This window comes from Phenylobacterium sp. (genome assembly GCF_030698145.1).
Classification (GTDB): domain Bacteria; phylum Pseudomonadota; class Alphaproteobacteria; order Caulobacterales; family Caulobacteraceae; genus Phenylobacterium.
This window is the reverse complement of the sequence record NZ_JAUYNW010000025.1, coordinates 1-55380: the sequence shown is the minus strand read 5'-3', so window position 1 is coordinate 55380 and position 55380 is coordinate 1. Positions and strand designations below refer to the sequence as shown.

General features: G+C 69.2%; 53 protein-coding genes (1 of these 53 only partly in view). 37 read left to right on the top strand and 16 right to left on the bottom strand.

What is annotated here, in order from left to right:
* The 13 genes from hisC to Q8Q77_RS03300 form a co-directional block, all read left to right on the top strand.
* Positions 1-1101, top strand: partial view of a histidinol-phosphate transaminase gene (hisC, locus tag Q8Q77_RS03360; RefSeq protein ID WP_305581166.1) — the 3' portion only. It extends 6 nt beyond the left edge of the window; the window shows 1101 of its 1107 coding nt (coding positions 7-1107); its start codon lies off the left edge, out of view; the stop codon is at positions 1099-1101.
* 1 nt (position 1102) lies between these two features.
* Positions 1103-2002 carry a prephenate dehydrogenase/arogenate dehydrogenase family protein gene (locus Q8Q77_RS03355; RefSeq protein ID WP_305581165.1) on the top strand — a complete coding sequence of 300 codons (900 nt, stop codon included), beginning with the start codon at positions 1103-1105 and terminating at the stop codon, positions 2000-2002.
* 19 nt (positions 2003-2021) lie between these two features.
* Positions 2022-3353 carry a 3-phosphoshikimate 1-carboxyvinyltransferase gene (gene aroA, locus Q8Q77_RS03350; RefSeq protein WP_305581164.1) on the top strand — a complete coding sequence of 444 codons (1332 nt, stop codon included), beginning with the start codon at positions 2022-2024 and terminating at the stop codon, positions 3351-3353.
* Positions 3337-3612 (top strand): helix-hairpin-helix domain-containing protein, encoded by a 276-nt coding sequence (locus Q8Q77_RS03345; protein ID WP_305581162.1) that lies wholly within the window; start codon positions 3337-3339, stop codon positions 3610-3612. The genes aroA and Q8Q77_RS03345 overlap by 17 nt, the downstream gene beginning before the upstream one ends.
* A gap of 206 nt (positions 3613-3818) precedes the next feature.
* Positions 3819-4487 (top strand): (d)CMP kinase, encoded by a 669-nt coding sequence (cmk, locus tag Q8Q77_RS03340; RefSeq protein ID WP_305581160.1) that lies wholly within the window; start codon positions 3819-3821, stop codon positions 4485-4487.
* A 126-nt stretch (positions 4488-4613) separates the two neighbouring features.
* The gene (gene rpsA, locus Q8Q77_RS03335) at positions 4614-6326 is read left to right on the top strand and encodes a 30S ribosomal protein S1 (protein ID WP_305581158.1); all 1713 of its coding nucleotides are present in this window, start codon (positions 4614-4616) and stop codon (positions 6324-6326) included.
* 332 nt (positions 6327-6658) lie between these two features.
* Positions 6659-6943, top strand: a complete 285-nt coding sequence (locus Q8Q77_RS03330; RefSeq protein ID WP_305581156.1) for an integration host factor subunit beta — start codon at positions 6659-6661, stop codon at positions 6941-6943.
* 68 nt (positions 6944-7011) lie between these two features.
* Positions 7012-7425 (top strand): large-conductance mechanosensitive channel protein MscL, encoded by a 414-nt coding sequence (gene mscL, locus Q8Q77_RS03325; protein WP_305581155.1) that lies wholly within the window; start codon positions 7012-7014, stop codon positions 7423-7425.
* A 48-nt stretch (positions 7426-7473) separates the two neighbouring features.
* Positions 7474-8118 (top strand): phosphoribosylanthranilate isomerase, encoded by a 645-nt coding sequence (locus Q8Q77_RS03320; RefSeq protein WP_305581154.1) that lies wholly within the window; start codon positions 7474-7476, stop codon positions 8116-8118.
* 7 nt (positions 8119-8125) lie between these two features.
* The gene (trpB, locus tag Q8Q77_RS03315) at positions 8126-9346 is read left to right on the top strand and encodes a tryptophan synthase subunit beta (RefSeq protein ID WP_305581152.1); all 1221 of its coding nucleotides are present in this window, start codon (positions 8126-8128) and stop codon (positions 9344-9346) included.
* The gene (trpA, locus tag Q8Q77_RS03310; RefSeq protein ID WP_305581150.1) at positions 9343-10176 is read left to right on the top strand and encodes a tryptophan synthase subunit alpha; all 834 of its coding nucleotides are present in this window, start codon (positions 9343-9345) and stop codon (positions 10174-10176) included. The genes trpB and trpA overlap by 4 nt, the downstream gene beginning before the upstream one ends.
* 6 nt (positions 10177-10182) lie before the next feature.
* Entirely contained in the window at positions 10183-11115 is a 933-nt protein-coding gene (locus tag Q8Q77_RS03305; RefSeq protein WP_305581148.1) for an acetyl-CoA carboxylase carboxyltransferase subunit beta, read from the top strand.
* A gap of 15 nt (positions 11116-11130) precedes the next feature.
* Positions 11131-12450, top strand: coding sequence for a folylpolyglutamate synthase/dihydrofolate synthase family protein (locus Q8Q77_RS03300; RefSeq protein WP_305581146.1), 1320 nt, complete (start codon positions 11131-11133; stop codon positions 12448-12450).
* 206 nt (positions 12451-12656) lie between these two features.
* Here Q8Q77_RS03300 and trxA read toward each other — a convergent pair whose 3' ends face one another.
* The 8 genes from trxA to selD form a co-directional block, all read right to left on the bottom strand.
* Positions 12657-12980: a thioredoxin gene (trxA, locus tag Q8Q77_RS03295; RefSeq protein ID WP_305581144.1), complete on the bottom strand. Its 324-nt coding sequence runs from the start codon at positions 12978-12980 to the stop codon at positions 12657-12659.
* Between the two features lie 163 nt (positions 12981-13143).
* Positions 13144-16620 (bottom strand): double-strand break repair helicase AddA, encoded by a 3477-nt coding sequence (gene addA / locus Q8Q77_RS03290; protein WP_305581142.1) that lies wholly within the window; start codon positions 16618-16620, stop codon positions 13144-13146.
* A complete protein-coding gene (gene addB, locus Q8Q77_RS03285) occupies positions 16617-19622 on the bottom strand; it encodes a double-strand break repair protein AddB (protein ID WP_305581140.1) in 3006 nt (1001 codons plus the stop codon). The genes addA and addB overlap by 4 nt, the downstream gene beginning before the upstream one ends.
* Positions 19619-20329 carry a nucleotidyltransferase family protein gene (locus Q8Q77_RS03280; protein WP_305581138.1) on the bottom strand — a complete coding sequence of 237 codons (711 nt, stop codon included), beginning with the start codon at positions 20327-20329 and terminating at the stop codon, positions 19619-19621. The genes addB and Q8Q77_RS03280 overlap by 4 nt, the downstream gene beginning before the upstream one ends.
* The gene (gene amgK / locus Q8Q77_RS03275) at positions 20326-21426 is read right to left on the bottom strand and encodes an N-acetylmuramate/N-acetylglucosamine kinase AmgK (RefSeq protein ID WP_305581136.1); all 1101 of its coding nucleotides are present in this window, start codon (positions 21424-21426) and stop codon (positions 20326-20328) included. The genes Q8Q77_RS03280 and amgK overlap by 4 nt, the downstream gene beginning before the upstream one ends.
* Positions 21404-21889, bottom strand: coding sequence for a tRNA (adenosine(37)-N6)-threonylcarbamoyltransferase complex ATPase subunit type 1 TsaE (tsaE, locus tag Q8Q77_RS03270; protein WP_305581134.1), 486 nt, complete (start codon positions 21887-21889; stop codon positions 21404-21406). Before tsaE ends, amgK begins: the two co-directional genes overlap by 23 nt.
* Entirely contained in the window at positions 21886-22761 is an 876-nt protein-coding gene (locus Q8Q77_RS03265) for a 1-acyl-sn-glycerol-3-phosphate acyltransferase (RefSeq protein WP_305581132.1), read from the bottom strand. The genes tsaE and Q8Q77_RS03265 overlap by 4 nt, the downstream gene beginning before the upstream one ends.
* 41 nt (positions 22762-22802) lie before the next feature.
* Positions 22803-23849, bottom strand: a complete 1047-nt coding sequence (gene selD, locus Q8Q77_RS03260) for a selenide, water dikinase SelD (protein WP_305581130.1) — start codon at positions 23847-23849, stop codon at positions 22803-22805.
* Positions 23850-23914: 65 nt separating this feature from the next.
* Here selD and mnmH point away from each other — a divergent pair, with 65 nt between their 5' ends.
* Both mnmH and Q8Q77_RS03250 read left to right on the top strand, forming a co-directional pair.
* A complete protein-coding gene (mnmH, locus tag Q8Q77_RS03255; RefSeq protein ID WP_305581128.1) occupies positions 23915-25027 on the top strand; it encodes a tRNA 2-selenouridine(34) synthase MnmH in 1113 nt (370 codons plus the stop codon).
* Positions 25028-25056: 29 nt separating this feature from the next.
* A complete protein-coding gene (locus Q8Q77_RS03250; protein WP_305581126.1) occupies positions 25057-25701 on the top strand; it encodes a hypothetical protein in 645 nt (214 codons plus the stop codon).
* On the opposite strand, the gene Q8Q77_RS03245 is transcribed toward Q8Q77_RS03250, so the two are convergent.
* Complete coding sequence (locus tag Q8Q77_RS03245) at positions 25692-25913, bottom strand: hypothetical protein (RefSeq protein WP_305581124.1); 222 nt, start codon at positions 25911-25913, stop codon at positions 25692-25694. The genes Q8Q77_RS03250 and Q8Q77_RS03245 overlap by 10 nt on opposite strands.
* A gap of 106 nt (positions 25914-26019) precedes the next feature.
* On the opposite strand from Q8Q77_RS03245, the gene zapE reads away from it, so the two are divergent.
* A complete protein-coding gene (gene zapE / locus Q8Q77_RS03240) occupies positions 26020-27132 on the top strand; it encodes a cell division protein ZapE (protein WP_305581122.1) in 1113 nt (370 codons plus the stop codon).
* 136 nt (positions 27133-27268) lie between these two features.
* Here the strand turns inward: zapE and Q8Q77_RS03235 are convergent, their stop codons facing one another.
* On the bottom strand, positions 27269-28150 hold the full coding sequence (locus Q8Q77_RS03235) for a LysR substrate-binding domain-containing protein (RefSeq protein ID WP_305581120.1): 882 nt from the start codon (positions 28148-28150) through the stop codon (positions 27269-27271).
* 182 nt (positions 28151-28332) lie between these two features.
* Between Q8Q77_RS03235 and sdhC the strand changes: the two genes are divergently transcribed.
* The 7 genes from sdhC (at position 28333) to Q8Q77_RS03200 (ending at position 34677) form a co-directional block, all read left to right on the top strand.
* Complete coding sequence (gene sdhC / locus Q8Q77_RS03230) at positions 28333-28731, top strand: succinate dehydrogenase, cytochrome b556 subunit (RefSeq protein WP_305581118.1); 399 nt, start codon at positions 28333-28335, stop codon at positions 28729-28731.
* Positions 28731-29123 (top strand): succinate dehydrogenase, hydrophobic membrane anchor protein, encoded by a 393-nt coding sequence (gene sdhD, locus Q8Q77_RS03225; protein ID WP_305581115.1) that lies wholly within the window; start codon positions 28731-28733, stop codon positions 29121-29123. The genes sdhC and sdhD overlap by 1 nt, the downstream gene beginning before the upstream one ends.
* Before the next feature lie 4 nt (positions 29124-29127).
* The gene (gene sdhA, locus Q8Q77_RS03220) at positions 29128-30915 is read left to right on the top strand and encodes a succinate dehydrogenase flavoprotein subunit (protein WP_305581113.1); all 1788 of its coding nucleotides are present in this window, start codon (positions 29128-29130) and stop codon (positions 30913-30915) included.
* Between the two features lie 62 nt (positions 30916-30977).
* Positions 30978-31760 carry a succinate dehydrogenase iron-sulfur subunit gene (locus Q8Q77_RS03215; protein WP_305581112.1) on the top strand — a complete coding sequence of 261 codons (783 nt, stop codon included), beginning with the start codon at positions 30978-30980 and terminating at the stop codon, positions 31758-31760.
* Positions 31761-31840: 80 nt separating this feature from the next.
* The gene (locus Q8Q77_RS03210; protein WP_305581110.1) at positions 31841-33070 is read left to right on the top strand and encodes an NAD(P)/FAD-dependent oxidoreductase; all 1230 of its coding nucleotides are present in this window, start codon (positions 31841-31843) and stop codon (positions 33068-33070) included.
* Between the two features lie 20 nt (positions 33071-33090).
* On the top strand, positions 33091-33411 hold the full coding sequence (locus tag Q8Q77_RS03205; RefSeq protein ID WP_305581108.1) for a 2Fe-2S iron-sulfur cluster-binding protein: 321 nt from the start codon (positions 33091-33093) through the stop codon (positions 33409-33411).
* 72 nt (positions 33412-33483) lie between these two features.
* Entirely contained in the window at positions 33484-34677 is a 1194-nt protein-coding gene (locus tag Q8Q77_RS03200; protein WP_305581106.1) for a class I SAM-dependent methyltransferase, read from the top strand.
* Positions 34678-35101: 424 nt separating this feature from the next.
* Here the strand turns inward: Q8Q77_RS03200 and Q8Q77_RS03195 are convergent, their stop codons facing one another.
* On the bottom strand, positions 35102-37429 hold the full coding sequence (locus Q8Q77_RS03195) for an ATP-binding protein (protein WP_305581104.1): 2328 nt from the start codon (positions 37427-37429) through the stop codon (positions 35102-35104).
* A gap of 87 nt (positions 37430-37516) precedes the next feature.
* Here Q8Q77_RS03195 and Q8Q77_RS03190 point away from each other — a divergent pair, with 87 nt between their 5' ends.
* Both Q8Q77_RS03190 and Q8Q77_RS03185 read left to right on the top strand, forming a co-directional pair.
* The gene (locus tag Q8Q77_RS03190; protein WP_305581102.1) at positions 37517-38095 is read left to right on the top strand and encodes a hypothetical protein; all 579 of its coding nucleotides are present in this window, start codon (positions 37517-37519) and stop codon (positions 38093-38095) included.
* Positions 38088-38495, top strand: coding sequence for a metallopeptidase family protein (locus Q8Q77_RS03185; protein ID WP_305581100.1), 408 nt, complete (start codon positions 38088-38090; stop codon positions 38493-38495). Before Q8Q77_RS03190 ends, Q8Q77_RS03185 begins: the two co-directional genes overlap by 8 nt.
* Here the strand turns inward: Q8Q77_RS03185 and Q8Q77_RS03180 are convergent.
* Positions 38492-39475: an RNA polymerase sigma factor gene (locus tag Q8Q77_RS03180; RefSeq protein ID WP_305581098.1), complete on the bottom strand. Its 984-nt coding sequence runs from the start codon at positions 39473-39475 to the stop codon at positions 38492-38494. The genes Q8Q77_RS03185 and Q8Q77_RS03180 overlap by 4 nt on opposite strands.
* Before the next feature lie 182 nt (positions 39476-39657).
* Between Q8Q77_RS03180 and Q8Q77_RS03175 the strand changes: the two genes are divergently transcribed.
* From Q8Q77_RS03175 to Q8Q77_RS03165, 3 genes are all read left to right on the top strand, one after another.
* A complete protein-coding gene (locus Q8Q77_RS03175; protein WP_305581182.1) occupies positions 39658-40788 on the top strand; it encodes a ferritin-like domain-containing protein in 1131 nt (376 codons plus the stop codon).
* 145 nt (positions 40789-40933) lie between these two features.
* Entirely contained in the window at positions 40934-41293 is a 360-nt protein-coding gene (locus Q8Q77_RS03170; RefSeq protein WP_305581096.1) for a cytochrome c, read from the top strand.
* A 93-nt stretch (positions 41294-41386) separates the two neighbouring features.
* Complete coding sequence (locus Q8Q77_RS03165) at positions 41387-42517, top strand: ferritin-like domain-containing protein (RefSeq protein ID WP_305581094.1); 1131 nt, start codon at positions 41387-41389, stop codon at positions 42515-42517.
* An 80-nt stretch (positions 42518-42597) separates the two neighbouring features.
* On the opposite strand, the gene Q8Q77_RS03160 is transcribed toward Q8Q77_RS03165, so the two are convergent.
* The gene (locus tag Q8Q77_RS03160; RefSeq protein WP_305581092.1) at positions 42598-43599 is read right to left on the bottom strand and encodes a phosphotransferase; all 1002 of its coding nucleotides are present in this window, start codon (positions 43597-43599) and stop codon (positions 42598-42600) included.
* Positions 43600-43738: 139 nt separating this feature from the next.
* Here Q8Q77_RS03160 and Q8Q77_RS03155 point away from each other — a divergent pair, with 139 nt between their 5' ends.
* The 3 genes from Q8Q77_RS03155 to mmcB all read left to right on the top strand — a co-directional run bounded on the left by Q8Q77_RS03155 (position 43739) and on the right by mmcB (position 46021).
* Positions 43739-44866, top strand: a complete 1128-nt coding sequence (locus tag Q8Q77_RS03155; RefSeq protein ID WP_305581090.1) for a ferritin-like domain-containing protein — start codon at positions 43739-43741, stop codon at positions 44864-44866.
* Between the two features lie 89 nt (positions 44867-44955).
* On the top strand, positions 44956-45504 hold the full coding sequence (locus Q8Q77_RS03150; protein ID WP_305581088.1) for a lipocalin family protein: 549 nt from the start codon (positions 44956-44958) through the stop codon (positions 45502-45504).
* A 61-nt stretch (positions 45505-45565) separates the two neighbouring features.
* Positions 45566-46021 carry a DNA repair putative endonuclease MmcB gene (mmcB, locus tag Q8Q77_RS03145; RefSeq protein WP_305581086.1) on the top strand — a complete coding sequence of 152 codons (456 nt, stop codon included), beginning with the start codon at positions 45566-45568 and terminating at the stop codon, positions 46019-46021.
* 153 nt (positions 46022-46174) lie between these two features.
* Here the strand turns inward: mmcB and Q8Q77_RS03140 are convergent, their stop codons facing one another.
* Both Q8Q77_RS03140 and Q8Q77_RS03135 read right to left on the bottom strand, forming a co-directional pair.
* Positions 46175-46732: an ActR/PrrA/RegA family redox response regulator transcription factor gene (locus Q8Q77_RS03140; RefSeq protein ID WP_305581084.1), complete on the bottom strand. Its 558-nt coding sequence runs from the start codon at positions 46730-46732 to the stop codon at positions 46175-46177.
* Between the two features lie 92 nt (positions 46733-46824).
* A complete protein-coding gene (locus Q8Q77_RS03135) occupies positions 46825-48213 on the bottom strand; it encodes an ActS/PrrB/RegB family redox-sensitive histidine kinase (protein ID WP_305581082.1) in 1389 nt (462 codons plus the stop codon).
* A 52-nt stretch (positions 48214-48265) separates the two neighbouring features.
* Between Q8Q77_RS03135 and Q8Q77_RS03130 the strand changes: the two genes are divergently transcribed.
* From Q8Q77_RS03130 to Q8Q77_RS03120, 3 genes are all read left to right on the top strand, one after another.
* Positions 48266-48856: an SCO family protein gene (locus Q8Q77_RS03130; protein WP_305581080.1), complete on the top strand. Its 591-nt coding sequence runs from the start codon at positions 48266-48268 to the stop codon at positions 48854-48856.
* Positions 48857-48996: 140 nt separating this feature from the next.
* Positions 48997-50268: a polyhydroxyalkanoate depolymerase gene (locus Q8Q77_RS03125; protein WP_305581078.1), complete on the top strand. Its 1272-nt coding sequence runs from the start codon at positions 48997-48999 to the stop codon at positions 50266-50268.
* 9 nt (positions 50269-50277) lie between these two features.
* Entirely contained in the window at positions 50278-51015 is a 738-nt protein-coding gene (locus Q8Q77_RS03120; protein WP_305581076.1) for a M48 family metallopeptidase, read from the top strand.
* Positions 51016-51100: 85 nt separating this feature from the next.
* Here the strand turns inward: Q8Q77_RS03120 and Q8Q77_RS03115 are convergent, their stop codons facing one another.
* Positions 51101-53047, bottom strand: a complete 1947-nt coding sequence (locus tag Q8Q77_RS03115) for a transglycosylase domain-containing protein (RefSeq protein ID WP_305581074.1) — start codon at positions 53045-53047, stop codon at positions 51101-51103.
* 187 nt (positions 53048-53234) lie between these two features.
* On the opposite strand from Q8Q77_RS03115, the gene Q8Q77_RS03110 reads away from it, so the two are divergent.
* The 3 genes from Q8Q77_RS03110 to Q8Q77_RS03100 all read left to right on the top strand — a co-directional run bounded on the left by Q8Q77_RS03110 (position 53235) and on the right by Q8Q77_RS03100 (position 55242).
* Positions 53235-54176: a hypothetical protein gene (locus Q8Q77_RS03110; RefSeq protein ID WP_305581072.1), complete on the top strand. Its 942-nt coding sequence runs from the start codon at positions 53235-53237 to the stop codon at positions 54174-54176.
* A 236-nt stretch (positions 54177-54412) separates the two neighbouring features.
* Positions 54413-54751 carry a hypothetical protein gene (locus Q8Q77_RS03105; protein ID WP_305581070.1) on the top strand — a complete coding sequence of 113 codons (339 nt, stop codon included), beginning with the start codon at positions 54413-54415 and terminating at the stop codon, positions 54749-54751.
* 191 nt (positions 54752-54942) lie between these two features.
* Positions 54943-55242 (top strand): hotdog fold domain-containing protein, encoded by a 300-nt coding sequence (locus tag Q8Q77_RS03100; protein ID WP_305581069.1) that lies wholly within the window; start codon positions 54943-54945, stop codon positions 55240-55242.
* Positions 55243-55380: the final 138 nt, after the last annotated feature.

Genomic DNA, 55380 nt, shown 5'->3' with positions numbered 1-55380 from the left:
AAGCAATTCGGTCCAGAGTACGTCCGCGCAATCGCTCCTTATCAGGCCGGCAAACCCATCGCGGAAGTGGCGCGCGAATTCGGCCTCGACGAAGCGAACATCGTCAAGCTGGCGTCGAACGAAAACCCGTTCGGCGTGCCCGAGTCGAGCAAGCAGGCGATGGCCGCCGCGGTGGCCGAACTGGGCCGCTATCCGGACGCGAACGGCTTCGACCTGAAGGCGGCCCTGTCGAAGCGCTATGACGTGCCGGCCGACTGGATCACGCTTGGCAACGGCAGCAACGACATCCTGGAAATCGCGGCGCACGCGTTCGTGCAGAGCGGCCAGTCGGTGGTCTATGCGCAGTACTCGTTCGCGGTGTACGCGCTCGCCACGCAAGGCGTTGGCGCACGCGCGATCGTGGTGCCTGCCAGGTCGTACGGCCATGACCTCGATGCGATGGCGGCGGCAATCGAGCCTGACACGCGCCTGGTGTTCATTGCGAACCCGAACAACCCGACCGGCACCTTCATTCCGGCCGCTGAAATCGAAGCCTTCCTGGACAAGGTTCCGGCCAACGTGGTCGTGGTGCTCGACGAGGCCTACAACGAATTCCTGGCGCCCGAACAGCAGTTCGAATCGGCCCAGTGGGTCAGGAAGTATCCGAACCTGATGGTCTCGCGCACCTTCTCCAAGGCTTACGGGCTGGCCGGGCTGCGCGTCGGTTTCGCCATTGCGCAGCCGGAAGCGACCGACCTGATGAACCGCATTCGCCAGCCGTTCAACGTCAACTCGCTGGCGCAGGCTGCCGCCATCGCCGCCCTCAACGACAAGCAATTCCTGGAGCAGGGCGCGCGCAACAACGCGGCCGGCTACCGCCAGTTGGTCGAAGCGTTCGAGGAACTGGGCCTGGAATACGTTCCGTCGTACGGCAATTTCGTGCTGGTGCGGGTGGGCCAGGACGACGGCGCCGGTGCGCGCGTGAACCTGGCGTTGCTCAAGCAGGGCGTCATCGTGCGCCCGGTCGGCAACTACGGCCTGCCGCAATGGCTGCGCATTTCCATCGGCCTGCCGCAGGAAAACGCGATCTTCATCACCGCACTGAAAAAGGCTCTGGGCTGACGTGTTCAACAAGGTTGTCATTTTCGGGGTAGGGCTGATCGGCGGCTCGTTCGCGCTGGCGCTCAAGCAGGCTGGCCGGGTTGGCACGGTGGTTGGCATGGGGCGCTCGCAGCCAGTGCTGGCGCGCGCGCTGGAACTGGGCATCATCGACGCGATCGGCGAATCGGTCGCGGACGCGATGAAAGGGGCCGACCTGGTGCTGATCGCCGCGCCGGTGGCCCAGACCGAAAAGATCCTGTCCTCGCTGCTGCCGTACCTGGAAGCTGGCACCGTCGTCACCGACGCCGGCAGCACCAAGTCCGATGTCGTCGCTGCGGCGCGCCATGCGCTCGGTTCCAAGGTTGCGCAGTTCGTGCCCGGCCATCCGATCGCGGGCCGCGAGTCGAACGGCCCCGATGCCGCCATTCCCGACCTGTACCGCGGCAAGAAGGCGGTGCTCACGCCGCTGGCCGAAAACTCACCGGCCGACGTCGAGCGCGTCGCTGGCGCCTGGACCGCCTGCGGCGCCATCATCCACCGCCTCACCGCGCCGGAGCACGACAAGGTATTCGCCGCCGTCAGCCACCTGCCGCACCTGCTGGCCTTCGCGCTGGTCGACGACATCGCCAACAAGGAGCATGCCGGCTTGCTGTTCCAGTACGCGGCCAGCGGCTTTCGCGACTTCACCCGCATCGCCGGGTCTTCACCCGAGATGTGGCGCGACATCAGCATGGCCAACCAGGGCGCGCTGCTGTCCGAGCTCGATGCCTATCTGGCACAATTGAACGGACTGCGCGCCATGCTGGCGGCGCGCGACGCGGGCGGGATCGAGGCGGTCTACGCGAACGCCCAGCGCGCGCGCCAGAAGTGGATCGCCACCATTGAAACGGCCGAAGCCCCGCCGCCAGACAGCGCCGAATAGTATCGAAGGACTCCAAAGCATGACGCAGCAAAAACATTATCCCGACCACATCGATCTCAAGCCCGTCATGCACGTAGAGGGCGTGGTGCGCCTGCCAGGTTCCAAGAGCATCTCGAACCGCACCTTGCTGCTGGCCGCGCTGGCCGGCGGCAGCACCACCATCATTGACCTGCTGGCCTCGGACGACACGCTGGTGATGCTGGGCGCGCTGCACTCGCTCGGCGTGAAATGGGAGCAGGTCGATGCGCACACCCATGTGGTGCACGGGATCGACGGCGTGCTGCCGGTGCGTCAGGCCGACCTGTTCATGGGTAACGCGGGCACCGCGATCCGCCCGCTGACCGCGGCGCTGGCCGTCATCGGCGGCGACTACACCCTGCACGGCGTCTCGCGCATGCATGAGCGCCCGATCGGCGACCTGGTCGACGCGCTCAATGCCGTCGGCGCCAGCATCGAGTACACCGGCGTCGAAGGCTATCCGCCGCTGCGCATCCGCCCCGGGCACCTGCACGCGCAGCGCATGGCCGTGCGCGGCAACGTGTCGAGCCAGTTCCTGACCGCGCTGCTGATGGCCGCGCCGCTCATGGCCAGGGAGCACGCAGTCGGCATCGACGTGGTGGGCGAACTCATTTCCAAGCCCTACATCGAGATCACCCTGAACCTGATGCGCCGCTTCGGCGTGACGGTGGAGCAGGACGGCTGGCGCTCCTTCACCGTGCAGCCGGGCCAGCGCTACCGGAGCCCGGGCACCATCCACGTCGAAGGCGACGCTTCCTCGGCCTCGTACTTCCTGGCCGCCGGCGCCATCGCCGGCGGCCCGGTGCGGGTGCAGGGGGTGGGGCGCGACAGCATCCAGGGCGACGTGCGCTTCGCCGAAGCGCTCGAGCAGATGGGCGCGACCATCACCCGCGGCGACAACTGGATCGAGGCGCGCTCGAACGGCGTGCTCAAGGCCATCGACGCCGACTTCAACCACATCCCCGACGCCGCGATGACGATCGCGGTGGCCGCGCTGTACGCCGACGGCACCAGCACGCTGCGCAACATCGCCAGCTGGCGCGTCAAGGAAACCGACCGCCTGAGCGCGATGGCGACCGAGCTGCGCAAGCTGGGCGCGCAGGTGGAAGAGGGGCCTGACTTCATCCGCATCACGCCGCCGGCCGAGATCCTGCCGGCCACCATCGACACCTACGACGACCACCGCATGGCGATGTGCTTCTCGCTGGCCGCGCTGGACGGCAAGGCGCGGCGCGGCAACCGCATGCGCATCAACGACCCGAAATGCGTCGCCAAGACCTTCCCCGAGTATTTCGATGCGTTCGCCGGAATCGCACATGACGAGTTATTCTGAGCAGGCAGCCGCACTCAAGGAACTGCAGCGCATTCCCGGCGTTGGCCCCAGCATTGCGCAAGACCTGTACGATCAGGGCTACCGCAAGGTCGAGGACCTCAAGCGTGCCGATCCGGACGCGATGTACGAGCGCCAGGAACAATTGCAGCGCTGCCATGTTGACCGTTGCTGGCTGTACGTTGCCAGATGCGCTGTATACTTCGCGAAAACCGTCGACCCCGAGCCCGACAAGCTCAAGTGGTGGAACTGGAAGGATTAAGACCAACTCCGAAAATGCCGTCGCCATTGAATTCGTCGTTCCCGCGCAGGCGGGAACCCCATTTCGTAGCACACCAATGTAGCCGGCATCAATGGCATGCACAAAAAATGGGGTTCCCGCCTCCGCGGGAACGACGTGGGGCGCGGGAAGTCGGTTTCGCCAATGGCGGAAACGACGTAACCAAACACTGAACAAATAAAAACTCGATGCAACATACCAATATTCCAGTGATCACCATCGACGGTCCGACCGCTTCCGGCAAGGGCACCGTCGCCCACAAGGTTGCCGACCGGCTCGGTTTCCACTACCTCGACTCGGGCGCCCTGTACCGCCTGACGGCGCTCATGGCGCAGCGCCGCAACACCGACCTGCACGACGAGCACGCCCTGGCCAAGCTGGCCGAGCACCTGCCGGCCAGCTTCTCGGGCGGCGAAATCCTGCTTGCCAACGAAAACGTGACGCAGGCCATCCGCGCCGAGGAAGTTGGTACTTTGGCATCGAAAATCGCCGCATTGCCTTCCGTGCGGCAAGCCCTGTACGCCTTGCAACTGGGCTTTCGCAAGGCGCCCGGCCTGGTGGCCGACGGGCGCGACATGGGGACCGTCATTTTCCCCCATGCACCGCTCAAGGTGTACCTGACCGCGAGCGTGCAGGCACGCGCGCAGCGCAGATATAAGCAATTGATTGACAAGGGGTTTTCTGCTAATATGGAAGACCTACTGTCCGATTTGCAGGCGCGCGACGACCGCGATACCCAACGCGCGATCGCCCCGCTGGTTCCGGCAGAAGATGCCCGTATCCTCGATACTTCCAACATGACGGCCGATGAGGCCATCGAGGAAGTGCTGAAATGGTATGCGCACCTGAAGAACTGAGGCTGCTTGCATCATCGCAGTTTCAAAGGGTGCCTGCTCCGGCCTGTTGCCGGCGCAGGCCTTGTTTAACCTAACCCAGTTTAAGTCGCATGGTGCGATCTCTGCTGGCTAACTCGTGTAAATCCTATGTCTACAGCAACAACAGAAGCAACCGGTATGGAAAGTTTTGCAGCGCTCTTCGAGGAATCGTTGTCGCGTCAAGATATGCGCTCCGGCGAGGTTATTTCCGCTGAAGTCGTGCGCCTCGACCACAATTTCGTGATCGTCAACGCCGGCCTCAAATCCGAAGCTTTCATCCCCATCGAAGAATTCAAGAATGACCAAGGCGAACTGGAAGTCCAGGTAGGCGACTTCGTTTCCGTGGCCATCGAGTCGCTCGAAAACGGTTTCGGCGACACCATCCTGTCGCGCGACAAGGCTAAGCGCCTGGCGTCGTGGCTGGCTCTGGAAAAAGCAATGGAATCGGGCGAGATCGTCATCGGTACCGTCAATGGCAAGGTCAAGGGCGGCCTGACCGTTCTGACCAACGGCATCCGCGCGTTCCTGCCAGGTTCCCTGGTAGACACCCGTCCTGTCAAGGACACCACCCCGTTCGAAGGCAAGACCCTGGAATTCAAGGTCATCAAGCTCGACCGCAAGCGCAACAACGTCGTCCTGTCCCGCCGCGCGGTGATCGAAGCGTCGATGGGCGAAGAGCGCCAGAAGCTGATGGAAACCCTGAAAGAAGGCACCGTCGTGACCGGCGTGGTCAAGAACATCACCGACTACGGCGCGTTCGTGGACCTGGGCGGCATCGACGGCCTGCTGCATGTCACCGACATGAGCTGGAAGCGCGTCAACCACCCGAGCCAGGTGCTCGCGGTCGGCGACACGGTGAAGGTCCAGATCGTCAAGATCAACCCGGACACCCAGCGCATCAGCCTCGGCATGAAGCAACTCCAGTCCGACCCGTGGGACGGCGTGGAAGCCAAGTATCCGGTGGGCGCGAAGTTCACCGGCCGGATCACCAACATCACCGACTACGGCGCCTTCGTGGAGCTGGAAGCCGGTGTCGAGGGCCTGGTCCACGTCTCCGAAATGTCCTGGACCAAGAAGAACGTCCACCCCGGCAAGATCGTCTCGACCAGCCAGGAAGTCGACGTGGTCGTGCTGGACGTCGATCCGTCCAAGCGCCGCGTGTCGCTGGGCCTCAAGCAGGCCATGGCCAACCCCTGGGACGCCTTCGTGGCCACCCATCCGGTCGGCTCGACGGTCGAAGGCGAAGTCAAGAACGCGACCGAGTTCGGTCTGTTCATCGGCCTCGACAACGACATCGACGGCATGGTGCACCTGAGCGATCTCGACTGGACCGTGTCGGGTGAAGAAGCGATCGCCAAGTACAACAAGGGCGACATCGTCAAGGCGCGCGTCCTCGACGTCGACGTCGAGAAGGAACGCATCTCGCTGGGCATCAAGCAACTGGCCGGCGACCCAATGCAGGGCGACAACTACCGCACCAAGCAGACCGTCACCGTCACCGTCACCGAGATCACGACGGGCGGCATCGAGGTGAAGTTCGGCGACGACGAAGCCCCGATGACGGCCTTCATCCGCAAGTCCGACCTCAGCCGCGACCGGGCCGACCAGCGCCCCGAGCGCTTCGCCGTGGGCGACCGCGTCGACGCTCAGATCTCCAGCATCGACAAGGCCGCGCGCCGCGTCTCGCTGTCGATCAAGGCGCTGGAGATGGTCGAGGAAAAGGAAGCCATCGAGAAGTTCGGGTCCTCGGACTCCGGCGCCTCGCTGGGCGACATCCTCGGCGCGGCCCTTCGCGAGAAGGCCACCGGCGGGAAAGAGTAGAGCTCTCGTCCCACCTGGGATCGAAGCTGGGCGGCGGATCGGGAAACCGATCCGCCGCTTTCTTTTTGGGGTGCGCCGCAACGCCGCAATTCTGGGTAGGCGCGCGCTCAACCCCGCGCCTTCGGCGCCCGGTTCGCGAAAAACCGGCGGCGAAGGCATGGAGATCGTTGCGTAAACCTTGATTGCGCCTTGAACATCCAGCGGGACTCGACCATGGTCCCGCTCGCTCCCGAGCATTACCGTGGTTTTCGAGTTCGACCGCTAAGGCGATGCTCTTGTTGAACTTTCGAAGGGCCGTCGCTCCCACGCGGCTCGGGGATTCGGAAATAGGCATGATCAAGTCGGAACTGATCGCCAGGCTCGCCGAAGAGAATCCGCACCTGACCCAGCGCGATATCGAGCGGGTTGTCGGCGTGATCCTCGAACGCATGATCCAGGCGCTGGAGACGGACGGACGGGTCGAACTGCGCGGCTTCGGCGCTCTGTCCGTGCGTTCGCGCGACGCCCGCGCCGGCCGCAATCCGCGCACGGGCGAGGCCGTCGAGGTTCGCGCCAAGCACGTGCCGTTCTTCAAGAGCGGCAAGGAGCTGCGAGAGCGGCTGAACGCCGACGAATAGACCGCTGCGGTTGACCTGCGGCGACCGATAAGTCGATCCTCCCGCCCCTGGATCAAGAGGGTCGGACAATGAGCACGTTCTCGGAATTTCGCGAGTTCATCGCACGCGGCAACGTCGTCGATCTGGCGGTCGGCGTGATCATCGGCGCCTCGTTCGGCAAGATCGTCGGAAGCCTGGTCGACCAGGTGATCATGCCGCCCATCGGTCTGGCGCTCGGCGGGCTCGACTTCTCCAAGCTGCAATGGGTGCTGCGGGTCGACGACGCGGCCACAGAAGCCAGCGAGCTGGTGGGGATCCAGTACGGCGCCTTCCTCAACACCGTCATCCAGTTCGTGATCGTCGCCTGGGTCGTGTTCCTGTTGGTCAAGGCCGTCAACGCCATGCGCCGCGAACAGGCCGCCGCGCCGGAGGCGGCCGCCGCCCCGACCCCCAGCGAGGCCCTGCTGACCGAGATCCGCGACCTGCTGAAGTCGCGCCCCTAATACCAAGCCCCTTGCGGACAAGGCCTCGATACCCCTAATCCGCCGTCCATGAGCGTGACCGCGAAGATCTGTGGCCTGTCGACGCCCGAGACCGTGCAAGCCGCCCTGGCCGGCGGCGCGACGCATCTGGGCTTCCTGTTCTTCGACAAGAGCCCGCGGAACATCGACCCCGAGACGGCCGCGCGCCTGACCCCGCCGGCGCGGGCCAGGAACGCCAAGATCGTGGCGGTGACGGTCGATCCCGACGACGCCTTCCTGGAGCGGCTGGTCGAGACGCTGCGGCCCGACTTCATCCAGCTCCACGGCAAGGAGACGCCCGCCCGCGCCCGCCAGGTGGCCCTGCGCACCGGCGCCGGGGTGATCAAGGTGCTCTCGGTCGCGGGCCCCCACGACATCGACGCGGCCCGCGCCTACGAGACCGTGGTCGACCACCTGATGTTCGACGCCAAGCCGCCCAGCGACCATCCGCTGCCCGGCGGCGCGGGCGCGCGGTTCGACTGGACCCTGTTGTCCGGACGGCGTTTCGAGCGGCCCTGGTTCCTGGCCGGGGGCCTGGACCCCTGGAACGTAAGCGAGGCCGTGCGACTGTCGGGCGCGCCAATGGTGGACGTTTCCTCTGGCGTGGAGCGCGGTCCCGGACTAAAGGACCCGGCCTTGATCACGGCGTTCCTTGACGCCGTCCGTCGCGCCTGAGGTTCATTTGAACGCGCCTGTGACCCCCAACGACTACACGGCCTATCCGGACGCCGCCGGCCGCTTCGGGGACTATGGCGGACGCTATGTGCCCGAGACCCTGATGCCGCTGGTCCACGACCTGGACGCCGCCTATTCGGCGGCCAAGGTCGATCCGGCCTTCCAGGGCGAGCTCAAGAGCTTCCTCAAGCACTATGTGGGCCGCCCCAGCCCGCTCTATTTCGCCGAGCGCCTGACGAAGCACTACGGCGGGGCCAAGATCTATCTGAAGCGCGAGGAGCTGAACCACACCGGCGCGCACAAGATCAACAACTGCATGGGCCAGATCCTGCTGGCCATGAAGATGGGCAAGACCCGGATCATAGCCGAGACCGGCGCGGGCCAGCACGGGGTGGCCACGGCCACCGTCTGCGCCCGCTTCGGCCTGCCCTGCGTGGTCTATATGGGCGCTGTGGACGTGGAGCGGCAGAAGCCCAACGTTTTCCGCATGAACCTGCTGGGCGCCAAGGTCGAGCCGGTGACCTCCGGCTCGGCGACCCTGAAGGACGCCATGAACGAGGCCCTGCGCGACTGGGTCACCAACGTCCACGACACCTATTACCTGATCGGCTCGGCCGCCGGCCCGCACCCCTATCCGGTGATGGTCCGCGACTTCCAGGCGGTGATCGGGATCGAGACCAAGCAGCAGATCCTGGAGATGGAGGGCCGGCTGCCCGACGCCGTCGTCGCCTGCGTGGGCGGCGGATCCAACGCCATCGGCCTGTTCCATCCCTTCCTCAACGACGAGGGCGTGAAGATCTTCGGGGTCGAGGCCTCCGGCGACGGCCTGCACACCGACCGCCACGCCGCGGCGATCAACGGCGGCCGCCCGGGCGTCCTGCACGGCAACAAGACCTACCTGCTGCAGGACAAGGAGGGCCAGATCACCGAGGCCCACTCGATCTCGGCCGGCCTCGACTATCCCGGCATCGGGCCAGAGCATTCCTGGCTCCACGACGTGGGCCGGGCCAAGTACCTGACCTGCACCGACACCGAGGCCCTGGCCGCGTTCCAGCTCCTGGCCGAGCTGGAGGGCATCCTGCCGGCCATCGAGTCGGCCCATGCGCTGGCCCGCCTGCCCGAGATCTGCGCCGAGGTCGGCAAGGACGGGATCGTGGTGCTCAACCTCTCCGGCCGCGGCGACAAGGACGTCGAGACTGTCGCCGCCCATCTGGGACGCCAGATTTGACCAAAGCCCGCATCGAGGCCCGCTTCGCTCAGCTCAAGGCGGAGAACCGGGCGGCCTTCGTCCCCTATTTGATGGCCGGCGATCCCGACGCCGCCACCGCGGCCGAGATCCTCAAAGGCCTGCCGGCCGCCGGCGCCGACCTGATCGAGGTGGGCTTCCCGTTCTCCGATCCCATGGCCGAGGGCCCGCCGATCCAGCGCGCCGCCCAGCGGGCGCTGGCCAATGGCATGACGCTCAGGGGCGTGCTGGCCGCCGTCTCCGAGTTCCGCAAGACCGACGACACCACGCCGGTGATCCTGATGGGCTACGCCAATCCGCTGATCGGCTGGGGCTTCCAGGCCTTCGCCCGCGACATGGCGAGCGCCGGAGTCGACGGCCTGATCGTCGTCGACATTCCGCCTGAGGAAGCCGATCCCCTGGCCGACGCGCTGGACGCCGAGCACCTGTCGCTGATCCGGCTGGCCACGCCGACCACCGACGACGCGCGCCTGCCGATCGTCGTGCGCCGCACCTCGGGCTTCGTCTATTACGTGTCCGTGGCCGGGGTGACAGGGGTGAAGGAAGCCGACGCCGACACCGTCGCGCCCCATGTGGCCCGGGTCCGCGCCGCCTCCGGCCTGCCGGTCGCCGTGGGTTTCGGGATCAAGACGCCGGAACGCGCCGGGGCGATCGCCAAGGTGGCCGACGCCGTCGTGGTGGGCTCCGCCCTCGTTGACGAGGTCGCTTTCGCCTTGGCAATGAACGAATCTGTGACCGGGCGGGTTCTTTCCAAAGTCGAATCCTTGGCTAAGGCTGTGCGCTCCGCGCGAGTCGAAAGCCTCACGGTGTAGAACCTCATGGCGATGGCTGAACAGCGAAACGACAAGCCCGGCAAGGGCGGTCCTCAGGGGCCCCGCGAGCGAGGCGGATGGCTCGCCAAGATCGCGCCCGGCGTGCGCAATCTGGTCGCCAAGCGCGAGACGCCCGAGAACCTGTGGGTGAAGTGCCCCGACACGGGCGAGATGATCTACCGCTCCGACCTCGAGGCCGCCCTGTGGGTGACCCCGTCCGGCAGCCACATGCGGATCGGCGCCGACCAGCGCCTGCGCTACACCTTCGACGACGGGGTCTATGAGAAGCTGGCCGCGCCGACCGGCGTGGTCGACGACCCGCTCAAGTTCCCCGACGTGCGCCCCTACATGGAACGCCTCCGTGCGGCCCGGAAGACCAGCGGGTCCCAGGACGCCCTGACCAGCGCCTATGGGACCATCAAGGGCCAGGGCGCCATCGTCTCGGTCCAGGACTTCGCCTTCATGGGCGGTTCGCTGGGCATCGGCGTCGGCGAGGCCTTCATCAAGGCCGCCCAGGAAGCGGTGCGGCGCGAGGTCCCCTACGTAATCTTCACCGCCGCGGGCGGCGCGCGGATGCAGGAGGGCACTCTGGCCCTGATGCAGATGGCCCGCACCACCCTGGCGCTGAACGAGGTCAAGGCCGCGGGCCTGCCCTATATCGTCGTGCTCACCGACCCGACCACGGGCGGGGTCACCGCCTCCTACGCCATGCTGGGCGACATCCATCTGGCCGAACCGAACGCCATGGTCGCCTTCGCCGGACGCCGGGTGATCGAACAGACCATCCGCGAGGTCCTGCCGGTCGGCTTCCAGCGCGCGGAGTTCCTGGTGGAACGCGGCATGATCGACCGTGTGGTCGTCCGCTCCGAGCTGCCCCAGGTCCTGGGCTCCCTGCTCAAGACCCTCATGATGGGACGCAACGCTTCCAAAGCCGCCTAGACCGGGTCTCCCGCCATGTATGACCCCATCCGCGCCTCGGACGAGGTGATCCTGCGGCTGCGCGCTCACCACCCTTCGCTGATCGACCTGACGACCGGCCGCGTCGAGCGGCTGCTGGCCGCGCTGGGAAACCCCGAGAAATGCTTGCCGCCGGTGATCCATGTGGCCGGCACCAACGGCAAGGGTTCGACCGTGGCCTATCTACGGGCCATCGCCGAAGCGGCGGGCCTGCGGGTCCATGCCATCACGTCGCCCCACCTGGTGCGTTTCGCCGAGCGTATCCGCCTGGCCGGGACCCTGATCACCGACGCCCAGCTTTCAGACCTGATCGACCGGGTCGAGGCCGCCAACGCCGGCCAGCCGATCAGCTTCTTCGAGATCACCACGGTGCTGGCCCTGCAGGCCTTCGCCGAGACCCCGGCCGACCTCTGTATCGTCGAGGTGGGCCTGGGCGGCCGGTTCGACGCCACCAACATCTTCGATCAGCCAGCGGTGAGCGTGATCACCCCGGTGGACTACGATCACCTGGAGATGCTGGGGCCGGAACTGGCCAAGATCGCCTGGGAGAAGGCCGGGATCATCAAGGCCGGCCGCCCGGCGGTGGTCGCCCGCCAGCTCGAGGAGGGCGAGGCGGTCATCCTGGCGGAGGCCGAGTCGCTCTCCGCGCCGGTCACGTTGATGGGCCGCGACTTCGACGCCTGGGAGGAGCGCGGTCGGCTGCTGGTGCAGATGGAAGACCAGCTCTACGACCTGCCGGCCCCCAGCCTGTTCGGCGGCTACCAGTTCGCCAACGCCGGCCTGGCTGTGGCCGCCGCCCTGGCGCTCGGCGATCCGCGCATCGACGAGGCGGCCCTGGCCAAGGGGGTCTCCTCGGCCGTGTGGCCCGCCCGCTTCCAGCGGCTGACCGATGGGCCCATGGCCCGGCTGGCGCAGGCGCGCGGCGCCGATCTCTGGCTCGACGGAGGCCACAACCCCCATGCGGGCCGGGCCCTGGCGGAGGCGGCCGGGCGCCTGGTCGCCCGTGATCCGCGGCCCCTGGTGCTGGTGGCCGCCATGTTCGCCCGCAAGGACGCGCTCGGCTTCTTCCAGCCCTTCGCGGACCTGAAGCCCAAGGTCTTCGCCACGACCTTCGACTCCGCCAACGCCGCCGACGCCGGCGAACTCGCCGACGCGGCGCGGGCTGCGGGACTCGAAGCCGAGATCGTCATCGATGTGGAAGACGGACTGCGGCGGGCGCTCGAAGGCTCCGGCCCCCCGCCGCATGTCCTGATCTGTGGCGGGCTGCATTTCGCCGGCGAGGTGCTGGCGATGAGCCCGGAGACCTGGCCGAGTTAGGCCAGCACCAGCAACTCCCTAGATCCTCCCCCAGCGCGGAGCGCGATTTGGGGGAGGTGGCGCGTCGCCCTCTTTGGCGACGTGACGGAGGGGGTTTCATCCACGGCGGAAAGAGTCAAAGTCCCCCTCAGTCACCTGTGGTGACAGCTCCCCCAGAGGGGGAGCATCTGGAGACGGTGCGCCGCGAGGCCTCGTGACGAGGGTCCTTAGACCCCCGCCTCGCTCAGCCAGTCGAGGATTTTCTGCTTGGGCATGGCGCCGACCTTCATGGAGGCCATCTGGCCGTCCCTGAACAGCATCATGGTGGGGATGCCGCGCACGCCGTAGCGCGAGGGGGTGGTCGGCGAATCCTCGATGTTCAGCTTGGCCACGGTGACCTGCCCGGCCAGTTCGCCGGCGATCTGCTCCAGGGCCGGGGCGATCTGCTTACAGGGACCGCACCACTCGGCCCAGAAATCCACCAGCACGGGCTTGGAAGCCTGCAGGACGTCCTTGTCGAAGGACTCGTCGGTGACCGTCACGGTGCTCATGAAAAGCTCCTCATAGCGCGGCTTTGGGAACGCACAGCCGCGGCCCGCCGTTCGCGTGAACGGCAAATGTAAAATGCGAGCGCGTTCTTATCGCAAAACCGGTTTCCACTTTTGCGGAACGCGCTCGTCCGATCCGCCGATGTAGGCGGCCCATGACCCGGTATCAACCTGCACGGCCCAGCTCGGCAAGGGACAAGGCCAACACGTTTTCTGGAACCGCCATCAGTTTCGGACCGTCGGTCCAGACCAGGGCGGCCTCGATGGCCCGTCCGGGGAATATGTCGGAGAGCACGGCGGCATAGACCGCCATCTGGGTCAGATAGGCCGGGTCGGCGTCCTCGATGCGGTCCGGCGAGGGCCGGTTGGTCTTGAAGTCGACCACCAGCACCCGGTCGTCCAGCACCACCAGCCGGTCGACCCGGCCGGAGATGTTGAGGCCGGTGGGCAGAGCGCTTGCCGGACCCGCCAGCGAGACCTCGGCGCGGCTGCCGGGGCCGAACACCTCGGCGAAGCGTGCGTCGTCCAGCACGGCCAGGGCCGCGGCGATCATCTCCGCGCGCTGGCCGTCGTCCAGGTCGCGCTCGCGGGCGAGGATGCGCAGGGCGGCGTCCGGCCGCTCGGCGGCCGCCAGGTCGGGCAGGATCTGCAGCAGCCGGTGGATCAGGTCCCCGCGCCGGAACCGACCCAGGCCCCCCTGCGCGGCCAGCGGCGAGGCGGCGGGCGCGGCCACGTCCTCGCCGAGCTGCGAGGGCGAGGCGTAGCGGGCATAGGCCTCGGCTCGGGCCGGCTCGGCGGTCCAGGCGGGCGTCGGATAGGTCGTCGGCGGGCTGGCGGGCGCGGCGCCCATGGGCGTGGGGTCTTCCCCGAACCGCATGATCTCCATGCCGCCGCTGGTCACGTAGCGTTTGCGGGGCGAGACCTCGGCATGTTCGAAGGCCGCGGTGAGCGCGCCCCACCAGCCCTTGAGGTTCTCCTCCTTGGCGTTGGCCGCCACCCGGCCGCAGAGCACCAGCCGGTCGCGGGCGCGGGTGAGGGCCACGTAGAGCAGGCGGTAGGCCTCGTCCTCCTCCTTGCCGGCCCGCCAGTCGCGGGCCTCGGCGGAGGCCTTGCAATCGGAGGCCTTGGACGGGCTCCACAGGAAGCCGCTCTCCCGCGTGGGCATCAGCGGCGAGCCGCGCGCCCCGCGAGTCAGCGTGGTCTCCGGCAGGAAGACGATGGGCGCCTCCAGACCCTTGGCGCCGTGGGCGGTCATCACCCGCACCTCGTCGCGGCCGGCCTCCATCTCGCGCTTCACCACGATGTCGAGGCCGGCGAAGGCCGCGGCCAGGCTCTCCAGGTCGTCGACCCCGCGGCTCTCGGCCGCCAGGACCTGGGCCAGGAACTCGTCCAGCGCGTCCTCGGCCTCGCCGCCCAGCCGCCGCAGCAGCCGCTGGCGCATGGAGCGGCCGTCGGGTCCATGGGCGCCCAGCAGGCGGGCGTAGAACTCGAAGGGCCGGCGCGCCGCGCCCTGGACCCGCAGGTCGGCCAGCAGGGCGTGGGCCTCGGCCCAGGCCGGCCGTTCGTCCGCCCGCGCCGCCAGGGTCTCCCACAGCCCGCCGGCCCGCCCCCTGGCCAGGGCGTAGAGGCTGTCGTCGTCGAGATTGCAGAACGGGCTCTTCAGCAGCGCCGCCAGGGTTAGCTCGTCGGCCGGGAACTGGACGAAGCGCGCCACCGCCAGCAGGTCGTCGAAGACGATGTGCTCGCTCAGCGCCAGCCGGTCGGCGCCGGCCACCGGGATCTTGCGGTGCTTCAGCGCCCGCAGGATCTCCTCGAACAAGGCCTTGCGCCGCCGCACCAGGATCAGCACGTCGCCGGGCGTGGCGGCGCGCCAGGCCTTGGCGTCCTTGTCCCAGACCCGGTCGCCCCGGGCCAGCAGGGCGGCGATCTCGGCGGCGATCTTGCCGGCCAGCCGCTTGTTGGCGCTGCCTTCGCCTTCCTGGTCGAGGGGCGCGTCCCAGGCCAGGCGGTCGTCGCTGGGGACCTCGCGCTCCAGGGGCCAGAGGTCGACGCAGCCGGCATGGGCGCGGCGCACCGCCTCGTGGCGGATCAGCTCGGCCTCCAGGCGCGGCAGGATCGCCTGCGAGAGCTCGGCCGGCGCGAACGCCGCGTCGACGAAGCCCAGCACCTCCGGCGTCGAGCGCCAGGAGGTCAGCAGGTCCACCCGCTCGAACCGGTAGCCCGCCCCGGTGGCGCGGTCGCGGTGGAACTCGAACTCCTGAATCAGCAGCTCAGGCCGCGCGCCCTGGAACGAGTAGATCGACTGCTTCTCGTCGCCGACCACGAACATGTTGCGGCGGCGATCGGCCGTCACCCCGTCGCCCGAGAAGAATTCCTCGGTCAGGGCCCGCACGATCTCCCATTGCTCGGGGGCGGTGTCCTGGGCCTCGTCCACCAGGATGTGGTCGATGCCGCCGTCCAGCTTGTAGAGCACCCAGGCCGCCATCGGCGCCGAGGCGACAAGGTCGCGGGTCTTCTCGATCAGGTCGGAGAAGTCGAGCGCGCCGGAGAAGGACTTCTCCAGGCGATAGGCCTCCAGATAGGCGTGAGCCAGGATCAGGGCGGCCTTGGTGTCGAGCGCCACCTGGGCGGCGTTCAGGCGCTCCCGCAACTCGGCCAGCCGCTCCTGTTCCAGCAGCAGGAAGCCGCGCAGGTCCTCGCGGGCCTTCAGGCCGCTGGTCTTGGCGACCCAGGTCGCGGGCGTGCCCTCGCCCTTGGTGAACAGCGCCGCCCAGCAGTCCTCGAAGCCGGTGGCGGGGTCGTTGGCGACCTTGCGCAGGTTGTCCGCGTTCTTCTGGTCGGCCTTGCCGCCCTGGGAGAGCACCTCGGCGCAGGCCAGCCAGGCGCGGCCGTCCATGCCGTCCATGGCCTCCGCCTCCAGATCGGCGGGATCGACCTCCTCGTCGAAGCCGCAGACCCGCCAGACATCGGCGACCGCGCCCGGCAGTCCGCCCTCGCGCGCCAGATAGGCGCCCAGCCGGCCCCGGGCGCTCTCGAAGGCGGCGAACATCGCCTGGAAGGCGCCGAAGTCCAGCGCCACGGAGAACCGGGCATAGGCCTGGGCGACCAGGCCCTCGCCGCGCAGGGCGTGACGGGCGACGGCCTTGCGCGCCGCCCCGGCGATGGCGGCCGAGGCCGTGTCGTCCATCACCTTGAAGCCCGGCGAGACCCCGGCCTCCAGGGGGAAGCGGCGCAGCAGCTTCTCGCAGAAGGCGTGGATGGTCTGGATCTTCAGCCCGCCGGGGGTCTCCAGGGCGCGGGCGAACAGCGCCCGGGCCCGCGAGAGGCTGTCGCGGTCATAGTCCTGCGGGCTGCGCGCCTCCAGGTCGGCCAGGGCCCGTCCCAGAGCCGCGTCGTTGCTCACCGACCAGCCGCCCAGCAGGTCGTACAGCCGCCGCTGCATCTCGGCGGCGGCGGCCTTGGTGTAGGTGACGCAGAGGATGGTCTCGGGCTCGGCGCCCGCCAGCAGCAGGCGGGCCACCCGGTCGATCAGGGTCTTGGTCTTGCCCGAGCCGGCGTTGGCGGTGACGAAGGCCGAGAGGCCCGGATCGGCGGCCAGTCTCTGGGGATCTTTGGGCGGGTCGGGAACGAGGGTCAGGTTCATTCGCCCTCCTCCCCGCCGCTGGTCGACCATTCGAACACCCGCGCCAGGTGGTCGTAGTCGCTCATGTGCAGCTTCACGAACTGCGGGGCGATCCGCGAGGTGTAGGGCCGCCCGCGATCGAACTGGCCGATGAGCTCGCTCAGGCCCTCATAGGCGTTGGCGGCGGCCAGCGCGCTCTCGTCGCCCGGCGCGGCCCGCACCACCTCGCGGCCGGCGGGCTTGCGGCCGGTGATCTCCAGATAGGTCAGTTCGCCGGGCTCCGGGTGGCCCAGGCCCTTGAAGCCACCGGCCTGCAGGATGGCCGCCGTCAGGGTGAGCTGCGGCGAGAAGCCGGTCTCGACCATCTTCTTGGAGGGCGCCGCGCCGGTCTTGTAGTCGAGGATGTGGCCGAACCCCTGGGGATCGATCTCGATGCGGTCGGCCTTGGCGGTGACGGTGAAGGCGCCGCCCTCCAGCGGCAGGGTCAGTTCGCCGCTCTGCTCCACATGCAAGGTGCGGCCGTCGGCGCGGCGGCGCTGCTCCAGGTCGGCGACCCAGGCGGCGGCCTCGCGGGCCAGCGCCGCCTCGCGGGCCAGGGCCTCGTGGGGCATGCCCGCGGCCTCCAGCTCGGCCAGGTAGAGGGCCTCGAAGATCGCCGCGGCGTCGTCCGGAAGCTGGGCGGGATGGTCGGTGGCGAACCGCTCGAACGCCGCGTGGATCGCCGTGCCACGGGCGCGGGCCTCCACCGCCTCGTCGGGACGGTCCAGCGGGTAGAGCCGCAGGATGTCGCGCGCCCAGACGGCGTAGGGGTCCCGCGTCAGCGCCTCGATGCGTGTCACCGCCATCCGCCGGGGGCGGTCGGCCAGGGGCGGATCGGGAGCCGGACGCCGGGCCGGCTCATAGCCGCCGGCGGCGTCCAGCGCGCGCGCCCAGGCCAGGACGTCGGGCCGTCCGGGCAGGTCGACCTGCGCCCCCCGCGCCAGGGTCTCCAGCCGCCAGAGCCAGCGCGACTTGACCGCCGGGGCGCCCTCGCGGCGCTCGGAATGCAGCAGGATCACCTCGGGCGCGCAGGCGGCCTGGGCGAAGTCATGGGCGGCCAGGCCCACCCGGCGCTCCGGCGGCGGCAGGCCCAGCTGCTTGCGCATGGGCCGCGACAGGAAGGGGTCCAGCGGCGCCCCTTGCGGCCACACGCCTTCCTCCAGCCCGGCCACGATCAGCCGGTCGGCGCGGGTCAGGCGGGCCTCGATGGCGCCCAGGATGCGCAGGCGCGGATGGGTGGCCCCGCCGGTGCGCACGCTTTCGCCGGCCATCAGCCGGGTCAGCAGGTCGGCGAACTCGCGGGGCCGCGTGGGCGGCAGGCTATCGGACTCACGGATCAGGCCCGACAGCAGGCGGGCCAGGGCCTCCCCGCCATGGCCGGCCCAGAGCTGGCCCTCGCCCTGCGCCAGGGCCTCCATGGTTTCGGCCAGGCGCTGCGCCATCGCCGACGGCGGCCGGGCCTCGTCGGTAGGTTCGGGGAACAGGTCGCGCAGCCGCCGCGCCAAGGCCGCGGCGTCGTCCACGTCCTGGAACCTTGGGTCCGCCCGCCGCCGCTCGAGCTGGGCGTCCAGCCCGTCCCAGCTGGTCTTGCGCGGCCCGCGCAGGACGCAGAGCTCCAGGGCCGTCCGCTGGCGCTCCAGGGTCCCGGCGTCCAGGTTCAGCGCGACCAGGGGATGCTTGAGGATCGCCAGCAGGGCGACGGGGTCGAGCGGGTCGACCATGGCCTTTGCGACCAGGCCCGCCAGCACCCCGCAGGCGCAGCCCGACAGCGCCCAGCCGGCCGAGGAGTCGGCGGCCACGCCCCAGCGGACCAGCTTGGCGGCGACCCGGCGGGCCAGGGTCTGGTCCGGGGCCACCAGGGCCGCCGTCATGCCCGGCGTCTCCAGGGCCTCGCGCAGCAGCAGGGCCGCCACCGTGGCGGCCTCGTCCTCGGCGCGGGCGGTGATGACGGAGAGGCCCTTCAGCCCCTCGACGACCGGATCGATCCCTTCGGCCTCCGCCTCGCCGCGCAGGGTCTCGATCACGTTCAGCCAGTCGGCGGTGCGCTCGGGGGGGCGCAGGGCCTCGTTGATGACCCGCAGGCGCCACCGGCCCCGGGACTGGAAGGTCGAGGAGGCCGGCCACTCGCGCACGTCCGCCCGCGTCACGCCGGACCGCGCCAGCAGGCGCTTCATGGCGCCCTGCGGATGCTGTTCCTCGACCTCGACCCAGGCCTCCTGCGCCAGGCTGCGGTCCAAGCCCGGCAGCACCACCGCGCCCTGAGGCGCCTCGGCGATGACTCGCAACAGGTCAGCGGTGGCCGGCGCGGTGCCCGTGGAGCCCGCGGCGATCAGCACCCCCTGCGGCGGGTTGAACGTCCAGGCGTCGGCCAGCTTGCGCAGGAGGGCGACCCGCCGGCGGGTGACGTCCACCAGGCCCATGGCGTCCAGCCGCCTGGGCCAGTCGTCGAGTGCGGTGCGCAGGAAGTCGCGGCTGATCTTCCAGTGCTCGGCCAGTTCGCCGACCACCAGGTCGCCCAGGCCCTCGCCGTCGACCTCCTCGATCTGCAGGCTGTCGAGGAACCCGCCCAAGGCGTCGGCGAGCTCCAGGGCGGCGCCGGCGTCGAGCACGCGATTGAGCTTGCCCTCATGGGCCTTGACCAGCCGGGCCAGTTCGAAGCGGCGCTGGAGGGGCCCGATGGCGGCGGGCAGGTCCACCGCCAGGTCGCCGGGCTCGAAGGGCGGCTCGCCCTCGTCCAGGTCGCCCAGGGGCCGGATTTGTGGCGGCAGCACCGCGCGGCCGCCGCCGGCGGCGATGAAGGCGTCGGCCAGGGCGCGGGCCCCGCGCCGGGTGGGGGTCAGGACCACGGCCTGGGACAGGGCCTCGGGACCCAGCGGGCTCAGGGTGTCGAACAGGCCCTGGGCCAGGTCCTGCACGAAGGGGCGGTAGGCGGGGATCGTGAACCAGCGGGGGGCGGGACCTGCGAAGAGCCCGGGCCTGCTCACGTCAGCCGCGCCTCGGCGTCGTCTCGGGCGGCGGGGTCGCCCACGTGCATCCAGAAGGCGTCCATGGCGACGCCGAAGATGCGGCCGGTCTTCTGCAGCCGCCACCACACCGGCAGGATGGAGAAGGCGCCGTCGGGCTCCTCGTCCAGCAGGCCGGGCTTCATGATCTGGAAGCCGATATTGGCGAAGGGGGCGGGGTTGGCGTCGTCGGCGGAATGGGTGACCCGTCCGTCGGGGTCCAGGAAGAACCCGCGCGGCCCCTCGAAGCCGATCCCCTGGCCCTTGGGGACCAGCAGCATGAGGATGTCCATGCGCGCCGGGTCCCAGGCGGCCTTCATCAGTTCCAGCGGCGGCGTGGTCCCGTCGATCCACAGGCTGTCGATATTGGCCACGAACACGGCCTCGTCGCCCAGGATCGCCCGCGCGGCCTTGATCCCCCCGCCGGAGTCCAGCAGGGCGGCGCGCTCGTCGGAGATCACCACGTGAGGCCGCGTGCGTCCCGCCAGATGGGTCTCCATCTGTTCGGCGAAGTGGTGAACATTGACCACGGCGGTCTCGACCCCGGCCTCGGCCAGGCGGTCCAGCACGTGGTCGATCAGCGCCTTGCCGCCCACCTCGACCAGGGCCTTGGGCTTGCTGTCGGTCAGAGGCTTCATCCGCGTGCCGAGCCCGGCGGCCAGGATCATGGCGATCTTGGGTCCGGTCATCGGCGGGCCTCGACCGGGACGTGGGCGTCCATCCAGCCCTTGAGCGCGGCCAGGGAAGGATCGGCCAGGCAGCGGTCCAGATAGGTCCAGAGCCTCGGCATGAAGGCGGCGTAACGGGGTTTGCCGTCGCGGGTGACCAGCCGGGCGAAGATGCCCAGGATGCGCACGATGTTGAGCGCGCCCAGCGCATGATAGTCGGCCAGGAAGGCGTCGCGGTCGACCTGGGTCCGTAGCTCGAAATAGCGCGCGAGGGCGGCGGCCTCCCGCTCGGGCGAGACGTCGCGGCGGGCGTCATGCAGCAGCATGGACATGTCCCAGGCCGGATGGGCGCGCACGGCGTCCTGGAAGTCCAGCAGCCCGACGCGGGCGGGGCCCAGGCGCGCCGGCAGCCAGACCAGGTTCTCGGCGTGGTAGTCGCGATGGCAGAAGACGCTGGCGCCCGCCGCCCCATGGGCCCGGATCGGCGCCCAGATCGCCTCCCACTCGTCGAGCGTCCCGGCGTCGAAGGCGAGTTGCGGCTTGAGCTTCGGTAGCCATTCAGGGAACAGGTCGCCGGCGGTCTTCAGGGCCACCTCGTCATAGTCCAGCAGCGGCCAGGCGATCCCGCCCGGGGCCTCCAGGACGGCGGGGGGCGCGGCCGAGTGCAGGCTGACCAGGGTGGCGATGGCGTCGTCATAGAGCGGCGCCTCCTCCTGGCCGGCTTCGATCAGCCGCGCGAACAGGTCGTCGCCCAGGTCCTCCAGCACCGCCAGGCCCTGGGGGGCGTCATGGACGATGATCTCCGGCGCTGAGAGGCCGTGACCGCGCAGCCAGGCGGCGGTGGCCACGAAGGCGTCGACCCGGCCGGCGGCCAGGCGGGCCATGGCGTTGTAGCCGGCGGCGCGGCGCTCATCGGACGTGGCGTCCGGCGGGCAGGGCGCGGTCTCGGCGTTTGGCGGCTGGTCCATCAGGATCAGGCTGGTCCCGTCGGCCAGGTGCAGGCGTTCGTAGCTGCGCGTCGAGGCGTCGCCGGCCAGCGCGACCCGCTGGGCGCCGGCCAGGCCCGCCTGCCTCAGGAACTCGGCCTTCTGGGCCTCACGCTGCGAACTCAAGTCCACGTCCTTCCCAGGCGCCGGCGGGGATCAGCCGCGCGCGGCGCGCTTCTCCGCCGTCCGGCGAGATGTCGATCGCGATCTCTATATCGAGTCGGTCGGGGGGCAGGTGGCCCTCCAGCCGCTCGGGCCACTCGATCACCGCGGCCCCGTGGTCCAGGGCCTCGTCCAGGCCGATCTCATAGGCCTCTTCGGCGCTGGTCAGCCGGTAAAGGTCGAAATGGGCGACCTTGAGTCCTTCGCCCTCGTAGAACTGCACCAGGGTGAAGGTCGGGCTGGGCACCTCCTCGCCCGGCGTGGTGAGCGCCCGGACCAGGGCGCGGGCCAGGGTCGACTTGCCGGCTCCCAGCGGTCCGCTCAGGCAGATGGCCTCGCCCGTCTTCAGTTCGCGGGCCAGCGCCGCGCCAAGCCGCGCGGTGGCCGCCTCGTCGTCGAGGCGGAACTCGCCCTCGGCGCGCAGGACGATCATGCGAAGGCCCGATCCGGATTGGGGCGCAGGACGTGCTCGATATAGGCCTTCAGCGCCAGGGTGGCCGCCGTGGCGTCGGGATCGATCGCCTGCGGCCCCACGGCGGCGCCGACGACCAGGTCGAAGGCCCGTCCGCGCTTGTTCAGCAGTTCGTGGAACAGGGTGATGTCGCGCAGCTCGCCGTTGAAGCGGTTGAACAGGTGGAACAGGGTCGATGAGGGTCCGGCCAGGTTCATCGGCACGACCTGCGCCTCGTACTTGCGCGCCAGCGAAAGGGCGCTGGTCATCCATTCGGGATCGGAAAGCCCGCCGTCGGGGCCGCGCCGGGCCAGGCGGCCGGCCGGGAAGATCACCACGGCGCGCTCGGCCTCCATGGCTTCGCGGGTCATCTGCAGGGTGATGCGCGTACGCTCGCGGGTGCGCTTGGCCTCGACCCACTCCACCGGGATCAGCACATCGTCGAAGGCCGGGACCACCCGGTGGGCGTCGGAATTGGCGTAGAAGCAGATGTCGGGCCGCACACCCTTCAGGGCGTCATAGACCGCGATCCCGTCAGCGATGCCGGTGGGGTGGTTGCAGATCAGGATCGCCCGGCCGGCCTTGGGCACATGGTCGAGCCCGCGCACGCTGACGGCGACCTGCAGCAGGTCGGAGACGTGATCCAGCGCCGCGCGGCCGGGCAGGGGGGCGATGGCGTCGGCCATCCGCCGGGCCTTGGCGTAGTCCAGCAGGGCGTAGAGCAGGGGACGCGCGAGTGGCCACAGCGCGCTCGCCGCCAGCCGAGGCGCGCGCTCGGCGATCAGCACGTCGACCACGTGGGCGCGAGGCGTCTGGGCGCCCTGCAGGGCGGCGGCGGATGCGGCGACCGTCATGGCGCGATTGTGCCCCCCGCCCGCGGCCTCCCGCAAGCGGCTCAGGCGATCACCCGGACCTCCGCGACGCCCTCGACCAGCCTGCCGACCACGGCGGCGCGGTCGAACCCTCGGCCGCGGACCAGATCGAGCACCGCCTCGGCCTGGCCGGGGTCGACGGCGATCAGCAGGCCGCCGCTGGTCTGGGGGTCGCAGAGGATGTCGCGCCGCCAGTCGGAGAGGTCGGCCGGCACGCGGACCGAGCCGACATAGCTCGTCCAGTTGCGGCCCGAGGCGCCCGTGCGCACTCCGGCCCGGGCCAGGTCCTCGACGCCTGGCAGCAGGACGGGCGCCTGGGCCAGGATCTCGGCGGCCAACCCCGCGCCCCGGCACATCTCCAGCGCATGGCCCAGCAGGCCGAAGCCGGTGACGTCGGTGAGCGCGTTCACCCCGGCCATCCCTGCGAGCTCGGCGCCCACGGCGTTGAGCTGGGTGGTCGAGGCGATCAGGGCGGCGTAGCCGGCCGCGTCCAGCCGTTCCTGCTTGAAGGCCGCGCTCAGGATGCCGACGCCCAGGCCCTTGGTCAGGATCAGGGTGTCGCCGGCCCGCGCCCCGGCGTTCTTCAGGAGCTTGTCGGGATGGACCAGGCCGAGCGCCACCAGGCCATAGATCGGCTCGACGCTGTCGATGGAGTGGCCGCCGGCCACCGGGATCCCGGCCGCCGCGCAGACCGAGGCCCCGCCCTCCAGGATCGCCCGGATCGTCGCGGGGGCCAGCTTGTCGACCGGCATGCCGACGATGGCCAGCGCGAAGATCGGCGTGGCGCCCATGGCGTAGACGTCGGACAGGGCGTTGGTCGCCGCGATGCGGCCGAAGTCGTAGGGGTCGTCGACCACCGGCATGAAGAAGTCGGTGGTCGCCACCAGCGCCTGGTTGTCGTTCAGCCGCCAGACCGCGGCGTCGTCCGAGGTCTCGGTCCCCACCAGCAGGTCGGAAAAGGCCGCCGTGGCCGGCATCCCCGACAGGATGTCCTTCAGCACGCCCGGCGCCAGCTTGCAGCCGCAGCCGCCGCCGTGGGCGAGCGAGGTCAGGCGGACGGGATCGGTCATGGCGCTTGCGGTCCTTCGGCCAAGAGGCGAGATGGACGGGTTACAGCAGCGCGCGGAAAGAGGCGATGGCGCAGGATGAGACGCCCGTTGCGTCGGGGGGCCAGGGCGCGGCGGCCATCGGCGTCACCTCGCAGGTCGACGCCGCCAGCCTGGCGCGGTTCGACGCGATCATCGACGTGCGCAGCCCGGGCGAGTTCGCCGAGGACCACATCCCCGGCGCCGTGAACCTGCCGGTGCTGACCGACGCCGAGCGCGCGGAAGTTGGAACGATATATGTCCAGCAGTCGCGGTTCCTGGCCCGGCGGATCGGCGCGGCCCATGTGGCGCGCAACATCGCCCGGCACCTGGAGACCGCGCTCGCCGACCGCACGGGCGACTTCGCACCCCTGGTCCATTGCTGGCGCGGTGGGCAGAGGTCCACCGCCATGGCGACGATCCTGTCCCAGGTCGGCTGGCGCACCACCCTGCTGGCGGGCGGCTACCGCACCTACCGCCGGGCGGTGCAGGAACGGCTCTACGACGCCCAGACCCCGCTGCGCCTGGTCCTGCTGGACGGCCACACCGGCTCGGCCAAGACCGAGATCCTGGGCCGGCTGGCGGCGCGGGGCGTCCAGACCCTGGACCTGGAGGGCCTGGCCGGCCACCGCGGCTCGCTGTTCGGCGCCATCGCCGGCCAACCCCAGCCCAGCCAGAAGATGTTCGAGAGCCGCCTGCTGGCCGCCCTGGACGCGCTGGACCTCGCGCGCCCCATCGTGGTCGAGGCCGAGTCCAGCAAGATCGGCGACCGCATGACCCCGCCCATGCTGTGGCGCGCCATGATGGGCGCGCCGCGGATCGAGATCGCCGTCCCGGTCCCGGAGCGGGCCCGCTACCTGGTCACCGCCTATCGCGACATCGTCGAGGACCGGGCGCGGCTGGAGGAGGCCTTCGCCCGGCTGCCGGTCCATCCCAGCACCAAGCGGCTGGCCGGCTGGCGGGCCATGGCCGACGCCGGGGCCTTCGCCGACCTGGCCCAGGCCCTGATCGAGCTGCACTACGATCCGGCCTATGAGCGTTCTGCGCGCAAGGACACGCGGCCCCGCCTCGACCTGATCGAGCTGGCCGCCCTCGACGACGCCGCCCAGTCGGCCGCCGCCGACCGGATCGCCGCCCTGGTCGAGACCGAACGGACGCCCTAACCTCGCCGCCAGATGCGTCGGAGCCTTGCATGAAGCGCCTTCGCCTGTGGGCGATTCTGATCCTGGTCGCCGCCGTGATCCTGGGCGGCCTGTACGGCTGGTGGCGCTACGACCTGCGCTGGCGGCCCAAGACCATCACCCGCAACCAGGCCGAGATCACCAAGCTGCTGGAGAGCGCCGGCTGGGTGTCGCCGGGCCATACCGGCCCCAAGCTGTACATGGTCTCCTTCCGCACCTGCCCCGACTGCATCCGGTTCAAGCAGGAGGAGTTCCCGGGCCTGCACGCGGCCAAGGTCGACACCCGGGTCATCGAGATCGCCCGGCGCGATTATAACGGCGTCTCGAAATCCACCCCGGCCGAGCGGGCCACGGTGGCCGAGCTGTGGATCAACCGCTCCTGGCCGCTGATGGAGCGCTGGGAATCCGTTCCCGCCGAGGCCTGGAAGGCCCTGGGGATCGCGCCCGCCGACGGCGACATGGCCCGCACCGCGGTGGTGGAGGCCGGCCGGACGTTCGTCGACGACATGGCGCCGCTCATGAAGACCAACGGCGTCAATTTCGCCTATCCGCTGCTGGTCTGGTGGACGGCGGACGGCAAGATGCGGGCCTGCGCCTGCGAGAAGCGCGAGACCTATCGCTTCGTGCGCAAGGAGCTGGGCGCGGTTCAGCCGTAGGGGCGGCCCGAGACGATCTGCTTGTTGCGGCCCCGGGTCTTGGGACCGTGACCGCGGTCTTCGGGCCCCTTGCGCGGCCGTTCGGCCAGCAGCTCGTTCTCGAGTTCGAACAGGTCGCCGCTGGCCGGCCCCGCCTCGAAGGCGCGGGTCTCGCTGTCCACCTGATCAGCCGCCTTGGGCGTGAGCGATTGGCTCCGAGTATCCTGGGGCATGGTGGGCTCCTGTGTGAGGTTCAAGGATATCAACCGTCCAGGTGCGGGGGTGTTCCCCAAACCTGTTCCCCTTGAGGCCGCCGCGCGGGCGGGTTAGGCCGGGGCGATGCCGTCCGCCCTTTCCGCCGCCTATGACGCCCGACTGGCCAGGGGCGAACTGCGATCCGACCCGGCCCAGGCTGCGGGGCTGGCGGCGCTGATGCGCCTGGAGGCCGACCTGGAAGCGGCCCAGCCGAACGGCTGGGGCGCCTTGTTCAAGAAGCCGGAGAGCCAGCGCGGCGTCTATCTCTGGGGTCCGGTCGGCCGGGGAAAGTCCATGCTGATGGACCTCTTCTTCGAGACCGCGCCCGAGGAGAAGAAGCGCCGCACGCACTTCCACGTCTTCATGGGCGAGATCCACCGCCTGATCAACGCCTGGCGCAAGGGCGACCCCGCCGCGCGCAAGGCCCGTTTCGGCCAAGCTAAAGGGGATGACCCCATCTCTCCCGTCGCCGATGTCGTGGCCGCGCAGGCCCGCCTGCTGTGCTTCGACGAGTTCCAGGTCACCGACATCGCCGACGCCATGATCCTGGGCCGGCTGTTCGAGGCCCTGACCGCCCGGGGCGTGACCTGGGTGGCGACCTCCAACCGCGCGCCCGACGACCTCTACAAGGACGGCATCAACCGACAGCTCTTCCTGCCCTTCATCGCCCTGCTGAAGGAGCGCCTGGAGGTGGTGGCCGTCGCCGGGTCGCACGACTACCGCCTCGACCGCCTGCGGGCGGCGGGGACCTGGTTCTCACCCAACGACCGCGACAACGAGGCCAGCTTCATGGCCCTCTGGCGCGACATGCTCGGCGTCGAGGAGGAGGTCGGCGAGACCCTGGAGGTCCTGGGCCGCAAGGTGCACCTGCCTCACGCCGAGGGTGGGCTGGTGCGCGCCTCCTTCGCCAGCCTCTGCTCGGTGGCGCTCGGCCCCAACGACTACATCGCCATCGCCGAGCGCTTCCACACCGTGTTCCTGCAGGACGTGCCGCGGCTCACCGCCGACCGGCGCGAGGAGGCGCGGCGGTTCGTGATCCTGATCGACGCCCTCTACGAGGCCCGCACCCGGCTGATCGTGCTGGCGGAAACCGACCCCGCCTCGCTCTATCGCCAGGGCGACGGCGCCTTCGAGTTCGAGCGCACCGCCTCGCGCCTGCAGGAGATGCGCTCGGCCGACTGGCTGAGCGAGAGATGATCATCCCTCCTCCTTGTGGGGAGGGACGGCGGCGAAGCCGCCCGGGTGGGGAAGCCCGGCCGCCTCAGCGAGGCCTTAGAAAGTCCCACCCTCGACCGCTACGCGGTCTGCCCTCCCCACAAGGAGGAGGGAAAGGTCAGCTCCGCAAACTCCCCACCAGCTCCCGGGCATAGGGGCGCAACTCGTCCATGGCGCGCACGCAGATGGTCAGTTCGCGCAGGGCCCAGTCGTCGGTCAGATCCACCACGCCCAGGGACATGGTCTTGGCCGCCCGCGCCGCGGTGGTCTGGGGCACGATGCCGACGCCGACCCCGCATTCCACCAGCCGGCAGACCGCGTCGAAGCTGCGAAGCTGCACCCGCAGCCGCAGGGGGCGGCCCTCGCGGGCGGCCTTGCCGGCCAGGAACCGCTGCAAGGAGCTCGCCCGGTCGAGGCCGACGATGTCGCAGTCCAGGACGTCGGCGAAGGTCACGGCGGGCCGGCGGGCCAGGGGGTGGTCGGCGCCGGTCACCACCACGAAGCGGTCGGAGCGGAAGGGGAAGGTCTCCAGCCGGCCCACGTCCACCGTCCCGGCCACGATGCCGATGTCGCCGACCCCCTCGGCGATCAGCCCGACGATCTCGTCCGACAGCCGCTCCTCGAGATTGACGCTGACCTGCGGATGGTCGGCCAAGAAGCGGCTCAGCGCCTCGGGCAGGAATTCGGTGAGCGCGTTGGTGTTGGCCAGCAGCCGCACCTCGCCGGAGAAGCCGCCGGCGTAGGATCCCAGGTCCTCCCGCAGCAAGGCCCCTTGGGCCAGGATGGTGCGCGCGTGCTTGAGCAGGGTGAGGCCGGCCGGGGTCGGGGTGACCCCCTGGCGGGAGCGAGACAGCAGCGGCGCGCCCAGGGTCTGCTCCATATTGCGGATGCGGGTCGAGGCGGCGGCTAGGGCGAGCGCGCTGCGTTCCGCCCCGGCGGTGATGGAACCCGCGTCCACCACCTCGCAGAACAGCTTCAGATCCACCAGATCGAACCGCATCCTTCGTCTCCCGCGAAGGGAACCTACAGGAAAGACGCATTGCGCCGTAGACAAAAAGGCTGAGACTTCGGATTCGGCGAAGGAAGGAGCGCGGCGGACGCCGTTGTTCCCGGGCCTTCGTTGACAGCCTGGGGAGGCGGCTTAAAAGCGGAGCCGCTTCTTCCTGTTCGGAAAACGGCCTCATGACAGACGCTCCTCGCGCCCGCCCGCTCTCGCCGCATGTGACCATCTGGCGATGGCACGTGACCATGGCGACCTCCATCGCCCACCGGGTGAGCGGATGCGCCCTCTACGGCGGCGGCCTGATCCTCGCGGCCTGGGCCGTGTGCCTCGCCTCCGGTCCGGACGCCTATGGCGCCTTCCAGGCGGTGATGGGCTCGTTCCTGGGCAAGCTCGCCCTCTTCGGCCTGACCCTGTCGGCCTTCTTCCACCTGGCCAAGGGCGTGCAGCACCTGATCTGGGACCTGGGCTTCGGCTACCGGCCGCAGACCGCCAACATGGGAGCGGTGGCCGCCATCGCCTTCGCGATCGCCGCGACCCTGGCCGTCTGGGCCATCGCCGGCATGACGGGAGCGCTTTGATGAGCAGCTATCGCACCCCCCTCGGCCGCGCCCGCGGCCTCGGCGCGGCCAAGCACGGCGTCGGCGAGTGGATCTCCGAGCGGGTCACCGCCGTGGCCCTGGTTCCGCTGACCCTCTGGGCGATCTTCGCCGTCCTGCGGCTGTCGGCCACCGACTATTACGGCGCGATCGCCTGGCTGACCGCCTCGCCGCTCAACCCGGCCCTGATGGTCCTGCTGGTGATCGTCGGCTTCCTGCACATGCACGGCGGGATGCGGGTGGTCATCGAGGACTATATCTCCAAGGTCCTGACCAAGACGGGGCTGCTGCTGCTCAACCTCTTCGTCTGCGCGCTCGCCGGTACGCTGGCGGTGTTCTCCATCCTGAAGGTCGCGCTGGGAGGCGCTCTCTGATCCCATGGCGAACTATCAGTTCATCGACCACAAGTTCGACGTCGTCGTCGTGGGCGCCGGCGGGTCCGGCCTGCGCGCGGCGCTGGGCTGCGCCGCCGCCGGCCTGAAAACGGCCTGCATCTCCAAGGTCTTCCCGACGCGCAGCCACACCGTGGCGGCCCAGGGCGGCATCTCCGCCAGCCTCGGCAACATGGGCGAGGACGACTGGCGCTGGCATATGTACGACACCGTCAAGGGGTCTGACTGGCTGGGCGACCAGGACGCCATCGAATACCTATGCCGCAACGCCCCCGCCGCGGTCTACGAGCTGGAGCACTGGGGGGTGCCGTTCTCGCGCACCGCCGACGGCAAGATCTATCAGCGCGCCTTCGGCGGCATGACCCGCAACTACGGCGAGGCCCCGATCCAGCGCACCTGCGCGGCGGCCGACCGCACCGGCCACGCCATGCTCCACACCATGTACGGACAGGCCCTGTCCAAGGACACCGAGTTCTTCATCGAGTACTTCGCCCTCGACCTGATCATGGACGAGGGCGTCTGCCGGGGCGTCACCGCCTGGAAGCTGGACGACGGCACCCTGCACCGGTTCCAGGCCCAGCAGGTGATCCTGGCCACCGGCGGCTACGGCCGCGCCTATTTCTCGGCCACCAGCGCCCACACCTGCACCGGCGACGGCGGCGGCATGGCCCTGCGCGCCGGCCTGCCCCTGCAGGACATGGAGTTCGTCCAGTTCCACCCCACCGGCATCTACGGCGCCGGCTGCCTGATCACCGAGGGCGCCCGGGGCGAGGGCGGTTATCTCACCAATTCCGAGGGCGAGCGCTTCATGGAGCGCTATGCGCCCACCGTGAAGGACCTGGCGCCGCGCGACATGGTCAGCCGGGCCATGACCATCGAGATCCGCGAAGGGCGCGGGGTGGGTCCGAAGAAGGACCACATCTTCCTGCACCTCGACCACCTGGACCCGAAGATCCTGCACGAGCGCCTGCCCGGGATTTCGGAAAGCGCCAAGATCTTCGCCGGGGTCGACGTGACGAAGGAGCCGATCCCCGTCCTGCCGACCGTGCACTACAACATGGGCGGCATTCCCACGAACTTCTATTCCGAGGTGGTCACCCGCCTGGGCGACGACCCCGACAAGGTGGTTCCGGGCCTGATGGCGGTGGGCGAGGCGGCCTGCGTCTCGGTTCACGGCGCCAACCGCCTGGGCTCCAACTCGCTGATCGATCTCGTGGTGTTCGGCCGCTCGGCGGCCCTGCGCTGCGCCGACACCATCAAGGCCGGGGCGACCCAGCCCGAGCTGAAGCCGGCCATGACCGACGGCCACCTGGCCCGCTTCGACAAGTTCCGCAACGCGTCGGGAAGCACCTCCACCGCCGCCCTGCGGCTGGAGATGCAGAAGGCCATGCAGGATGACGCGGCGGTGTTCCGCACCACCGACAGCCTGGCCTCGGGCGTCAAGCGCCTGGAGGCCATCCACGCCAAGCGGCCCGACCTCAAGGTCTCCGACCGCGGCATGGTCTGGAACACCGACCTGGTCGAGACCCTGGAGTTCGACAACCTGGTCGGCCAGGCGATCACCACGGTGGCCGGCGCCTATAACCGCACCGAGAGCCGCGGGGCCCACGCCCACGAGGACTTCCCCGACCGCAACGACGAGACCTGGATGAAGCACACGCTCACCTGGTTCGACGACGCCACGGGCAAGGTCGCCATCGACTACCGGCCGGTGCACAGCTTCACCATGACCAACGACATCGCCTACATCCCGCCGAAAGCGCGGGTCTACTAGGCGCCGACGATGGCCTTCCCCCGCATCCCAATCCACGCGTCCCCGCTCAAGGTCAGCGCCTGATGGTCCAGCTTCGCCTTCCCGAGAACTCCCGCGTCAAGCGTGGCCGCCATCACCCGGCGCCCGCCGAGGCGACCAAGGTCAAGACCTTCAAGGTCTACCGCTACGATCCCGAGGGGACCGAGAACCCGCGCTGGGACACCTATGACGTGGACGTCGACGCCTGCGGCCCGATGGTCCTGGACGTCCTGATCCACATCAAGAACACCGTCGACCCGACCCTGGCCTTCCGCCGCTCGTGCCGCGAGGGGGTCTGCGGGTCCTGCGCCATGAACATCGGCGGCCGCAACACCCTGGCCTGCACCCATGGCCATGACGAGGAGGCGGGCTCGGCCTGCACCATCGCCCCGCTGCCCTCCATGCCGGTGATCAAGGACCTGGTCCCCGACATGACCATGTTCTACGCCCAGTACGCCTCCATCGAGCCCTGGCTGCACACCAAGACGCCCGAGCCGCAGAAGGAGTGGCTGCAGACGCCGGAGGACCGCGCCAAGATCGACGGCCTCTACGAGTGCATCCTCTGCGCCTGCTGCACCACCTCGTGCCCCAGCTACTGGTGGAATGGCGAGAAGTACCTGGGCCCGGCCACCCTGCTGCAGTCCTACCGCTGGCTGGTCGACAGCCGCGACGAGGCCACCGGCGACCGGCTGGACGACCTTGAGGACCCCTTCAAGCTCTATCGCTGCCACACGATCATGAACTGCGCCCAGGTCTGCCCGAAGGGTTTGAACCCGGCCAAGGCCATCGGCGAGATCAAGAAGATGCTGGTCGACCGCGTCGTCTGAGGCTTCTCTAGACGCGGCTCTGCGATCCGAACGGTGTTTGGGAAGTTGACGCCACCGTCACTTTTCTGCATGGGGCATGTATGAGCCAATCGGACGCGCATGTGGTGATCCTGGGAGCGGGCCATGCCGGCGGCACAGCCGCGGCCCTGCTGCGCCAGTACGGCCATGAAGGTCCCATCACCCTGGTGGGCGAGGAACCCATCCCGCCCTACCAGCGGCCGCCGCTTTCGAAGGCCTGGCTGAAGGGCGAGGCCGACGCCGATTCCCTGGCGCTGAAGCCGCTGGAGTTCTACGCCGAGCACAATATCGACTTCCGCCCCAATACGCGGGCGACTGAGCTGGCGCGGGAAGCCAAGCGGGTCACCCTCTCCACCGGCGACGTCGTGACCTACGACTTCCTGATCATCGCCACCGGCGCGCGGGCCATCAAGCTGCCGGTCGAGGGCGCGCATCTGCAGGGCCTGCTGGAGCTGCGCACCGCCGCCGACGCGGAGATCCTCAAGGCCACCATCGGGCCGGGCAAGCGCCTGGCGGTGATCGGCGGCGGCTATATCGGGCTGGAGGCGGCGGCGTCCGGCCGCGCCCTGGGCGCCGAGGTGGTGGTGATCGAGCGCGAGGCCCGCCTGCTGGCCCGCGTCGCGTGCGCCGAGCTCTCCAGCTTCTTCCTCGACTACCACCAGCGCCACGAGGTGACCTTCGAGCTGGACGCCACGGTGGCGGGTTTCGAAGGCGAGAACGGCCACGTCACCGGGGTGAAGCTGGCCGATGGCCGGGTCATCGCCTGCGACGCGGCCCTGATCGGGGTCGGCGCCGCGCCCAATGACGAGATCGCCAAGGAGGCGGGCCTCGACACCGCCCGCGGCATCGTCGTCGACCTGGAGGCGCGCACCACCGACAAGGCGATCTTCGCCATCGGCGACGTCGCCCACCGGCCGATGCCGATCTATGACCGCATGTTCCGCATGGAAAGCGTGCCCAACGCCCTGGAACAGGCCAAGCAGGCCGCCAGCGCCATCGTCGGCCGCGCGCCCCCGCCGGGCGAGGTGCCGTGGCAGTGGTCGGACCAGTACGACCTGAAGCTCCAGATCGCCGGCTACGCCTTCGACGTGGACCGCATCCTGCTGCGCGGCGACCCCGCCAGCGCCAAGTTCGCGGTCTTCCACCTGCGGGGCGACCGGGTGCAATCCGTGGAGGCGATCAACTCGCCGCCCGAGTTCATGATGGGCAAGATGCTCATCGCAAACCGCAAGCCGGTCGATCTCGACAAGCTTGCGGACCCATCCGTTTCCATGAAAGAGGTCGCCGCATAAAAAGCGGCGAAGGGGAGTAAATGGCCAAGATCACCTATGTCGAACACGACGGAACCGAGCACGTCATCGACGTCAAGACCGGCCTGACGGTGATGGAAGGCGCGGTGAAGAACAACATCCCGGGCATCGACGCCGACTGCGGCGGGGCCTGCGCCTGCGCCACCTGCCACGTCTATGTGGACGGCGATTGGCTGCCCAAGACCGGCTCCAAGTCGGCCATGGAGGACTCCATGCTGGACTTCGCCGAGAACGTCGAGCCCAACAGCCGCCTGTCCTGCCAGATCAAGGTCTCCGACGAGCTTGAAGGCCTGGTCGTGCGCATGCCCGAGAGCCAGCACTAGAGCGCTCTCCGGCGAAATGGGTTAGGTCCCACCCGGCTCGTGGAATCGGGCCGGGACCTGTGGAGCACGCCCATGACGGATGACGGCCAGAGCCGCGATCTCGCCTTCGATGCGATCGATCCGCGCTACCAGGCCTTCATCGGCGACTATCTGCGCCGCTACGACCTGGACGCGGCGCGGTTCTGCCGGCCGCTGCCGGCCGACGACGAGATGTTCTTCAAGGCGATCCTGCCGAACTACGAGAACGACCTCTCGATCGCGGCCTTCAAGTTCGTCGAGTCGACCCTGCGCCACTACGAGGCCTACCGGCAGGTGGTCGAGGGCGCGCTCGGCGGCTTCGCCAACCTGGGGACCGTGCTGGATTTCGCCTCCGGCTGGGGGCGTCTGACCCGGGTGCTGGAGCAGAAGCTCGATCGCCGCCAGATCTTCGTCGGCGACATCTATCACGACGCCGTCGCCTGGCAGGAAAAGACCTTCGGCGTCACCGGCGTCTCTTCCGCACCCGATCCCGACGACTTCGAGCACGCCTGCGGCCACGACCTGGTCTTCGTCGGCTCGATGTTCTCCCACCTGCCCGACGGCCTGTTCCAGCGCTGGCTGGCCAAGCTGCACGGATTCCTGGGTCACAGGGGCGTGCTGGCCTTCAGCGTCCACGACCAGGCCATCCTGCCGGCCGGCCACGCCATGGACCCCTCCGGCCTGACCTATCTGCGATTCAGCGAGAGCGGCTCGCTCGATCTCGAGATCTACGGCATGTCCTACGTGACCGAAGCCTATGTGGTCGCCGCCATTCAAGCGGTCAGCCCGGGCGCGAGCTGGCGGCGGTTCCCCAAGGGGCTCTACGAGAACCAGGACCTCTATGTGGTGGGCGCGCCAGGGGTCGACCTCTCCGGCCTCAAGGTGGCGAGCCCGCCCATGGGCGGCTTCGAGACCGCCACCCTGCTGCCGACCGGCGAGACGGAGTATGTCGGCTGGGCCCTGGAGCGTACGCCGGGCTGCGCCATCGACCTGGTCGGCGTCCATGTGGACGACCGCCCGGTGGTCAGCATCCTGCCCGACCGCGAACGACCCGACGTCCTGGCCGCCTTCCCGGGCGCGCCCAACGCCCCGGTCGGCTGGCGCTTCCGGCTCCAGGCCCCGGCCGGCGCCATGGTGCGCCTGCATCTGCAGAGCAGCTCGGGCCTCACCGGCTACGCCTACGCCCAGGCGACGGGGCCCGCGGCCCTGACCTATTCCGGCTGGTCGCGCCGGGCGCTGCGAGTCTAGGGAACCCTCCAGATGCTCCCCTCTGGGGAGCTCCCGGCCGAATGGCCGGGTGAGGGGGATTTTGACTCTGTGGGCTTCAGCCCCCTCCGCCTCTCCGCTTCGCTCCGAGCCACCTCCCCCAAACCGCGCTGCGCGCTGGGGGAGGATCTAAGGTCGGCGCAAACTCAGATGCTCCCCCTCTGGGGGAGCTCCCGGCCGCATGGCCGGGTGAGGGGGACTTTGACTCTCGTTTGCGGGCTTCAGCCCCCTCCGACAGGTCGCCGATAGAAGACGCGCCACCTCCCCCTAACCGCGCTACGCGCTGGGGGAGGATCCAAGGTCGGCGCAAACCCAGATGCTCCCCTCCTGGGGGAGCTGTCAGCGAAGCTGACTGAGGGGGACTTTGACCCTTCCTTTTGAGTCTCCGCGCACGTCTCCAATGAATCTAAGGCGCTTCGAACCCCAACTCGGGATGCCCCGCCGCCCCCTGGGCGGCCTCGGGCAGGTGGCAGGTGAAGGTGGCGCCTGCGCCGGGCTCGCTCTCCAGGGCCACCCAGCCGCCGTGCAGCTCCACCAGCGCCTTGACGAGCGCCAGACCCAGGCCGGGCCCCCCGCGCTCGCGGCCGATGAAGCGGTCGAAGATGTGCGCCTGGACGTGGAAGGGGATGCCGCGCCCCGTGTCGCTCACCTGGAGCTGGATCTCGCCCAGGGCCCGGCGCGCGGCGATGGTCACCAGTCCGTCCGGCGGGGTCTGGCGGATGGCGTTCTCGGTCAGGTGGTCCAGGGTCTGGGCCAGGCGCTTGGTGTCGCCGCGGATCAGGCCGATGTCGTCCAGGTGCTCGACCTTGATGGTCACGCCCGCGGCCTCGGCCTCCGGTGTCCAGCGCCCGGCGGTCTGGCTCAGCAGGTCGGCCACATGGACGTCGTCGAGGTCCAGCGCCATCTCGTCGGCGTCGATCTGGGCCATGTCCAGCACGTCGTCGATGGAGCGGGCGAGCTGGGTGGCGGCGGTGCGCACGGCGGCGGCGTGGCCGCGGCCCCGCTCCGACAGGTTCTCACCCGAACGCTCCAGCAGCTCAGAATAGCCGATGATGGTGGTGAGCGGGGTGCGCAGCTCATAGGAGACGTTGCCGACGAAGTCGCGCTTCAACCGCTCAGCGTCGGCCAGCGCCGCGGAACGGTCGGCCAGCGCGCTCTCCAGCTTGCGCGCGTCGGTGACGTCGGCGAAGGCGATCAGGGTCGCGCCGTCGGGCAGGGGCCGGCTCTGATAGACGACAATGCGCGAGTCCGAGGTCTTCACCTCGCCCGAGATCGGCGCGCGGGCCTGGGGATCGGTGTCGGCCACCCGGCCCTTCAGCTCGCGCCAGAAGCCCATGTCGTGCAGGCGCGGGATGCACAGCTCGACCACGCCCTCGAAGTCGTGGGCGAGCTCGAGCTGGGCCGGGGTGATGTTCCAGAACCGCTCGAAGGCCTCGTTGTGCAGCCGCAGCCGGCCGTCCGACCCGAACACGGCGACGGCGTCGTTCAGCTTGTCGAGCGTGGCCTGCTGCACCTGGATCAGGGCGTTGTACTGCGCCTTGAGCTTCAGCTCGCCGGTGATGTCGGAGAACAGCAGCACGACCCCGCCCATGGGGTGGGGCTGGCGCACCACCCGCAGGGTGCGGCCGTCGGGCAGGCTCCACAGGTCGTCGGGGGCCGAGGCCACGTCCTCGTAGCGGTCTAGCTCGGCGGCCTTCCACTTGTCGTAGTTGGCGGTCTCGGGCAGGCGGCGGCGCTGGCGCAGGCGGTCCAACACCTCGCCGTGGGTCGGCAGCTCGGCCAGCCAGGCGGGCTCCAGCCCCCACAGCTCGGCGAAGGCGGTGTTGTGGAAGATGAGCTTCTTGCCCTCGCCGAAGATCGCCACGGCGTCGGCGATATGGTTCAGGGTCTCGTCGTGGGCGGCCACGTGGCGCTTGAGAAGCTCGCGCATCTCCTCGGCCTCGGTGACGTCCTCGGTCCAGACCCCGACCCCGCCGCCTTCCAGCGGCTGGGCGATGACCTGGAAGGCCCGACGCCGTCCGCCCAGGCTGCTCCAGCGCAGGGTCTCGCGCTTCTGGCCCAGATTGGCGGCCTCGCTGGCCAGGGTGTCGGCGGCGCGGTCGAAACTGGCGCCCCTGGCGGCGGCCTCGTCCAGGGTGGCGACGCCGGCGGCGGCCAGCCAGGCGCTGTTGACCCAGACCGGGGCGCCGTCGGCCGCGGCGATCCAGGCCGGGGTGGCGCGCGCGTCGAGGAAGGCGGCGAACCGGGGCGCGGTGGGCAGGCCGGCGTCCTCGCCGATGATCGCCGACAGCCGCAGCCAGGCCAGGGCGCCGGCCGCGCGGCCCTCGACGGCCACCACGCCGGCGGGCCCCCGCACCTCGAAGGCGCAGGGCTCGCCGCGTTCGAACAGGGCGCGCAGGCGCCGCGCATGGTCGGGGTCGGCCCGCATCAGGGCGGCCATCACCCCCTGCGGATCGGCGTGGGGCAGGCCCAGCGCCGTGACGCAGACCGCCAGGCTCTCCTCGCCCGAGGCCAGCAGGGCATGGCCGTCCTGGACCGCCAGCAGGGCGGAATCGAAGGCCTCGGCCGAGGCCTGGGCGGCTTCCGCCCCCAGTTCCAGGCCGGCGATCTGCTGGCGCAGGGCCTCGATCCTCGCCTCCCCCTGCCGGCGCTGGGCTAGCGCGAGCAGGGTGGCGCAGATGGCCAGCATGACGGCTCCGGCCGCGGCGGCCAGGATCAGTTCGTGCTCGCTCATCGGCGTCCCATCGACGCCCGTCCTCGTCGACAGCGAATCATCGGATCACCATATTCCGGTCCGGTGTTTTCGGCGATGATCGCAACCATGACGGCGATCCTCTACCCCGTGGCGGCCAACGCCGAACAGGCGCTTGCGGCCCCTTTGGCCCGCGCGTCGCGTGAGCGTGAGGCCGCGGCCCTGGCCGGGGAGCCGGTGAGCTTCGTCAGCGAGGCCGCCGGCCCCCGGTTCGCCACCCGCGAGGCCGCCCTCGACGCCTATGCCGGGCGGCTGGAGGACGAGCGCCCGGGCCGCACCGCCAGCCTGCCGCCCGAGGACCGCTTCCTGCGCCTGGCGCAGACGGTGGCCAAGCCTCGCCTGCCGCCCGCCGTGGCGCCGACCTATCAGGACGGCCGCCGCTGGCCGGCCCCCAAGACGCCGCCGCCGCCCACCGTCTGGCGGCTGATGGTCTCCTACTGGCGGATCGGCGCGGTCGTCGCGTCCCGGCCCGAAACCCCCCAGGCGCGCCAGGCCCGCCGACGAGGCCGTCAGAGCCTGGATTCCGAGGCCGTCCGCGCCCTTGTCCAGCAGCCGCTGCAGGCGGTGAAGCCCCAGCAGCCGCTCGACATCGGGCTTTTCGAGACGCGCCTGCCCGAGTCGCCGCATATCATCGTGCCCGATGAGTGATCCGTTCCGCGGCCCGGCGCCGTCCCTCGACGACCTGGCCGACCTGGCCCAGGCCGCCTTCGCCGCCCTGCCCAAGGGCTTCCGCGACATGGCCGGCGAGGTGGTGTTCCGCGTCGACGACTTCGCCGCCGACGAGGTGCTGGACGCCCTGGGCATTCCCGACGCCTTCGAGCTGACCGGCCTCTACCAGGGGGTCGACCTCAGCCACCGCTCGGTCTTCGACCCGAGCCCGGAGCCGTCGCGGGTGTTCCTCTACCGCCGCCCGATCCTCGACGAATGGGCCGAGCGCGGCGACGTCACCCTGCAGGACCTGGTGGCCCACGTCCTGGTCCACGAGATCGGCCACCATTTCGGCCTCTCCGACGACGACATCCACGCCATCGAGGCCGCGGCGGATTAGTGCAACCTCAGCCCCTCGCCCCAGGGCAGGGTGGTGGTGGCGATCATGCGGGTGAGGATCTCCTGCGGCTGGTGGTAGCCCAGCAGCGAGACTTCGAGCCGAAGCTCCGCCGCCACCGCCTTCAGGGTGTCGGGGCAGTAGCAGTAGTTGGTGATCCGGCTGACCAGGTCCTCGTCGCCCTCCAACCGCACCACGTCGTAGAGGCTGCCGCCCTTGGCGAAGAACAGCACCACCCGCTCGCCGCGATAGACGCCAGGCTCCAGGCGCACGTCCCCGTGGCCGACGCTGGCCTCGGCCCAGCCGCCGTTGCGCCCGCGTCCGCCGCCGACGCCTGGGACTTCGATCGAGCAGGTCTCGGTGAGCACGGCGGTGAGGGTCGGCACGTCACGGGAATTGAACGCCGCGATGAACCGCTCCACCAGCGCCTGGGACGGGCCGTCCCGGGGCGGCGGGTCGGCCGCCGCCGCGGCCAGGGCCTCGCGGCCGCGATGCAGGGCCGACTTCACCCCGCCCACGGTGGTGCGGAGCTGGTCGGCGATCTCCTCCAGGGTGAAGTCGAACACGTCCTTCAGCACCACCGCCGCCCGCGCCTGGGGCGAGGCGGCGGCGAACAGGGCCTGCGCGCCCTGCCGTGCGGCGTCGGGATCGGAGGGCGGCGTCGGGCTCGGCGGTTCGCCCAGCCAGGCGCGCTCCCGCGCCGCGCGGCGCACCCGGTCGATCCAGAGGTTGGTGGCGGCGCGGAACAGATAGGCCTTCGGGCTGACCACCGGGCTGCCCGGCCCGTGCAGGTCGCCGCGGCCGATCATGGCGAACCCCTTCAGCAGGGTGTCCTGCACCAGGTCCTCGGCGTCCCAGACGTCGCCGGTCAGCTTCAGGCCGTAGGCGTGCAGGGCCGGGCGCAGGGGCTCGATGGTGTCCAGATAGTCGAACCAGGCCGTGCGCAGGGCGCGCGAGGTGTCGTCCGTGATCGGGTCGGTCATCGCCGCTCCTCCCTTGAAGTCCATCTGCTCAAGACGACCGGCGGGGCGTCAAGGATACCGGGCCGGTAGGAAAATGACGCCGGCGTCATTTTCCTTGACTGATCAGCGTTCTCTTGAAAGGGTCGATGCAAGAGGAAACCGTGGGCCGCCAGCGCGCGCGCCCGCCTGAGAAGGATCAGCGCATGGCCGCCGACGGCAACATCACCAAGGACATCATCTACGACGCCGTGGCGCCGGACGACTTCGAGTCGATGCTGGAGCTGGACCGCTACAACGCGCGCTCGACGGCCTTCGACAAGATCATTTCGGCCACCCACGACCATTTCTGGGATCCGCTCGACAAGAAGTACATCGACTTCGACGAGCCCTTCGACATGGAAAACGAGATGCTCCTGCCGGAGGACATGATCATCTCCATGTCCACGAACTATGTCTCCAACCACCTCTCCGACTGGAAGACCCGCGTCCGCTTCGTCAACCAGTCGGCGCTGCGGTCCTTCTCCTCGATCCTGCACGGCGAGCAGGGCGCGCTGAACCTGTCGGCCTCGCTCTGCCATGTGCTGAAGGACCAGGGGGCGCAGGAATACGCCGCCAACCAGACCCGCGAGGAAGCCCGCCACGTCACGGCCTTCGCCAAGTACATCAAGGCCCGCTGGGGCCGGCCGGTGGAATGCGGCCCGACCCTGAAGGCCCTGCTGATCGACATCATCGGCAGCCCCGAGGTCTATAAGAAGATCATCGGCATGCAGATGCTGGTGGAGGGCCTGGCCATGGGCGCCTTCGCCACCTTCTTCAACAATATCAAGGATCCGACCGGCAAGAAGCTCCTGCAGCTGGTGATGACCGACGAGGCCTTCCACCACAAGTTCGGGAAGATCTGGGCCGACCGCACCATCCCCAAGCTGTCCGAGGCCGAGCACGAGATCATCGAGACCTGGGCGGCGCACTGCTTCCAGACCCTGCTGTTCAACCTCGTGGCCCCGACCCAGCAGCGCGACCTCTACGAGGAATTCGGCCTGGATCCGGACAAGGTCATCGCCGAGATGGCGGAGATCATGAACGACGACCAGCGCCGCGAGAACATGAAGGAGCAGACCAACATCTTCCGCGTGCTGGTGAAGACCCTGCTCAACGCCGGCATCATCACCGACCGCACCAAGGCCTTCTATGCGACCTATGTCGACATCGAGGAGCTGCGCGGCGAGGGCGACCGCATGGTCGGCGACGATATCGCCGAGGAGGGCATCAAGTACCTCCAGGAGATCAACTTCAAGGACCGCGTCGGCCAGGCGATCTCCATCGCCGCCGAGTAGGAGCCACCACCTTTTCCTCTGAAAACTCACGCCCGCCGGAGATCTTCCGGCGGGCTTTTTCTTGCGACGACGCGCCGAGGTCGCATTGGCGGCGCACGGAGGGCGGATCGGCGCCATGGTGCGCACGATCTCACGGAGGCTCGATATGTCGGACAGGACTTGGGCGATACTGGGCTTGGCGGCCGCTCTCACCGGTTGCGCCGCGGCGGCCGGCGCCCCGCTTCAGGCCGCCGGCTCCGATCCGGCGGTCCAGCGCGGCGCCGCCTTCGCCGAGCGCCGGTGCGCGGGATGCCACCTGGTTGGCCTGGATGACGGACCGGCCTCGTTCGGGCCCCGCTTCCGCGACCTTGGGAGCCGCTACGACACCCTGTCCCTGCAGACGCGGTTCGCCGAGATATCGCAACACGGGTCGGGCGAGATGCCGCCCATCCAGATCGAGCGCCGGGAGGCGGACGACCTGGTGGCCTATCTGCGGACCCTGCGGGCCGGAACGCCCAACCCCTGAAGGATTACAAATCTGACGGGTGCGTCATTTTCCTTTGACGCCCGTTGGCGACGGTGTTGACCTTCGCGCCGACGAGATCACCAGGAGGATCGCATGGCCGCCGACGGCAACATCACCAAGGACCTGATCTACGACGCGGTGGCGCCGGACGACTTCGAGTCCATGCTGGACCTCGACCGCTACAACAATCGCTCGACCGCTTTCGACAAGATCATCTCGGCCACCCACGACCACTTCTGGGATCCGCTGGACCCGAAATACATCGACTTCTCCGCCTCCTGGGACATGGAGAACGACGCCCTGATGCCCGAGGAACTCAGCGCGGCCCTGCAGACCGACTATGTGAAGGAGAAGCTGAACACGCCGGCGCTCCGCGCCCAGTTCCTCAACAAGTCGCTGCTCTATTCCTTCTCCTCGATCCTGCACGGCGAGCAGGGCGCGCTGAACCTGTCGGCCAGCCTGTGCCACGTGCTGCTGGACCAGGGCGCGCAGGAATACGCCGCCAACCAGACCCGCGAAGAGGCCCGCCACGTCACGGCTTTCGCCAAATACATCAAGGCCCGCTGGGGCCGGCCGATCGAGTGCAGCAAGGTGCTGCAGGACCTGCTGGTCGACATCATCGGCAGCCCCGAGGTCTACAAGAAGATCATCGGCATGCAGATGCTGGTGGAGGGCCTGGCCATGGGCGCCTTCGCCACCTTCTACCAGAAGCTCAACGACCCGCTCGGCCGCCAGCTCATGCAGCTCGTGATGACCGACGAGGCCTTCCACCACAAGTTCGGGAAGATCTGGGCCGACCGCACCATCCCCAAGCTGAGCGAAGCCGAGCACATCATTGTCGAGGACTGGGCCGCCCACTGCTTCCAGGTCCTGCTGTTCAACCTGGTCTCGCCCTCGGAACAGGTCGCCCTCTATGAGGAGTTCGGCCTCGATCCGGCCCGCGTCCTGGAGGAGATCCAGCTCATCGCCACCGACGAGGCGCGCCGCGAGGACATGAAGGAAGCCAGCAACATCTTCCGCGTGCTCATCAAGACCCTGCTCAACGCCGGCATCATCACCGACCGCACCCGGGCCTTCTACGGCATGTATGTCGACATGGAGGAGCTGAAGGCGGAGGGCGACAAGATGGTCGGCGACGACATCGCCGAGGAGGGGATCAAGTACCTCCAGAAGATCAACTTCAAGGACCGCGTCGCGGCGAACGTCTCGATCGCGGCGGAGTAGGGCGGGCCTCCCTCCTCCTTGTGGGGAGGGACGGCGGCGTAGCCGCCCGGGTGGGGAAGTCCGGCCACGTCATCGAAGCTTCACGCCACCGACAGCGCGGGCGTAGGCGCGCCGGTGAGGAACCCGTTCAGGTACATCTTGCCCAGCCTGTGCATGGCTTTTGGTGTGTTCGGCTTAAGGCGCCCGTCGAGCAAGGCCTGCTGGAACTCGCCAATGCTGGGCGATGAAAGGTCGTCGCCAGCCGTTGCCTGCGGTTCGGTTGCGGCAGCGTTGAGCAGGAAGCATGCATAGTAGAGCCGGGTGAGGGGGCGCACGAGCGCCAGCTGGGCGCGAATCTCCTCATCCGCACGCCGCCCGAGCCAGGCCCCAAGAAGTGCGTCTTCCAGGTCCGGGGAAGCCGCAAGGTTGTCGAGCGCGATGGCCACGTCGACGAGTGGATGATTGCGATAGGCCGCCTCCCAGTCGATCAGCCAGAGGCGCGCTCCATCGAACAGGATGTTGCCTGAGTGTGGGTCGTTATGGCTGGAGACCAGGCTTGTCGTCTCCCGATCGAGGACGGCGCGGATGGTTGCGAGCCGTGCGACGTGCTCATCAAGCAGGCCACTTGCGAAGATGCCGGCTTCGCGCAGCCGACCGAGCATTCGCGTGAGGAGGTCCGGATAGTAGACAAGCTGTGGAAACGCTGGCGCGGTCTGCAGTCGTCTCAGCAAGTCTCCGACAGCCCGGGCCAGGGCGCTGGCGCCGCCGGGAAACGAGTGCAGCGGTCGCTGTTCCACGAAGTCTGTCACCACGACTCCGCTCGTCTCGTCGAGATAGTGGACCGCTGGGGCGACGCCGGCGTCGGCGGCGAGATGTGTGCAGGCGTGCCGGTGCGGATTGCGCGGAAGCAGCGGGCTTGCAGGTCCCTCGACGCGCATCAGAAAGCGCTCGCCGCCCGCCTCGACGCGAAAGATCGACGCGCCCGAAGCGCCGCCATAGACCGGATCGATCGTCTTGATCGGCGCGGACCCAAGCGCCGCCAACGCTGAACGCGCAGAATCGCGGTGCGACTTTGCGATAATTTCGAACGGATCTTTGCTCATGCGGGGCCCCAACCAAACTAAGTTCGAATACTGACGCTCGCGTCATATTCTTTGACGCCTGAACCGTTCAGCGCGATCCTCCCGCCATATTCAAGCGCCCGCTTCAGATGGGCGACGATATTTCGCGGAGGATATGGCGATGGCCGATGGCAACATCACCAAGGACGTCATGTACGGCGCGGTGGCGCCCGACGACTTCGAGTCCATGCTGGCGCTCGACCGCTACGGCGACCGCTCCACCGCCTTCGACAAGATCATCTCGGCGACCCACGACCACTTCTGGGACCCGCTCGACAAGAAATACATCGACTTCGACACCCCCTTCGACATGGAAAACGAGGCCATGACGCCGGAGGAGCTCAACCCGACGCTCCGCCTGCCCTATGTGGCGCAGACCCTGAAGGACCCGAAGGAACGCATCGCCTTCATCAACCACATGCAGCTCTGGAACTTCTCCTCGATCCTGCATGGCGAGCAGGGCGCGCTGAACCTGTCGGCCAGCCTCTGCCACGTGCTGCTGGACCAGGGCGCCCAGGAATACGCCGCCAACCAGACCCGCGAAGAGGCCCGCCACGTCACCGCCTTCGCCAAGTACGTCAAGGCCCGCTGGGGCCGGCCGGTGGAATGCGGCGCGGCGCTGAAGGCCCTGCTGGTGGAGATCATCGACGCGCCGGAGGTCTATAAGAAGATCATCGGCATGCAGATGCTGGTCGAGGGCCTGGCCATGGGCGCCTTCGCCAACGGCTACAAGCACAATCGCGACCCCCTGGCCAAGAAGCTGTTCCAGCTGGTCATGACCGACGAGGCCTTCCACCATAAGTTCGGGAAGATTTGGGCCGACCGCACGGTGCCGCAGATGTCCCAGGCCGAGCGCAACATCATGGAAGACTGGGCCGCCCACTGCGCCCAGTCGCTGCTGTTCAACCAGGGCTCGCCGGTGCAGCAGCAGGCGATCTATTCGCGCTTCGGCCTCGATCCCGAGCGGGTGATCGCCGACATTGTCGAGCGGCGGAAGTCGCGCGACCCGAACCGCAAGATGCGGGGCGAGACCAACATCTTCCGGGTGCTCATCAAGACCCTGCTCAACGCCGGCCTGATCACCGAGCGGACCATGGGGTTCTACGCCATGTACGTCGACATGGAGGAGCTGGCCGCCGAGGGCGAGCGGATGGTCGGCGACGACATCGCCGAGGAAGGCATCCGCTATCTGCAGGAGATCAATTTCAAGGATCGCGCCGCAAAGGCGATCTCGATCGCCGCGGAATAGCCCTTTTTCGTTCGGATGGGGTTCATGCGCCCGCCGGCAAGGTCCGCGGGCGTTTTCATTTCTCCAACGAAGGGTTAGCCATACAGCCCATGCGCCTTCCGAGCCTCTCCCTCGCCTTCGTCGCCGCCTGCGTCGCCTTCGCCGCGGCGTGCCTCGCCGTGGTCCCGGCCATGGCCGCGCCGCCGCCGCCGACCGAGCGGATCGAGCTGACCCGGATGACCGGGCGCTGGTATGAGGTCGCGCGCCTGCCCAATAAGGTGCAGACCGGCTGCCAGGGCGGCACCTCGGACTGGGTGCGGTCCGGCGACGGGTTCACCGTCGTCCAGGCCTGCCACAAGGGCTCGCTCGCCGCCCCGGCCACCGAGTGGAAGGCCAAGGCCAAGGTCATCGACCCCAAGACCAACGCCAAGCTGCAGATGACCTTCTTCAACGGCTTGGTGCGCCAGGAATACTGGGTGCTGGACCACCGTCCCGACCAGGGTTGGCTGATCCTCGGCACCCCCGGCGGCCGGGCCATGTGGCTGATGTCCCAGCGCCCGACCCTGCCCGCGACGATCAAGGCCCAGGCCGTGACGCGGGTGAAGCAGCTCGGCTACGACGCCACGCGCCTCGAATTCCCCCAACCCGCCAAGAACTGAGGCGCCTGCTCGGTCTCCGGAAGACTTGCGTCCGGAACGAAGCCGGAACATAAATTCCGGCATGGGCGTCACCATCGTCACCGTCACCCGGCCCGAGATCACCGCCGCCGTTACCCGCGGCGCGGCGCGGCTGCTGGCTGACCTGGGCTATGCCCCGTTGGCCGAGGTCACCCTGCCCAACGGCCGGCGCGCCGACCTGATGGCCCTGTCGCCCAGGGGCGAGATCGTGATCATCGAGGTGAAGTCCGGGCTGGAGGACTACCGCGTCGACCGCAAGTGGCATGAGTACATGCCCTATTGCGACCGGTTCGCCTTCGCCGTGGCCCCGGAGTTCCCGCGCGAGATCCTGCCGGAGGAACCGGGGCTGATCGTCTGCGACGGCTTCGGCGGTGCGGTGCTGCGCGAAGCGCCCGTGGCGCCGCTGACCGGCGCGCGGCGCAAGGCCCTGACCATCGCCTTCGGCCGCCTGGCGGCCATGCGCGCCGCCGGCGTGGTGGTCACCCAACTCGAGGGCTAGCGCCCGTCCCAGATGCTCCCCTCTTGGGGGAGCTGTCAGCGGAGCTGACTGAGGGGGACTTTGACTCTTGCTTGTGGGCGGCAACCTCCTCCGTCACGTCGCCGATAGAGGCGACGCGCCACCTGCCCCAGAAGGGGAGGATCTAGGAGTTCCCTATCTCGGCGCCCGCTTGGCGAGGATCCGCTGCAGGGTCCGGCGGTGCATGTTCAGACGCCGCGCGGTCTCCGACACATTGTGCCCGCACAGCTCATAGACCCGCTGGATGTGCTCCCACCGCACGCGGTCGGCGCTCATGGGGTTATCGGGCGGCGGCGGTGACTCGTCCTTCCGGGCCAGCAGGGCGCGGGCCACGTCGTCGGCGTCGGCGGGCTTGGAGAGGTAGTCGATGGCCCCGGACTTCACGGCCGCCACAGCGGTGGCGATATTGCCGTAGCCGGTCAGCATGATCACCTTGGCGTCGGCGCGAGCGTCGCGCACCGCCTCCACAACCTTCAGGCCGGTCCCGTCCTCCAACCGCATGTCCAGCACGGCGTAGGCCGGGGGGTGGGCCTTCACCGCGGCCAGGGCCTCGCTGACGCTGCCCACCAGGACGGGCTCGAAGCCGCGCTGCTCCAGGGCGCGCCCCAGGCGGGTGCGCAAAGGGGCGTCGTCGTCGAGCACGAGCAAGCTCTTGTCGGGCAGGGCGGCGATGTCGGCTGAGAGATCGGTCATTCGCAACCTCCGATAGCGAGCGTTGGCGTCTTCGCTCCCTGCGGCATCATGTCGCTGCTTGGCGGCGATCCGCAAGGGGCTTCACGTGGACGTCACCCATTTCCGCCGGGGGCCTCGATCCGGGCCCTCGGCCAACGCGCGGCGACAACCGCGCCGCGTGGTCGTCCGTTCTGGAAAGTGACCACAGCGCCGGTTCGTTCCAACAGGGTCTTGGCGATGAAGAACCCCAGGCCCATCCCGATGTGCCCGGTGCGGCCCCCGGCCACCCCCGGCCGGCTGGTGACATAGGGCTCGCCCAGCTTGGCCAGCACCTCGGGCGCGAAGCCCGGCCCGTCGTCGCGCACCTCCATCCCCACGCTCTGGGCGTCGAAGCGCACGGTGACCAGGATCTCGGAAGCGGCGAAGTCGACGGCGTTCTCCACGAACGAGGTCATGGCGTGCAGCACCTCGGGCATTCGCCAGATCTTGGGCGCGGTCACGCCAGGCGCGCCGGAGACGATCGCCTCGACCCGCACATCGCGGACGTCGGCGTGCGGCTCGATCACCTCGTTGAGCAGTTGCAGCAGGCTCATCCGCTCGTGGACCTCGTCGGAGGCCGCCGCCGGGGCGTCGGTGAGCCGGCGCAGGATCTCGCGGCAGCGCTCGGACTGGGCGATCAGCAGGTCGGCGTCTTCCTTGACCTGGGCCGTCGGCGCCTCGCGGGCCAGCTCCTTGGCGACGATGGAGATGGTGGCCAGCGGCGTGCCCAGTTCGTGGGCGGCGGCGGCGGCCAGCGCTCCCAGGGCCGAGAGCCGCTGCTCGCGCGCCAGCACCGCCTGGGTGACGTCGAGCGCCAGCGCCATGCGCGACGATTCCTCGGCCGCCTGGCGGACATTTCCGGCGATGACGATGATCCCCGCCACATTGGCCGCCGCCGCCCCGATCATGAAGCTCAGCGGCAGGTCGATGCTCGCGCCCGGAAGGCTGGGCAGCGGCATGTGGATGAAGGCCAGCGCGATGGAGACGGCGATCGCCTGCGCGCCCAGGACCGTCACCGCCCGCGGGGCCAGGGTGGCGGCGGCGAGCGTCACCGGGGCGATCAGCATCAGGATGAAGGGATTGGCCGTGCCCCCGGTCAGGAACAGCAGGATCGTGATCTGGCCGATGTCGAAGCTGAGCTGGCCCACCGCCTCCCAGTCGCTGATCAGCCGCTGGCCGGGCGAGGCGACGCCGGTCAGCAGGTTCACCCAGGCCGCGGCGCCGACCACGGCGAAGCAGAACGGGTAGGGGGCGCTGAAGCCGAAGCCCAGGCTCGCGATCGCCAGCAGCAGCAGTTCGCCGGCCACGATCATCCAGCGCAGGGTGACCAGGGTGCGCAGCCGCAGCCGCCCGCCCCGCGCCCCGCCCAGGCCCCAGTCCTCGCCGGCTTGCGCAGGCGTGGCGCTTTGCCTATCGAGGCCGGGCGACGGCTTCGGCGGCGAGGTTTTTCCGTTGCGCGCCATGCGCCCGACCATCGCGCGTTGCGTCCCGTCTGACGAGCCCCAAAGGCCTGGAATGCCCACGAAACGCCACCACCTGATCCTGATCGCCGCCTGCGTCCTGGGCCTGGTCTTCCTGGGCGGCGTCGCCTGGCGCACCGGGGTGTTCGACAATCCCGGCCCGGCCATGGTCGGCGGCCCGTTCCAGATGGTCGACCAGGAGGGCCGCGCGGCCGACGAGACCCTGCTGAACGGCAAGTGGACGGTGGTGTTCTTCGGCTTCACCTATTGCCCGGACGTCTGCCCCACCACCCTGCAGGCCCTGGACCGGGCGCGGGATCTGCTGGGGCCCAGGGCGGCGAACCTGCAGGTGGTCTTCGTCTCGGTGGACCCGGAGCGCGACACCCCGGCCCAGCTCAAGACCTATCTCGCCAACGACATCTTCCCCCAGGGCGTCATCGGCCTGACCGGCAGCCCCGAACAGGTGGCCGCCACCGCCAGGGCCTACCGCGCCTATTACAAGAAGAACGGCGAGGGCCCCGACTACCTGGTCGACCACTCGACCCCGGCCTATCTGATGGACCCCAAGGGCCGCTTCGATCGGGTCCTGCCCTACGGGATCTCCCCGGAGGAGATCGCCCGCCAGGTCACCGAGGCCATGGGCTAGGCGCAGTGCGGCGCCTGAGGCGCCGCAGGTGCGAAATTTAGGCCGTAGCGGCGAAGCGTCGCAGTGGGAACCGGTTACCACTGGACATCCTTGAGTATGGTCATGCTACGTTGCGACGCAGCACAAGGACGTCTTTTGCGATGCTCTACACGCTCTACGAGGCAGGCTATTACGCCTCCACCCCGCTGCGGTTCGCCACGCGAGCCATGCGCGACTTCTGGTCCTCGCCCCTGAACCCGGCCAAGGACAGCGATATCGGCCGCAGGCTGTTCGCCAACGCCGACCTGTTCGCCAACCTCACCCGCCGCTACGGCAAGCCCGACTGGAACATCCGCAGCGTCGAGATCGACGGCAAGCCGGTGCGCGTACGCGAGAACGTGGTCTGGTCCAGCCCCTGGGTGAAATTGATCCACTTCACCCGCGACATGGCCGACATGCGTCGCGCCGGTCACCGCGAGCTGGAGCCCGCCGTCCTGATCGTCGCCCCGCTCTCGGGTCACTACGCCACCCTGCTGCGCGGCACGGTCGAGGCCTTCCTGCAGGACCACGAGGTGTTCGTCACCGACTGGTCCAATGCCCGCGACGTGCACCTGATGGATGGCCGCTTCGACTTCCACGACTATGTCGACCACGTCCGCGACATGCTGCGCCAGCTCGGCCCGCGGCCGCACGTGGTCGCCGTGTGCCAGCCGGGACCCGCGGTCCTGGCCGCGGCCTCGCTGATGGCCGAGGACGGCGAGGAGAGCCGCCCCGGCACCATGACCATCATGGGTTCGCCCATCGACGCGCGGCTCTCGCCCACCGTCACCAACAAGCTGGCCGAGGAAAAGCCCTTCGCCTGGTTCAAGTCGAACATGATCGACTCGGTGCCCGCGCCCTATGCGGGCATGGGCCGGCGGGTCTATCCGGGCTTCGTCCAGCTCTACAGCTTCATGTCGATGAACATCGAGAAGCACCAGGATGCCCACCTGCAGTACCTGCAGGACCTGATGGCCGGCGACGGCGACGGCGCCGAGAAGCACCTGGAGTTCTACGACGAGTATCTCTCGGTGCTGGACCTGCCCGAGGAGTTCTATCTCCAGACCGTCGACTATGTGTTCCAGCAGCACCTGCTGCCCAAGGGCGAGCTGAAGCATCGCGGCCGCGCCGTGCAGCCGGGCTCGATCCGCGACATCGGCCTGCTGACGGTCGAGGGCGAGAACGACGACATCTCCGGCATCGGCCAGACCCAGGCGGCGCACGCGCTCTGCACCGGGCTCTCGGACGACTACAAGGAAGACTACGTCCAGCCGCATGTGGGCCACTACGGCGTGTTCAACGGCCGCCGCTTCCGCGAGGAGATCTATCCCCGGGTGCGTGCGTTCATCCGCCGCCAGGAAGCGGGCATCGAAAAGAAGCGCGACGCAGCCTAGATAGAGGCCATGAGCTTGTTCGGCCGATCCCTTGCCGACGGCGATCGGCTGGACGTGGCCGGCGCCGTCGTGCGCCTCAAGGTCCATTCCCGCGCGCGCCGCGTCTCCCTGCGGCTGGACCGCACCAAGCGCGAGATCGTCGCCACCGCGCCCAGCGCCCGGCGCCTGCCCGAGGCGGCGGCCTTCGCCCGCGACCGCGCCGAGTGGATCGTCGAGCGTCTGGCCGAGCTGCCGCAGTCGCAATCCATCGCGCCGGGTATGACCATCGACCTGTTCGGCAGGCCCTGCCGCCTGGAGGCCGCCGCCAAGGCCGCTCACTTCCATCCCGCCGTCGGGGACGAGCCGGCCCGGATCTCGGCGCGGGGCGAGGGGGCGACCTTCGCCAATGCGGTGATCCGGACGATCAAGCGCGAGGCCCTGCGGGTGTTCACCGAGCGCACCGCCTTCCACTGCGCGGCCCTGGGGGCGAAGCTGCCCAGCGTCTCGGTCATGGACGCCCGCGCCCGCTGGGGCTCCTGCCGTCCGGGCTTGCCGGGCAAGCCCGCGGCGATCCGCTATTCCTGGCGCCTGGCGCTCAGCCCCTTCGAGGTCGCCGACTATGTGGCCGCCCACGAATGCGCCCACCTGCTGGAGCTGAACCACGGCCCCCGCTTCTGGGCCCACGTAAAGACCCTGGTCGGCGACGAAAAACCCCACCGCGCCTGGCTCCGAGCCGAAGGCGCCAGGCTCCACGCCTTCGGGCGGTAGCGACCCCAAACAAGAGTCAAAGTCCCCCCAGTCGGCCATTCGGAGGACAGCTCCCCAGAGGGGGAGCATCTGGGCGCTTTCGGGCCTAGAAAGCCGGCGGCTCACCGGCCGTCGGCGGCGGATCGTTTCCCACCCCGATGGCGTCGCCGATGCCGTCGATGACGTCGCCGATCGGGTCGACGCCTTCCGGCGGCGGCTCGACGGTTCCACCCGGGATGGCCTGGGTCTTCAGGCGGGGCAGGGCCGCGCCCATGAAGTCGCGCCAGATGCCGGCCGGAGCGGCGCCGCCGGTGACCCGCTTCATCGGCTTGTTGTCGTCCTTGCCCACCCAGACGGCGGTGACGAAGCCGCCGGTGTAGCCGACGAACCAGGCGTCCCGGTAGTCGCTGGTGGTGCCGGTCTTGCCGGCCAGGTCGTAGTCGCCGACCTTGGCGCGCGTCCCGGTGCCGGTGGCGATCACCTCGCGCATCATCTGGTTCATGTACTGCAGGGCCGGCGAGCCGATCACCGCCTGGCGCTGGGTCTTCTCCACCGCGTGGTCATAGAGCACCTTGCCGGTGGCCGTGCGGATGCGGGTGATGCCATAGCCCTTGGCCAGGAAGCCGCCATTGGCGAACGGCGCATAGGCCTGGGCCATCTCCATCGGGCTCACCTCCACCGCGCCCAGCGCCATGGAGGGGTCGAGCTGGATGTGCGAGGTGATGCCCAGCCGCCGGGCGGTGGAGGCCACGTTGCCGGTGCCGACCTCGTTGGCCAGCCGCGCGGCCACGGTGTTGATCGACTGGGCCAGGGCCGTCTGCAGGGTCATCGCGCCGCGGAAGTCGCCGGTGTAGTTCTTCGGCTCCCAGTTGCCGACCTTCAGCGGCTCGTCGACCACCACCACGTCGGGCGTGCGGCCGTTCTCCATGGCGGTCAGATAGACGAAGGGCTTGAACGCCGAGCCGGCTTGGCGCCGCGCCATGGTCGCGCGGTCGAACTGGCTGTCCTCATAGGAGACCCCGCCCACATAGGCGCGGATGCGGCCTTCGCCGTCGATGGCCACCAGGGCCGCCTGCTGCACCCCCTGGCCCTTGGCCGCCTCGACACCGCGCCGCACGGCCTGTTCGGCGGCCGTCTGGATGGGCAGGTCGAGCGTCGTCTCGACCACTAGGTCCTCGGTGGGCTCGCCCAGCAGGGAGCGGACCTGATCGTCGACCCAGTCGGTGAAATACTGCGCCCGCTGGCTGGCCAGGGTCGGATTGACCCGCACTGGGGTCTTGAAGGCCTCGTCGCGTTCGGCCGCGGTGATCGCGCCCGAGCGGACCATCTCGTTCAGCACCACATTGGCCCGCTGCTCGGCGCGCTCGGTGGCCGAGACCGGGCTGTAGCGGGACGGGCCCTTCATCAGCCCGGCGAGCAGCGCGCTTTCGCCCAGGGTGAGCTGGCTGGCCGGCTTGCCGAAATAGCGCTGGCTGGCGGCCTCGATGCCATAGGCCCCGGCGCCGAAATAGACCCGGTTCAGATAGAGGGAGAGGATCTCCTTCTTGGAGAACTTGGCCTCCAGCCACATGGCCAGGATCAACTCCTGGGCCTTGCGGCGGTAGTTCTGGTTTGGCGTCAGGAACAGGTTGCGGGCGAGCTGCTGGGTGATGGTCGAGCCGCCGCGCAGAGGGCCGCCCTTGTGGGTGGTGTTGTAGATCTGCGAGCGCAGGATGCCCCACGGGTTGAACCCGAAGTGCCAGTAGAACCAGCGGTCCTCGATGGCCACGAAGGCCTTCGGCACATGGGCCGGCAGCTTGTCCAGGTCGACGGGCGGGGCGTACTGGCTGCCGCGCACGGCCACCATCGCGCCGGACTGGTCCAGGTACGAGATCGAGGGCTGGCGCTCGACATCGTAGAGCTTGGAGGTGTCGGGCAGGTCGGTGGCGAAGACCGCGAAGAAGGCCACCACGAAGATCAGGCCCCAGACCCCCAGGACCATGGTCCAGTAGAGCAGGGCCTGGATGGGGGTGCGCGAGGCAGGCCGGCGGGCGCCCGGTCCTGGTTTGGCCATGTGTCGTCCTAAGTCCGTGGATCGCCCCCGCTCCGAGGCGACAGATAACCTAGCCGCACCAAGCGCGCGACAAGATTGACGAGAGATGAACGCGCTTCCGCAGGATGGCGTCGGCGATCAAGCTCCACTATTCAGGGCTGCAAGGTCCGCCGGGCGCCACCCGGCCGCGGACGGGGGAATCGGCGCGATGAAAAGATCCAAGGTGAACCGGACGCCCCTATTCGTCGGGCTCGGCGTCGCGGCTCTCGCGCTGGCGGGCGGAGGCTTCTGGCTCCAGCAGGACGCCGCCAAGGCCTCACGCAAGCAGGCGCAGGTCGCCGCCGATGTCCCCGCTGTGCCGAAGGGCCGCGTCCAGCTCCTGCGCAAGAGCCTGGCCGACGCGCGCTACCTGGCCCTGGACGAGGTCCGGCGCACCGAAGCCGGGGTCCAGGTTCGCGTCCTGGTGATCGGAAGGTCCGCCACCTCGCTCGAAGGCGGGACGGCGATGATGAGCCAGGCCAAGACCATCGACTGCGCCCGCCACCGGGTGCTGGACAGGACGGTCGGCTATTTCGACGTCGACGGAGGTCTGGTGAGCTCCAAGACCCTCTACGCAGGCCGCGTCGGACGCCCGGCGGATTCCGATGAGGCCGAGGTTGGGGTGATCTGCGACGGCGCCAAGCCCGACACTGGCCAGGTTTTCGCCGGCTTCCGCGCGGCGCAGCGAGAGGCGCAGGCTCTGCCGGACGGCTACGAGAAGCTGGCGGCGGCCCGGCCCCAGGACCCTGACGCCTGGGCCTGGCTCTGCACCGCCGGCGCGCGAGGCCGCTGGCGGGACCACACCCAGGGGGACTGCGACCGCGCGGTGAAGCTCAATCCGGCCTCGAGCGCCCTGCGGCTGGACCGCGCCTTCCTCAGCATGATGGTCGGCCGGGGCTCCGCCGCCCGGGCGGACTTCGAGACTGTACTGGCCCAGGACCCGGCCAACGCCGCGGCGCTGTTCGGGCGCGGCCTGCTGTCGGCGCTAGGCGGTGACAAGGCGGCGAGCCGGATCGACCGCGGCAAGGCGCTCGACATCGATCCGCTGATTCCCAACTGGATCCAGACCACCTACGGGCTGCGCATCGGGCAGGAATACAAGGCGCGCTGATCGGGAGGCCCGCGGGACGATCCCGACATATGGGAAACCGCCGGCGGCTCCGCACCCCTTCATTTTTGCATAGCTGGAGACGGAAAATATCTATTGCCCCCAATCTAAGCAGTGTTATCTTAGCGTTGCTTAGTTCTTTTCGCGCTGCCGGTGGGGATACTGGTCGCGGATCCCCGGATTGCGCCGAGCCAGGCTGACAGCCTGCCTTTTCTCCCCGAAACGCTGGAGGGCTTTCCATGAAGCTCCAAACCCTTGCGGCCGCCTGCGCCGCCCTCGTCTCCATCTCGTTCGCCGCCCCCGCCATGGCCGGCGATCCGATCACCGCCAAGCTGCAGGCCCCGCTGGCCGCCAAGACCAAGGTCATCGCCGGCGGCGCCGTCTTCCTCTGCGAAGGCGACACCTGCGTCGCCGCCGCGCCGTCCTCGCGGACCTACGCCACCTCCACCTGCAAGGACCTGGCTAAGGAACTGGGCGCGGTCGCGGCCTTCGGCGGCGAGCGCAAGCAGCTCGACGACGCCAAGCTCGGCGCCTGCAACGTCGCGGCCCTGCCGGCCACCCAGGTCGCCAACCGCTAAGGTCGCCAACCTCTACTAGCTCCACGACCAGGTTCGCGCCGATGGGCGCGCCTCCCAGCCGCTGTTCCAGTCGAGCCTGTCACTTGGGCGCCGAGGATCTGTCCCTCGGCGCCCTTTTTCTTTGTCTTTCGCGCGCGCGCGCGGCCCCTTTTCTTTGTCTTTCGCGCGCGCACGCGTAAAGGACCGCCCCCATGAGTGATGAACCCCTTCGCCGAACCGCCGTCCTGCCCGACGGTCCCGCCGCCGCCGTGCGCCTGATCGAGCCGCTGCTGGCGCAAGCCGTGGGCCTCGGCGCCGAGCCGGTCTCCCTGACCCTCGACTACGGCGCCCCTGCCGAGCCGGGCGATGCGGTGATCGTCGAGGCCGGCGTCGAGCGGGCCACCCGCACCCTGGTCTTCGCCTTCGCGCGCCTGCTGAGCCCTGAGGGAAACGTTCTGGCCGCCGCCTCGGCGATATATCGCCGGTCTGCGGAGGCTTCGAAGGCCGCTTAATCCAAGGTGTCGCGGCCGGTTTGGTTGCGGCGCCGAAAATCGCGTGCTATCAGGCGCGCGGCTTCGGGCCAGGGGGCTCTACCAGTCCCGACGGCCAATGTGCTTTTCCAAGCGCTTTCAAGCCTTTAGGCCGCTGCG

Bases quoted from the DNA above. Each gene is read 5' to 3' on its own strand.
- aroA (WP_305581164.1), top strand. From the start codon at position 2,022: ATGACGCAGCAAAAACATTATCCCGACCACATCGATCTCAAGCCCGTC.
- Q8Q77_RS03345 (WP_305581162.1), top strand. From the start codon at position 3,337: ATGACGAGTTATTCTGAGCAGGCAGCCGCACTCAAGGAACTGCAGCGC.
- cmk (WP_305581160.1), top strand. From the start codon at position 3,819: ATGCAACATACCAATATTCCAGTGATCACCATCGACGGTCCGACCGCT.
- rpsA (WP_305581158.1), top strand. From the start codon at position 4,614: ATGTCTACAGCAACAACAGAAGCAACCGGTATGGAAAGTTTTGCAGCG.
- Q8Q77_RS03330 (WP_305581156.1), top strand. From the start codon at position 6,659: ATGATCAAGTCGGAACTGATCGCCAGGCTCGCCGAAGAGAATCCGCAC.
- mscL (WP_305581155.1), top strand. From the start codon at position 7,012: ATGAGCACGTTCTCGGAATTTCGCGAGTTCATCGCACGCGGCAACGTC.
- Q8Q77_RS03320 (WP_305581154.1), top strand. From the start codon at position 7,474: ATGAGCGTGACCGCGAAGATCTGTGGCCTGTCGACGCCCGAGACCGTG.
- Q8Q77_RS03305 (WP_305581148.1), top strand. From the start codon at position 10,183: ATGGCGATGGCTGAACAGCGAAACGACAAGCCCGGCAAGGGCGGTCCT.
- Q8Q77_RS03300 (WP_305581146.1), top strand. From the start codon at position 11,131: ATGTATGACCCCATCCGCGCCTCGGACGAGGTGATCCTGCGGCTGCGC.
- trxA (WP_305581144.1), bottom strand. From the start codon at position 12,980: ATGAGCACCGTGACGGTCACCGACGAGTCCTTCGACAAGGACGTCCTG.
- addA (WP_305581142.1), bottom strand. From the start codon at position 16,620: ATGAACCTGACCCTCGTTCCCGACCCGCCCAAAGATCCCCAGAGACTG.
- Q8Q77_RS03280 (WP_305581138.1), bottom strand. From the start codon at position 20,329: ATGACCGGACCCAAGATCGCCATGATCCTGGCCGCCGGGCTCGGCACG.
- tsaE (WP_305581134.1), bottom strand. From the start codon at position 21,889: ATGATCGTCCTGCGCGCCGAGGGCGAGTTCCGCCTCGACGACGAGGCG.
- Q8Q77_RS03265 (WP_305581132.1), bottom strand. From the start codon at position 22,761: ATGACGGTCGCCGCATCCGCCGCCGCCCTGCAGGGCGCCCAGACGCCT.
- selD (WP_305581130.1), bottom strand. From the start codon at position 23,849: ATGACCGATCCCGTCCGCCTGACCTCGCTCGCCCACGGCGGCGGCTGC.
- mnmH (WP_305581128.1), top strand. From the start codon at position 23,915: ATGGCGCAGGATGAGACGCCCGTTGCGTCGGGGGGCCAGGGCGCGGCG.
- Q8Q77_RS03250 (WP_305581126.1), top strand. From the start codon at position 25,057: ATGAAGCGCCTTCGCCTGTGGGCGATTCTGATCCTGGTCGCCGCCGTG.
- Q8Q77_RS03245 (WP_305581124.1), bottom strand. From the start codon at position 25,913: ATGCCCCAGGATACTCGGAGCCAATCGCTCACGCCCAAGGCGGCTGAT.
- zapE (WP_305581122.1), top strand. From the start codon at position 26,020: ATGCCGTCCGCCCTTTCCGCCGCCTATGACGCCCGACTGGCCAGGGGC.
- Q8Q77_RS03235 (WP_305581120.1), bottom strand. From the start codon at position 28,150: ATGCGGTTCGATCTGGTGGATCTGAAGCTGTTCTGCGAGGTGGTGGAC.
- sdhC (WP_305581118.1), top strand. From the start codon at position 28,333: ATGACAGACGCTCCTCGCGCCCGCCCGCTCTCGCCGCATGTGACCATC.
- sdhD (WP_305581115.1), top strand. From the start codon at position 28,731: ATGAGCAGCTATCGCACCCCCCTCGGCCGCGCCCGCGGCCTCGGCGCG.
- sdhA (WP_305581113.1), top strand. From the start codon at position 29,128: ATGGCGAACTATCAGTTCATCGACCACAAGTTCGACGTCGTCGTCGTG.
- Q8Q77_RS03215 (WP_305581112.1), top strand. From the start codon at position 30,978: ATGGTCCAGCTTCGCCTTCCCGAGAACTCCCGCGTCAAGCGTGGCCGC.
- Q8Q77_RS03210 (WP_305581110.1), top strand. From the start codon at position 31,841: ATGAGCCAATCGGACGCGCATGTGGTGATCCTGGGAGCGGGCCATGCC.
- Q8Q77_RS03205 (WP_305581108.1), top strand. From the start codon at position 33,091: ATGGCCAAGATCACCTATGTCGAACACGACGGAACCGAGCACGTCATC.
- Q8Q77_RS03200 (WP_305581106.1), top strand. From the start codon at position 33,484: ATGACGGATGACGGCCAGAGCCGCGATCTCGCCTTCGATGCGATCGAT.
- Q8Q77_RS03195 (WP_305581104.1), bottom strand. From the start codon at position 37,429: ATGAGCGAGCACGAACTGATCCTGGCCGCCGCGGCCGGAGCCGTCATG.
- Q8Q77_RS03190 (WP_305581102.1), top strand. From the start codon at position 37,517: ATGACGGCGATCCTCTACCCCGTGGCGGCCAACGCCGAACAGGCGCTT.
- Q8Q77_RS03185 (WP_305581100.1), top strand. From the start codon at position 38,088: ATGAGTGATCCGTTCCGCGGCCCGGCGCCGTCCCTCGACGACCTGGCC.
- Q8Q77_RS03180 (WP_305581098.1), bottom strand. From the start codon at position 39,475: ATGACCGACCCGATCACGGACGACACCTCGCGCGCCCTGCGCACGGCC.
- Q8Q77_RS03175 (WP_305581182.1), top strand. From the start codon at position 39,658: ATGGCCGCCGACGGCAACATCACCAAGGACATCATCTACGACGCCGTG.
- Q8Q77_RS03170 (WP_305581096.1), top strand. From the start codon at position 40,934: ATGTCGGACAGGACTTGGGCGATACTGGGCTTGGCGGCCGCTCTCACC.
- Q8Q77_RS03165 (WP_305581094.1), top strand. From the start codon at position 41,387: ATGGCCGCCGACGGCAACATCACCAAGGACCTGATCTACGACGCGGTG.
- Q8Q77_RS03160 (WP_305581092.1), bottom strand. From the start codon at position 43,599: ATGAGCAAAGATCCGTTCGAAATTATCGCAAAGTCGCACCGCGATTCT.
- Q8Q77_RS03155 (WP_305581090.1), top strand. From the start codon at position 43,739: ATGGCCGATGGCAACATCACCAAGGACGTCATGTACGGCGCGGTGGCG.
- Q8Q77_RS03150 (WP_305581088.1), top strand. From the start codon at position 44,956: ATGCGCCTTCCGAGCCTCTCCCTCGCCTTCGTCGCCGCCTGCGTCGCC.
- mmcB (WP_305581086.1), top strand. From the start codon at position 45,566: ATGGGCGTCACCATCGTCACCGTCACCCGGCCCGAGATCACCGCCGCC.
- Q8Q77_RS03140 (WP_305581084.1), bottom strand. From the start codon at position 46,732: ATGACCGATCTCTCAGCCGACATCGCCGCCCTGCCCGACAAGAGCTTG.
- Q8Q77_RS03135 (WP_305581082.1), bottom strand. From the start codon at position 48,213: ATGGCGCGCAACGGAAAAACCTCGCCGCCGAAGCCGTCGCCCGGCCTC.
- Q8Q77_RS03130 (WP_305581080.1), top strand. From the start codon at position 48,266: ATGCCCACGAAACGCCACCACCTGATCCTGATCGCCGCCTGCGTCCTG.
- Q8Q77_RS03125 (WP_305581078.1), top strand. From the start codon at position 48,997: ATGCTCTACACGCTCTACGAGGCAGGCTATTACGCCTCCACCCCGCTG.
- Q8Q77_RS03120 (WP_305581076.1), top strand. From the start codon at position 50,278: ATGAGCTTGTTCGGCCGATCCCTTGCCGACGGCGATCGGCTGGACGTG.
- Q8Q77_RS03115 (WP_305581074.1), bottom strand. From the start codon at position 53,047: ATGGCCAAACCAGGACCGGGCGCCCGCCGGCCTGCCTCGCGCACCCCC.
- Q8Q77_RS03110 (WP_305581072.1), top strand. From the start codon at position 53,235: ATGAAAAGATCCAAGGTGAACCGGACGCCCCTATTCGTCGGGCTCGGC.
- Q8Q77_RS03105 (WP_305581070.1), top strand. From the start codon at position 54,413: ATGAAGCTCCAAACCCTTGCGGCCGCCTGCGCCGCCCTCGTCTCCATC.
- Q8Q77_RS03100 (WP_305581069.1), top strand. From the start codon at position 54,943: ATGAGTGATGAACCCCTTCGCCGAACCGCCGTCCTGCCCGACGGTCCC.